The following is a 56,165-nucleotide window of genomic DNA, read 5'->3' on the forward strand; positions in this document are numbered from 1 at the left end:
GATTACCGCCCAAGGCCGGGAAGGCCAAGGACGGTGAAGATTTCTAAAACCCGGTACCCAGTGGACCGTAAGGCTGCTCCGCTTAAGTGAACAGCATTACGTCGCAAGGACGGGCTTTTTCGCGGCGTTCGATCGATCAGTGCGTGCGGGCTACCGCAAACTCGCTCAGTTCAACCAGTGCGTCGCGGTATTCGCTTGGCGGCAAAGCGTCCAGGCAGGCAATGGCACGTGCCACATAATCGCGTGCCAATTGAGCGGTGTACTCAAGGGCTCCAGCGTCTTCTACGGCAGTACGAATGCTTTCCAGATCTTCCAGGCCGCCTTTCTGAATAGCTTGACGCACAAGCGCGGCCTGTTCAGGGCTGCCTTCGCGCATGGTGTAGATCAACGGCAACGTTGGCTTGCCTTCGGCGAGGTCATCGCCGACGTTCTTGCCCAAGGTTTCTGCATCGCCACGATAGTCCAGCAGGTCATCCACCAACTGAAAGGCGACGCCCAGGTGGTCACCGAAGGTGCGCAGTGCTTCGCTCTGTTCTTCTGAGGCTTCACACAGGGCTGCGGCACTGTGAGTCGAGGCTTCGAACAGCATGGCTGTCTTGCCGCGAATCACTTCCATGTAGGTTTCTTCAGTGGTGCTGGCGTCGCGGATCTTGGAAAGCTGCAGCACTTCACCTTCAGCGATGACGCGGGTCGCCTTGGCCAGGATCTTCATCACCGGCATCGAGCCCAGCTCAACCATCATTTCGAACGAGCGCGAATAAAGGAAGTCACCGACCAGCACGCTTGGTGCGTTACCCCAGAGGGCATTGGCAGTCGAACGTCCACGCCGCATGCCGGACATGTCGACAACGTCGTCATGCAGCAGGGTGGCGGTGTGCAGGAACTCGATCGTGGCCGCCAGCAGGCGCAGGTCTTCCCCTTCACGGCCAAGCGCCTTGCCGCACAGCAACACTAGCAGCGGGCGCAGACGTTTGCCGCCGGCAGAGGTGATGTAGTCGCCGATTTTCGAAACCAGCGGTACACGCGACGTCAGCTGCTTTTTGATGATAAGGTCAACGGCACTAAAGTCGTCCGCCACCGTGCGGTAGAAGGCTTGGGGTTGCATCAGCGACACGTGCTCCGGATAGGTTGCGCCGCATGCTAGGTCGCGGGGTAGAGCGTGTCAAGGTATGACGAGCAGCCACTTGCAAGGCATCGTCGGCTTGCGTACAATCGCGCACCCTAACTTTCCTGGGCAGCACCTGCCTTACGCAATTGCAAACGGGCCGTTCCAGCCCTATGCAGCCATGCCAGCCGATACTCTTCTTATAAAGAGCTGGGTGAGCAGGATTTTCGGAGAAATACCATGTACGCAGTAATTGTTACCGGTGGCAAGCAGTACAAAGTCGCCCCAGGTGAATACCTGAAAATTGAAAAGCTGGAAATCGCTACTGGCGAATCCGTCACGTTTGACCGCGTTCTGCTGGTTGGCAATGGCGACGACGTCAATATCGGTGCTCCAGTTGTTGCTGGCGCTACTGTCGTCGCAGAAGTGGTTTCGCAAGGTCGTCACGATAAGGTTCGCATCATCAAGTTCCGTCGTCGTAAGCACCACATGAAGCGTATGGGCCACCGCCAGTGGTACACCGAGATCAAAATCACAGGTATTCAGGCTTAATTCAGCCTAATCCTCATTTGGAGAATTGACTCATGGCACACAAAAAAGCTGGTGGTAGTACCCGTAACGGGCGCGACTCAGAAGCCAAACGCCTTGGCGTGAAGATGTATGGCGGCCAGGCTATCATCCCTGGCAACATCATCGTGCGTCAGCGCGGTACCCAATTCCACGCTGGCTACGGCGTTGGCATGGGTAAAGATCACACCCTGTTCGCGAAAGTGGAAGGCGTGATCAAGTTTCAAGTCAAGGGCGCCTTCGGTCGCCGCTACGTGAGCATCGTTCCGAAGACTGAAGTCTCCGCAGCGTAATCACGCAGTTGCTTAAAAGCCCTGTCTTGCGACGGGGCTTTTTTGTTTGTAGAGGTAGAGAGGCAGGTGAGTCTCTTGCAAAACTGTTTGTGCGGGCTGTTGTGATGTTGACCCTTGGGGTCGCTGGTTTCTGATCGGTATCGCAACGCTCATTTTTGCAAGAGTCTTATGTAATTTATGTGGTTCTGCTCGTCCCTGTGGCGGGAGGCGTGCGTTATGAAATTTGTAGATGAAGTATCCATTCGAGTAAAGGCCGGTGACGGCGGCAACGGTTGCATGAGCTTCCGTCGCGAAAAGTTTATTGAAAACGGCGGCCCTAACGGCGGTGATGGTGGTGATGGCGGTTCTGTCTACATGATGGCCGACGTCAACCTGAACACTCTGGTCGACTATCGCTATACCCGTCATTTTGACGCCGAGCGCGGTTCCAATGGTGGCAGCACCGACTGTACCGGTCGCAAGGGTGAAGAGCTGGTACTGCGTGTTCCGGTCGGCACCACTATCATCGACGCCACTACTCAGGAAATCATCGGTGACCTGACCAAAGACGGTCAGCGCATCATGGTTGCCCAGGGCGGCTGGCACGGTCTGGGTAACACCCGTTTCAAGTCCAGTACCAACCGTGCTCCGCGCCAGACCACACCAGGCAAGCCAGGTGATCAGCGTGATCTCAAGCTGGAATTGAAAGTGCTGGCCGATGTAGGTCTGCTGGGCTTGCCGAACGCGGGTAAAAGTACCTTCATTCGTTCGGTGTCCGCTGCCAAGCCGAAAGTGGCTGACTATCCGTTTACCACGCTGGTGCCTAACCTGGGCGTGGTCAGTGTTGATCGCTGGAAGAGCTTCGTTGTAGCCGATATTCCTGGCTTGATCGAAGGTGCTTCCGACGGCGCTGGCCTGGGTATTCGCTTCCTCAAGCACTTGGCGCGTACGCGTCTGCTGCTGCACCTCGTCGACATGGCGCCGCTGGATGAAACCAGCGCTCCGGATTCGGCCGAGATCATCGTCAATGAGCTGGTCAAGTTCAGCCCGTCGCTGGCTGATCGTGATCGCTGGCTGGTGCTGAACAAGTGCGACCAGTTGCTGGAAGAGGAGCACGAGGCCCGCAAGCAGGAGATCGTTGATCGCCTGGAGTGGACAGGTCCTGTCTACGTGATCTCTGCCATTGCCAAAGAAGGCACCGAGCAGCTCACGCGCGACATCATGCGTTATCTCGAAGAGCGTAGCCTGCGCATCGCCGAAGAGCCTGGTTATGCTGAAGAGCTGGCCGAGCTGGATCAGCGCATCGAAGACGAAGCGCGTGCGCAGTTGCAGGCACTGGACGATCAGCGTGCTCTGCGTCGCAGCGGCGTGAAGAGCGTGCATGACATCGGTGAAGATGACTGGGATGAAGAAGATGTGGACGACGAAGACGGTCCGGAAATCATTTACGTCCGTGACTGATCGCTTGAAGTAAACTTGAACGCCGCTACGATTGATAGCGGCGTTTTTGTATCCCGAATTTGAAAACTCTCTGGCTAAGGTTGGAAGATGATGCGCAGCAAAGTGACGGGTGCCCAGCGCTGGGTCGTGAAGATCGGCAGTGCCTTGCTGACGGCAGATGGCAAAGGGCTGGATCGCGGTGCCATGGGTGTGTGGGTCGAGCAGATGGTGGCGCTGCATGAGGCGGGCGTCGAGCTGGTGCTGGTTTCGTCCGGGGCGGTGGCTGCCGGTATGAGTCGCCTCGGCTGGACCTCTCGACCCAGTGCCATGCACGAGCTCCAGGCGGCCGCTGCTATTGGTCAGATGGGGTTGGTGCAGGCATGGGAGTCGAGTTTTGCCGAGCACGGCCGCCACACGGCCCAGATCCTGCTGACCCATGACGACCTGTCCGATCGCAAGCGTTACCTGAATGCCCGCAGCACTCTTCGGACATTGGTCGAGCTGGGTGTGGTCCCGGTCATCAATGAAAACGACACGGTGGTTACCGACGAGATCCGTTTTGGTGACAACGACACGCTCGCGGCGCTGGTGGCCAACCTGGTCGAAGCGGACCTGCTGGTTATCCTGACGGATCGCGACGGTATGTTTGACGCGGATCCGCGCAACAACCCGGATGCGCAGCTTATTTATGAGGCGCGCGCGGACGATCCAGCCCTTGATGCGGTCGCGGGCGGCACCGGTGGTGCGCTGGGGCGTGGTGGCATGCAGACCAAGTTGCGCGCGGCGCGCCTGGCGGCGCGTTCTGGTGCGCATACTGTGATTGTCGGTGGGCGCATCGAGCGTGTGCTGGCCAGGCTCAAGGGTGGCGAGCGTCTGGGTACGCTGTTGTCACCTGAGCGCGGCATGCTTGCAGCTCGCAAGCAGTGGCTTGCAGGGCATCTGCAGACCCGTGGCACGCTGGTGCTGGACGACGGTGCGGTGGCGGCGCTCGCCAATGATCAGAAAAGCCTGCTGCCGGTCGGCGTAAAGCGCGTGCAGGGCAGTTTTCGGCGCGGCGAGATGGTTGTGTGTGTGGCGCAGGATGGTCGTGAGATTGCGCGCGGCTTGAGCAATTACAGTGCTGTCGAGGCGCAGAAGATCATCGGCCAGTCCTCCGAGGCAATCGTGCGAGAGCTGGGCTACATGGCCGAGCCTGAGCTTATTCATCGGGATAATTTGATTCTTGTCTGATTCAGCTCACCAAAAGGAACACCGAATGCGCGTCATGAAGGGTTTTCTGGCTGCTCTGTTGTTTGTGCCTGTGCTGGTGTCGGCAGAAGAGATCGGTCAGGTGTCGACGGTCTTCAAGATCGTCGGTCCCAATGATCGAATTGTGGTCGAGGCTTTTGATGATCCCAAGGTGGAGGGTGTGACGTGCTACCTGTCGCGCGCCAAGACGGGTGGGGTCAAGGGTGGTCTGGGGCTGGCTGAGGATCGTGCAGAGGCTTCTATCGCCTGTCGTCAGGTGGGGCCGATCCGCTTCAAGGAGAACCTCAAGGACGGTGATGAGGTTTTCAAAGAGCGCACTTCGCTGGTGTTCAAGACCATGCAGGTGGTGCGTTTCTTCGACAAGAAGCGCAATTCGCTGGTGTACCTGGTCTACAGTGACCGCATCATCGAGGGTAGTCCTCAGAATGCCGTGACGGCGATTCCGATACTGCCGTGGGCGACTGCGCCGGCACCGTGATCATGTCGGGTGTGCGCATTTGCAGGGAGTGCGCATGCCTGGCTGTTGAATCCGGGCTTGTCTGTTGCAGGCAATAAACTGCAGACAATAAAAAACCGACCCTGAGGTCGGTTTTTTAACAAGCGGATCGCTTAGGCTGCAGCAGCAAGGCTCAGAGCCTTGATGTGACCATTCAGACGACCTTTATGGCGAGCAGCCTTGTTCTTGTGGATGATGCCTTTATCGGCCATACGGTCGATAACAGGCACTGCCAGAACATAAGCAGCTTGCGCTTTTTCAGCGTCTTTTGCGTCGATGGCTTTAACTACATTCTTGATGTAGGTACGAACCATGGAACGCAGGCTGGCGTTGTGGCTGCGACGCTTCTCAGCCTGTTTTGCACGTTTTTTGGCGGAAGGTGTGTTGGCCACCGTCGAGCTCCTCGAAAGACTTTGTGAAATAGCAAACAAAATAGGCCGCGAATCATGCCGATGAGTTGAAGTCTTGTCAAGGGCAGTAAAGGTGTTCCGCTGAGTGGTCGCTACATTTTTCCGGATGATTTATTTCCGGCGCGTGACCTGTAAACTCGCGGCCTTTGGCTTCGGGCTTTTTAGCGGCGCGAAGTATCGCATAAATGGAAGGGTTAATCGCCCCATCCTTTGACAAGGCACACATTCTTTCAATGAACTTACTCAAGTCACTTGCCGCCGTCAGCTCTATTACAATGGTTTCCCGGGTTCTTGGGTTTGTGCGAGACACAATCATTGCGCGTACTTTCGGGGCCGGAATGGCAACCGATGCCTTTTTTATCGCCTTCAAGCTGCCCAATCTGCTGCGCCGGATCTTCGCCGAGGGGGCTTTTTCTCAGGCATTCGTGCCGATTCTGGCCGAATACAAGAGCCAGCAGGGCGAGGAGGCGACCCGAACATTTGTCGCCTACGTCACGGGGTTGCTGACGCTGGTACTGGCGCTGGTAACGCTGCTGGGTATTGCCTGTGCGCCCTGGGTGATCTGGGCCACGGCGCCGGGCTTTGCCGATACGCCTGAAAAGTTTGCGCTGACGTCGGATCTGCTGCGCGTGACCTTTCCTTATATATTGCTGATCTCGCTGTCTTCGTTGGCCGGGGCGATCCTCAACACCTGGAACCGCTTCTCGGTACCGGCTTTCGTCCCGACGCTGCTCAACGTCAGCATGATATTTTTTGCATTGTTTCTGACACCGTACTTCGATCCGCCGGTCATGGCGTTGGGGTGGGCGGTATTGGTGGGTGGCCTGCTGCAATTGCTCTACCAGTTGCCCCATTTGAAAAAGATCGGCATGTTGGTGCTGCCGCGGCTTAATGTGCGCGACACCGGCGTCTGGCGGGTGATGAAGCAGATGCTGCCTGCCATCCTGGGTGTGTCCGTCAGTCAGATTTCTCTGATTATCAACACGATATTCGCCTCGTTCCTGGTCGCCGGTTCCGTATCGTGGATGTACTATGCCGACCGCCTGATGGAGCTTCCATCCGGTGTTCTGGGCGTTGCGCTGGGCACCATCCTGCTGCCGATCCTGTCGAAAACCTACGCTCAGAAAGACCGGCAGGAGTATTCCCGGATTCTCGACTGGGGGCTGCGCCTGTGTTTTGTTCTGGTGCTACCGTGCACACTGGCATTGGGGCTGCTGGCCGAGCCGCTGACCGTGTCGCTGTTCCAGTACGGCAAATTCGATGCGATGGATGCGGCGATGACCCAGCGAGCGCTGGTTGCTTACTCGGTCGGGCTGCTCGGTATCATCCTGATCAAGGTGTTGGCGCCCGGGTTTTATGCGCAACAAAATATCCGCACCCCCGTGAAAATTGCGATTTTCACCCTCATTGTTACTCAACTGCTCAACCTGGCGTTCATTGTTCCATTGCAGCATGCAGGTCTGGCTTTGGCGATCAGTGTGGGGGCCTGCATCAACGCCGGGCTGTTGTTCTGGCAATTGCGCAAACAGCAGCTGTTCCAGCCGCAGCCTGGCTGGGCGAAATTTCTATTCAAACTGGTGATTGCCGTTACGGTGATGTCTGCAGTGCTGTTGGGCCTCATGCATTTCATGCCAGCCTGGCAGGAAGGACAGATGCTGGAGCGTTTCCTGCGTCTGGGCGCTCTGGTCGCCGCGGGTGTCGTGACCTATTTTGCAATGCTTTTGCTGCTGGGGTTTCGCCTCCGGGATTTTGCCCGCAAGGCCATTCTGTAGGCAGTATTTCAAAGGTGGGCTGTCGGTTTCTCGCTGTGCGGGTCGTCGGCCTTGATCAGGTCTTGGCGTGTTGCCTGTCGTCCAGGGCCGTGTGTGGTTATAATCGGCCACTTTACGAGCAAGAAGTGCGTTATGCAGCTGGTTAGAGGTCTTCACAACCTGCATCCCCAGCATCGGGGCTGCGTCGCCACGATTGGCAATTTTGACGGTGTTCACCGCGGCCACCAGGCTATTCTGGCGCGTTTGCGTGAACGGGCTGTCGAGTTGGGTGTGCCCAGCTGTGTGGTCATTTTCGAGCCGCAACCTCGCGAGTTCTTCTCGCCACAGACTGCTCCTGCACGTCTGGCGCGGTTGCGCGACAAGCTCGAGCTGCTGAGTGCCGAAGGCGTGGACCGGGTCTTGTGCCTGTCCTTCAACGAGCGCCTGAGAAAACTCAGCGCTGCCAGTTTCGTCGAGCAGGTGTTGATCGACGGGCTTGGCGTGCAGCATCTTGAAGTAGGCGATGATTTCCGTTTTGGCTGCGACCGGGTCGGTGACTTCGACTTCCTGCAACAGGCCGGAGCGACATACGGATTTACAGTCGAAGCGGCACAGACCGTTGAAATAGAGGGTATCCGGGTCAGCAGCACAAAGGTGCGTAAAGCCTTGGCTGCCGCGGATTTTACCCTTGCCGAGCGCATGCTCGGCCGCCCGTTCCAGATAACCGGACGGGTCTTGCATGGCCAGAAACTGGCGCGTCAGCTGGGTACGCCCACCGCCAACGTGCAACTCAAGCGTCGTCGTGTGCCGTTGACCGGGGTTTACCTGGTCAGCACGGACATCGACGGCACCGCCTGGCCGGGTGTCGCCAACATAGGCGTGCGTCCGACTGTGGCAGGTGATGGCAGTGCCCACCTGGAGGTGCATCTTCTGGATTTTGCCGGCGACCTTTATGGCCGGCGTTTGACGGTGGCTTTCCACCACAAGCTGCGTGATGAGCAGCGTTTTGCCTCACTGGAGGCGCTCAAGACGGCGATCAATGCGGACGTCGCCGCCGCCCGTGCCCATTGGCATGGTCAACCGCTAACCAAGAGCCTGAAATGACCGACTATAAAGCCACGCTAAACCTTCCGGACACCGCCTTCCCGATGAAGGCCGGCCTGCCCCAGCGCGAGCCGCAAACTCTGCAGCGCTGGGACAGCATTGGCCTGTACCAGAAGCTGCGCGAAATTGGCAAGGATCGTCCCAAGTTCGTCCTGCACGACGGTCCTCCGTACGCCAACGGCAATATTCACATCGGTCACGCCGTCAACAAGATCCTCAAGGACATGATTCTGCGTTCCAAGACCCTGTCGGGCTTCGACGCGCCTTATGTGCCAGGTTGGGACTGCCATGGTCTGCCGATCGAACACAAGGTCGAAGTGACCCACGGCAAGAACCTGTCCGCCGATCGCACACGGGAGCTGTGCCGTGCCTACGCGGCCGAGCAGATCGAAGGCCAGAAGGCCGAGTTCATCCGCCTGGGCGTGCTGGGTGACTGGAGCAATCCGTACCTGACCATGAACTTCTCCAACGAAGCCGGGGAAATCCGCGCGTTGGCCGAAATGGTGAAGGGTGGCTTCGTCTTCAAAGGCTTGAAACCCGTCAACTGGTGTTTCGATTGCGGCTCGGCGCTGGCCGAAGCTGAAGTCGAGTATCAGGACAAGAAGTCCTCGACCATCGACGTCGCGTTCCCGATCGCCGACGACGCAAAACTTGCAGCGGCTTTCGGCCTGTCCTCGCTGGACAAGCCTGCGTCCATTGTCATCTGGACCACCACGCCGTGGACCATTCCGGCCAACCAGGCGCTGAACGTCCACCCGGAGTTCAACTACGCGCTGGTCGATGTCGGCGACAGACTGCTGGTGCTGGCTGAAGAACTGGTCGAATCATGTCTGGCCCGCTACAAGCTGGAAGGGACGGTTATCGCGACTGCGGTGGGTCAATCGCTGGAGCTGATCAATTTCCGTCACCCGTTCTACGACCGTCTGTCGCCTGTCTATCTGGCTGACTACGTGGAGTTGGGGGCAGGCACCGGTGTCGTTCACTGCTCGCCTGCCTATGGCGTAGACGACTTCAACATCAGCAAGGCCTATGGCCTGAGCAATGACGACATCATCAGCCCGGTGCAAAGCAACGGCGTGTATGTCGAATCGCTCGAGTTCTTTGGTGGCCAGTTCATCTTCAAGGCCAACCAGAACATCATCGACAAGCTGGCCGAAGTCGGCAACCTGATGGACACCGAAACCATCAGCCACAGCTACATGCACTGCTGGCGTCACAAATCGCCGCTGATCTACCGCGCTACTGCGCAGTGGTTCGTGGGCATGGACAAGCAGCCAGACACCGGCGCCACCTTGCGTGAGCGTGCGGTCAAGGCCATCGAAGACACGCAGTTCGTTCCGGCCTGGGGCCAGGCACGCCTGCATTCGATGATCGCCAACCGTCCTGACTGGTGTATCTCGCGTCAACGTAACTGGGGCGTGCCGATTCCGTTTTTCCTGCACAAGGAAAGCGGTGATCTGCACCCGCGCACCGTCGAGCTGATGGAAGAAGTCGCTCAGCGCGTCGAAAAGGAAGGCATCGAAGCCTGGTTCAAGCTGGACGCCAGCGAGTTGCTGGGTGACGAGGCTGCCAAGTACGACAAGATCTCCGACACCCTGGACGTCTGGTTCGACTCGGGCACCACGCACTGGCATGTACTGCGCGGTTCGCACCCGATGGGTCATGACAGCGGCCCGCGTGCCGACCTGTATCTGGAAGGTTCGGACCAGCACCGTGGCTGGTTCCATTCTTCGTTGCTGACCGGCTGCGCCATCGACAATCACGCGCCTTATCGCGAACTGCTGACCCACGGGTTTGTGGTCGACGAAAATGGTCGCAAGATGTCCAAGTCGCTGAACAACGTGGTTGCGCCACAGAAGGTCAACGACTCGCTGGGCGCCGACATCATGCGTCTGTGGGTATCGGCCACCGACTATTCCGGTGAAATGGCAGTTTCTGACCAGATCCTGCAGCGCAGCGCCGATGCCTATCGTCGTATTCGCAACACCGCACGCTTCCTGCTTTCCAACCTGTCGGGCTTCAATCCGGCAACCGACATCCTGCCAGCCGATGAAATGCTCGCGCTGGACCGTTGGGCGGTTGATCGCACCTTGCTGCTGCAACGTGAGCTGCAAGAACACTACGGCGAATACCGCTTCTGGAACGTCTACTCCAAGGTTCACAACTTCTGCGTGCAGGAGTTGGGTGGTTTCTATCTGGACATCATCAAGGACCGTCAGTACACCACGGCGGCTGACAGCACGGCGCGTCGTTCCTGCCAGACCGCGCTGTTCCACATCTCCGAAGCGCTGGTGCGCTGGATCGCGCCGATCCTGGCGTTCACCGCCGACGAGTTGTGGCAGTTCCTGCCGGGCGAGCGCAACGAATCGGTGATGCTCAACACCTGGTACGAAGGCCTGACAGAAATGCCCGCCCACTTCGAAATGGACCGCGCCTACTGGGAGCGGATCATGGCGGTGAAGACGTCGGTCAACAAGGAAATGGAAAACCTGCGGGCAGCCAAGGCCATCGGCGGCAACCTGCAGGCTGAAGTGACCCTGTATGCCGAGGAGTCACTGGTGGCTGACCTGGCGAAGCTCAGCAACGAGCTGCGTTTTGTGCTGATCACCTCAACGGCCAGTGTTGCGCCGCTGGCATCGGCTCCGGCTGATGCGGTAGTGACCGAGGTTGCGGGCCTGAAGCTGAAAGTGGTCAAGTCCAGCCACGCCAAGTGCGCCCGTTGCTGGCATCACCGCGAGGATGTGGGTGTGAACCCGGAGCATCCGGAAATCTGCGGTCGTTGTGTGGACAACATCAGTGGTGCAGGCGAGGTGCGTCACTATGCCTAACCCTGGACAGAGCCGTTTCGGCCGTCTGAGCTGGTTGTGGGTGAGCGTGCTGGTCCTGATCATCGATCAGGCCAGCAAGTTCTACTTCGAGAATCGTCTGGGCCTGTATGAACAGATCGTGGTGATCCCCGATTACTTCAGTTGGATGCTGGCTTACAACACGGGCGCCGCTTTCAGCTTTCTGGCCGATGGTGCCGGCTGGCAGCGCTGGTTGTTCGCGCTGATTGCGATAGTGGTCAGCGGCGTGTTGGTGGTCTGGCTCAAGCGTCTGGGCCGCGATGACACCTGGCTGGCCATTGCGCTGGCGCTGGTGCTGGGTGGTGCGCTGGGCAATCTGTACGACCGCATCGTCCTGGGCCATGTCATCGACTTCATTCTGGTGCACTGGCAGAACCGCTGGCATTTCCCGGCCTTCAACGTGGCCGACAGCGCAATCAGCGTGGGTGCCGTGATGCTGGCGCTGGACATGTTCAAGAGCAAGAAAACCGGAGAGGCCGCACATGACTGATCAATTGTCGACGCAGGGCTCCTCAGACGAGCTGCGCATCGGTCAGAACACACAGGTCACCTTGCATTTCGCCCTGCGTCTGGAAAACGGCGACACGGTTGACAGCACCTTTGAAAAGGCCCCGGCCACGTTCAAGGTCGGTGACGGCAACCTGTTGCCCGGTTTCGAAGCCGCGATTTTCGGGTTCAAGGCAGGTGACAGAAAGACCGTGCAGATTTTGCCGGAAAACGCCTTTGGTCAGCCCAACCCACAAAACGTGCAGATCATGCCACGCTCGCAGTTCGAAGGTATGGAGCTGTCAGAAGGGTTGCTGGTGATTTTCAACGATGCGGCAAACACCGAGCTGCCTGGCGTTGTGAAAGTGTTCGATGACGAGCAGGTCACCATCGACTTCAATCACCCGCTGGCAGGCAAGACGCTGAGCTTTGAAGTGCAAATCTTTGAAGTGAAGCCGATCCTGGCGTCCTGAAGCTGATACGTCTTTATCTGATAGTGAGCCCGGCTTCGGCCGGGCTGTTTCGCACGTAACCATGAGGCACAGCATGCAAATCAAACTCGCCAACCCCCGCGGCTTCTGCGCTGGTGTGGACCGCGCGATCGAAATCGTCAATCGTGCGCTGGAAGTGTTTGGTCCGCCGATTTATGTGCGCCATGAAGTCGTTCACAACAAATTTGTCGTCGAAGACCTGCGCTCCCGTGGCGCGATCTTCGTCGAAGAGCTGGAGCAGGTGCCGGATGACGTCATCGTCATTTTCAGCGCCCATGGCGTTTCTCAGGCGGTGCGCACCGAGGCAGCCGGTCGCGGCCTGAAAGTCTTCGACGCCACCTGCCCCTTGGTCACCAAGGTACATATCGAGGTCGCCCGTTACAGTCGCGATGGTCGCGAATGCATCCTGATCGGTCACGAGGGCCATCCGGAAGTCGAAGGGACCATGGGCCAGTACGACGCGGCCAACGGCGGCGCGATTTACCTGGTCGAGGATGAAGCGGATGTTGCGAGTCTTCAGGTGCGCAACCCCGAGGCCTTGGCTTTTGTGACTCAGACCACGTTGTCGATGGACGACACCAGCAGGGTCATCGACGCACTGCGCAAGCGGTTCCCTGCGATTGGTGGGCCGCGCAAGGATGATATCTGTTACGCCACGCAAAACCGGCAGGACGCGGTCAAGCAGTTGGCCGACGAATGTGATGTGGTGCTGGTCGTGGGCAGCCCCAACAGCTCCAACTCCAACCGTCTGCGCGAGCTCGCCGAGCGCATGGCGACCCCTGCCTACCTCATTGATGGTGCTGAGGACATGCAGCAGAGCTGGTTTGACGGTGTCGAGCGCATCGGTATCACGGCGGGCGCCTCTGCGCCGGAAGTGCTGGTGCGCGGCGTGATCCAGCAATTGCATGCGTGGGGCGCGACCGGTGCCGATGAACTGGCTGGTCGTGAGGAAAACATCACGTTCTCGATGCCCAAAGAGCTGCGGGTCAAGTCACTGCTCTGAGGCTTTCAGCGACACAGTCTGGCCTCACGTATTGCGTCCTCGATTCTGACCCTGCCGGCAGGAGCCACTATCACCCGATAGCGGCTGGCCGGCTGGTCTTTCAGGCACATGTGCAACGTCCCGTTGGTTCTGTCTACCAGGCCGCCAAGCCCATTGAAGCTCAGTTGCTCAACCAGCCTGGTGTTGCCGACAATCCGCGTCTGGTTGCTTCTGGCACGCTCGACAAGGAGCGTATCGTTTTTGTCCGCGCCCTTGCTGCCGGTATCAAGTACGATGCGCCAGCCGTTACTCCAGTCTCCTTCAATTGCATGAATCGTGACCAGCGCATTGCGGGTGATGGCGGCCACGCGGGTTGCCCGTATGCCACTGGCCAGTTCCTGAGCTGCTACGAGCCCACGGTGGTGATCGATCAAACTGTTGAACGAGGGCGCCGCAACGTTGGCGAGTATTGCAACCACCGCCAGCGCGATCAGTAGCTCGATCAATGTGAAGCCTGCCTGTTTCATGTGCTTTCCCTCCCTGGAAAACGCCGTTCCAAACACGTTGTGAGCGTTCGTCGTCGCAAAACAACCGTACGTCCCGCTGTAGATTTTCCAGCGGCGTTGCTGCCTTATAGTCGTAACGTCTAGGAGACACTCAATGCGTCATATAGCCAAGGGATTCAGCCTCATCGAATTGTTAGTCACTGTGTCCGTTGTGGGCATCCTGGCTGCTATTGCCATTCCCAACTTCTCCAGTTCAATCCAGGGCAGTAAAGCCGACACTGAAGTCAATGATTTGCAGCGGGCGCTCAACTATGCGCGTCTTGAGGCGATAAACAGGGGAGTGACGGTACGTATTGCGCCCACCACCGGCACTGCGTGGAACACCGAGTTGCAGGTGTATCGGGCGTCCGACACCGCTACGCCGCCCACTGTGTTTCGCCGGGTGGCCGCCATGAGCAGTGGCGGCACACTGGTCGCAGCCAACGTCGCGGCAATCGATTTCAATAATCTGGGCGGGCTCGCCAATCCGACCGCAGCGGTGACGATGACTTACACCCGAGGCTCGATAAACAAGACCATGAATATCTGCCTGACCGGTCGAATTGTCCTCGGTGGGAGCTGCGATGTCGTCCAATAACGCCCGTTACCGCCAGACCGGCCTGACCTTGATCGAGGTGCTGGTTTCGGTGCTGATCCTTGCCATCGGCCTGTTGGGAGCGGCTGCGATTCAGCTCAACGCCCTCAAATACACCGACAGTGCGACGATGACCAGCCAGGCCAGCTTTATTGCCTACGACATGATGGATCGCATCCGGGCGAACGTGGACGGCAACTCAGCCGCCAATGGCTCGCAAAATGTGCTGGCCACTTATGCGCTGCCGAATCTGGCTGCCGCTCCTGCGGCCAATCTGAACAATGCCCGAGAACAGGACCTTGCTGATTTCTCCGCAAATATCACCAGTTTTGCAGGCGCGACCGGCACGGGCGTTATTGACGTCAGTAACGCGCCTGCGGTGACGATTACCATCACCTGGACTGACACGCGCGCCGCCGCTGCCAGTAGCGCGGCACTTGCCGGCACGTTTGCCAACCAGACGGTGCAGACCTTGACCGTCACCTCTCGAATCGGGGTCAACCCATGAAAAAGCATTCAAGAGGATTTGGCCTGATTGAGGTAATGGTGGCACTGGTGCTGGGGCTGGTAGTCAGCCTGGGTATCCTGCAGATTTTCACGGCGTCCAGAGCCACTTATCAAAGCCAGAACGCCTCGGCGCGCATGCAGGAAGACGCACGTTTCATACTGAGCAAGCTGACGCAGGAAGTCAGGATGACCGGTATGTACGGCTGCCTCAATTTCAATGGCTATACGCCCACGTCGCCCGCGATCCCTCGGCCTGTTGTGTTTGATAACCCTATCCTCTGGGACAACGCCAACAGGACGCTGACGCTGGTGACAGCCGATATTGGCACTGCCGGAAGTGCGCCAACCTGGACCATCGTCTCCGATTGTCGAACGGTCACTCAGATTTATACAGGGCAAGTGGCGCCCGGGACGGGGCAAACTGCTTTTCCGCTTCGGCAACTGGTTTACACCCTTACAGGCACAAATTTGACCATCAGGTATGGCGCCACAGGCGCGGTACAGCCGCTTCTGCAAAATGTCACGGCGTTTAACGTCGACTTCGGAGTCGTCGGTAACCCGATGACCTATACCACTGCCATTACGGCCGCCAACTCTGCCGATATACGCAGTGTCCGCATCCGCATGACATTGCAGGATGGCGAAGGCGGCAAGGTACGGAATCAGCCATACAGCGTCGTCGCCTATTTGCGTAACCGCTTTTGAACGGGCCAGGCATGATGAAAAACCCACGACTTGATTCGATGCGGGCGCCACCTGCTGGCCAGCGCGGCATGGTGCTGCTCGTCAGTCTCGTCTTTTTATTACTGCTGACGCTTCTGGGGATCTCTTCCATGCAGAACGCTACCTTGCAGGAAAAGATGGCGGGCAGCGTGACGGTTCGTAATCAATCATTTCAGCTTGCCGAGTCCGTCTTGCGTCTGGGCGAAACTTCGATCAGGACGGGCTTTGTGCTGGCTGCATGCACCACACCCGCCAGTTGCGCTCCGCCCGCTGAATCCACAACCGTGATAAATGCTGGTAATGGGGCCTCAGGTGTTGTGTGGGTGGCAGCAGGCGGAGGGCTATATGCGATTCAAAACCTGGGGACGACGGCTGCGCCTATAAAGCCGGCCGGTACCTGTAATTCCGGCATTGTCACGATGTATCGAGTGACGGCTGTAGCTAATCAGAGCGGACCATCGCGAACAGTGCTGGAGAGTATTTATGCCGGTTGCTAATGTGTTTCGCCAAGGTTTGAAGTACGTCTACGGCCTGTTGCTGGCCCTTTATCTGGCCAGTCCTGTCTACGCGTTTACTCCGGCGCAGGGGCCATTATTGAGTGCGCCGGCTGTGCCGCCCAACGTGATGTTGCTCGTGGACAATTCAGGCAGCATGTACAACATCATCTGGGCATCCGGATTTGATCCGTCGGTCAATCGTCCGGATATCAGTTACTTCTCCACTCAATGCTTCAATGGCTTTTTTACCGTTGTCTGTCCCTTCGCTAGCACCATTTCGGGCGATGACACCTTGTCGGTAGGTGATATCAATGCCTCGGGTGTCATACTCGGGCTCTCTCTGTCGTGTCTGCTGGGCGGTCGTCCGATTTTTCGCAACGGCCAGAAATATTGTGTCGTCCTGCCCGATCCTGCCGGAAACGGGCTGACACGCTATACCGCAGACTATCTCTCGTATCTGATCGATCTGGTCACCCCTGGCCTGCTTGATCTGGGGGTCCGCAACTATAATGGTGTGATCCCTAACGATTTCCGCATGAACGTAGCCAAGACAGTGGCAACCAATCTGGTCTCTAACAACCTCTCGCTCAGAATCGGGCTGGCGACGTTCAATGATCCCAACAATTCTGATCCGGGACCCGGCGGCAAGATATCCAGAGTCGTCGCAGATCTTTCTCAAGTGCCGGGGACTACATATCTGCCCGCCGGAGTCACGCAGCAGCAGGCCACTAACAATGTCACTGCCCTTAAACAGGCGATTGCTGCGCTGACGCCCTCAGCCAACACGCCGCTGGCAGAGACCTATTACGAGATCACCCGTTATTTCCGTGGTATGCCGCCTTATTATCAAGGCGGAGCTAACTACGTCAGCCCGATCCAGTACCGTTGCCAGAAAAATTACGGCGTAGTGGTCACTGACGGTCTGCCGACCTACGACCGTACGTTTCCGACCAACGACCCTGACGATGTTCTGGACACGACTCGCTCCCTGCCCAACTGGGATTTGAATGCTGCCAACGATGGCGACAATCCAACCGGTGATGGCGAGGGCGACCGACTTTATCTGGATGATCTGGCCAAGTTTGCCTACGACATTGACCTGCGCCGGGACGCAGTAGCGCCAGGCGGCGATTTGACCGGGAAAAGTTGGGACACCGCCGGCTTTCCCAAGCAGAACCTGAGTACCTACACGGTGGGTTTCACGGCCTCGAACCAGATGCTGATCGATACGGCTGACAATTCTCATGGTCGTGGAAAATATTTTCAGGCCAATGACAGTTCCGGCCTCAGCTCTGCATTAAACCTCGCATTGAGCGATATCTACGCCAAGGCAGGGTCAGGCGGTGGCGGGGCGGCGAACTCTGCAAGTCTGCAGACAGGAACCCGTTTCTTTCAGACGCTTTATGATCCATCGGATTGGCACGGCACGGTCAAGGCTTTTGAACTGGACGCAATCACCGGTGATGTCGGCGCGATTGCCTGGAACACCGATACCACGATCGCTGCCGGTTCGACCACGCCAACCTTTGAAACCTGGAATACCCTTTCGTCCGCTAAGGTTCTTCTTGATTTCACTGCTCTGTCCCCCGCTCAGCAGACTGCAGTAACCAGCACGCTTCCCTCTGGCGTAAATGGCACTCAAATGATTGCGTGGGCCAAAGGGACTGCAAATGCTGCGTTACGAACCCGCACACGACTGCTCGGGGATTTGATCAACACCAATCTGGTTGTCACTAACGCTACAGAGAAGACCTCGACCAACTTTGGTGCCAGCACGTCCTACTCGGATTATCTGGTGAACAAGGCCGCGAACCTGACCGCCAATGTCCTGGTGAACGCCAACGACGGTTTTTTCAACGTCATCAACTCTGCCAACGGTAAGCGTACCTATGCCTACATGCCTTCGACTGCCTTGACCTCGTTGGCTACCGTGTCTTCACCGACTTACGGTTCAAGCGCGCATAAATTTACGGTGGACGGGCAAATATCAGTCTTTGATACCCAGGCCAATAGCGGCGCTGCATGGCGTACTCTTGCTGTGAGCGGCCTGGGTGCAGGCGGTAAAGCGTTTTTCGCCATCCAGCTGTTTCAAGGCACCACTAACAATGTGAGTGCACTTTGGGAAGTGAAGGCTCCTGACACTGCTGATACTAATAACAAGTTCAACAATCTGGGTTACAGCTATTCGAAGCCTGAAGCTGCCCGTATGAATGACGGCACCGGGATAGTGGTGGTTGGCAATGGCTACGGGAGTTTCACTGGTCGGGCGTCTCTGTTCGTATTGGACGCCAGTACAGGTGCCGTTATCGCCGAAATACCGACGCCGGTGATTGGGAATGAAACCGACAATGGCTTGTCCTCCGTCAAACTGCGGGTCAATGCACAAAACGTGGTGCAGGCCGCTTATGCAGGCGACTTGAAAGGCCGCATGTGGAAGTTTGATTTGAGCTCTACCGCGTCAAGCGGCTGGAAGGTGGCGTTCAATGGCGCGCCATTGTTCACGGCGGCAACGGGCGCGAGCCAGCCCATCACGGCTCAGCCGTTGATTCTGGATCATCCTCAGAACGGAAAGATAATCTACTTCGGCACCGGGAAATTTCTTGAGGTCACAGATAAACAGACTACCGGCCCGCAGGGTTTTTATGCCATCTGGGATGCTGACGGTGGCGTGGGTAATATCGTCGAAGGCAACCTGCAACAACAAACGATAGGGCCTGCTGTCACGGGATCCGGGGCGACGTACTTCACGTCATCCACCAACAAGGTGGATTGGACTACGCAAAAGGGATGGTACCTGCGGCTGCCTTCGGTTACCCCGTACTCAGGGGAGCGGATAATTTATCCTGCACAAACCATAAGAGGGCGAATCGCATTTACTACCGCAGCCGTCAATTCCGCTGACCCTTGTGAAAGTCTGGGTACAGGACGGCTTTTTGAGCTGGATACGGCAACAGGCGGCATGCTGGCCTATCGCTTTTTGGACACTACGGGGGATGGGTCTATTACTGACAGCGATGCTCTCGTTTCCGGCATGAGCTTTGGCGCAGGTATTCCGAGCCTGTCGTCTGTCGTCTCTTCGAGCGGTGTACTGTCCACTTTGGTGATCGACAGCTCTGGCAATCCTCCTACTGCGCTTAAAGAGCCCAACTCGGCACCTTCTTTCAGGCGCATCATGTGGCGACAAATCCAATAGGGAGATAATCATGCGAGCAACCTCCAAAGGCTTTACGTTGATCGAACTCATGATCGTCGTTGCGATTGTCGGTATTCTGGCGGCAATTGCGTACCCCAGTTACACCGAGTACGTGAAGCGCACCCACCGTGCCGAGATCGCTAGCCTGTTGTCCGAGCAGACCCAGGCCCTTGAACGGTTTTATTCGCGTGGTGCTGCAGGGTCAACGGCGGGTACTTACGTTGGCGCTCCAGGCTTGAGTGGAGGCAATACCTATTACGTAATAACCTCCACGTTGAACGCCAACGACTTCACGTTGACGGCGGCACCCCAGGCTGGCGCGATGATGAACGGCGACAAATGCGGCAGTTTCGTCATCGACAACACGGGCCAGCGCACCAATACCGGTACATCTGCAGGGGTGACCGCCAAGGATTGCTGGGGCCGCTAAACACTTTTTCTGACGTAGAGACCGAAATGCCCAAGCAACAGGTAGTGATCGTCGGTGGTGGTGTTATCGGTTTGCTGACAGCGTTCAATCTGGCGTCTGCACAGTTAAACGTCGTACTGCTGGACCGCTCCGGCGTCGGTCTGGAATCTTCATGGGCGGGCGGCGGGATCGTTTCGCCGCTGTATCCATGGCGCTACAGCCCCGCTGTCACTGCGTTGTCGCACTGGTCGCAGAACTTCTATCCGCACCTTGCTCAACGCCTTTTCGCGCAGACCGGGCTGGACCCGGAAGTCCACACCACCGGCCTGTACTGGCTGGATCTCGACGACGAGCAGGACGCACTTGACTGGGCAGTGCGGGAAAATCGGCCGTTGAGCAGCGTCGATATCTGCGCCGTGCACGATGCAGTGCCCGTGCTGGGTGCAGGGTATTCACGCGCCATCCACATGGCTGACGTGGCCAATGTGCGTAACCCGAGGCTGGTCAAGTCACTCAAGGCGGCCTTGCTCGCGCTGCCCAATGTCGAGATTCGTGAGCAGTGCGAGGTCAGCGGCTTCGTGCGTGAAGGTGATCGCGTGCTGGGCGTCAGCACTCCATCCGGCAACGTAATAGGTGACCGTGTGATCCTGGCCGCTGGCGCCTGGAGCGGTGAACTGCTCAGAACGCTGGGGCTCGACTTGCCGGTCGAGCCGGTCAAGGGGCAGATGATTCTCTACAAGTGTGCCTCTGACTTTCTACCCTGTATGGTACTGGCGAAGGGGCGATATGCGATCCCGCGTCGCGATGGTCATATCTTGATCGGCAGTACGCTGGAGCACGAAGGCTTCGACAAGACGCCAACCGATGTCGCGCTGGCTAGCCTCAAGGCTTCAGCCATCGAACTGATTCCCGAACTGGCAAATGCCGAACCCATTGCCCAGTGGGCGGGCCTGCGTCCCGGCTCGCCTGAAGGTATTCCCTTCATCGGGCCGGTCGCTGGTTTTGAGGGGTTGTGGCTCAACTGCGGGCATTACCGCAATGGTCTGGTACTGGCACCTGCCTCGTGCCAGTTGATCACCGACTTGCTGCTGGAGTGTGCGCCGATCATTGACCCTGCGCCGTATGCGCCTGCGGGGCGTGTGGCGCCGCTGGTTCTGGTCTGATCTTGAACCATATTGCGTACATGGCTGGCAAAAACACCAGGGTCATGACGGTGCCGGCGAAGGTGCCGCCGATCAAGGTGTAAGCAAGGGTGCCCCAGAACACTGAATGGGTGAGCGGTATGAATGCCAGAATCGCCGCCATTGCGGTCAGTATCACCGGTCGAGCCCGCTGCACCGTAGCTTCGACCACCGCCTGAAACGGAGCCAGCCCTTCCTGTTCGTTATGGTGTATCTGCCCGATCAGAATCAGCGTGTTGCGCATCAGAATGCCGGACAGCGCGATAAGCCCTACCAGCGCATTGATGCCGAACGGTTGCTGAAAGAGGATCAGCGTAGGCACCACGCCGATCAGGCCCAGCGGGCTGGTCAGAAACACCATGACCATGGCGGAGATCGAGCGAACCTGCAAAATGATAATGATCAGCGTCATCGCCAGCATGATTGGAAACAGCGGCAGCATTGCCGCCATAGCCTTGCCTGACTCTTCGATCGAGCCCGCTTGTACGATACCGTAGCCGCTCGGCAGTTTTGCCATGATCGGCTCCAACTGCTGGCTGATCGCTGTGGAGACATCCGGCGGTTGCAGCCCGTCGGCGATATCACCACGCACGGTGATGGTCGGCATGCGGTCACGTCGGCGCATGATCGGCTCCTCCATGCGCACCTCGACCGTTCCGACCTGCGACAGCGGAATGCGCTGGCCGTCAGCGCCAGCCAGCGTGAAGTCCATGACTCTGGCCGGATCGAAGCGGATATCACCGGCCGAGCGCGCCACAACCTGCACCGTGCGAATGTCCTCACGCACAGCCGTCACTGGCAGGCCACTCAACAGAAACTGCAACTGCTGGGCGACGTCACTCGATGTCAGGCCCAAGGCCTGAATCCGGTCCTGTTGCAACGTGAAATGCAGTGTCGGCGTGCGCGTGCCCCAGTCGGTGTTGACCGTACGCATCATGGGGCTGGCTGTCATGACCTGCTCCACTTCCGCAGCAATGCTGCGAAGCGTGGCCGGGTCCTGCCCAGTGACGCGATAAGCAACCGGGAAGGGTGAGTAAGGGCCGAATACCAGTTGCGTAACCCTCACTCGAGCCTCGGAGGCCAGACCGTCGGCGATGGCCTGACGCAAACGATGTTTGAGTGTTTCTCGCTGTTCCTGGCTGTCAGTGCGGACGACGATTTTGGCAAATGACGGGTCGGGCAACTCCGGGCTTATCGCCATGTAAAAGCGCGGCGCACCCTGGCCAACATAAGCGGTGACGATTTTGGCTTCTTCCTGCCCCGCCAGCCATGCCTCCACTTTGGCGGCTGCAGCGCTGGTCTGAGCGATTGACGTGCCATAGGGCAGTTGTACTTCGACCAGCACTTCGGGGCGATCGGACACAGGAAAGAACTGCTTCTTCACCATGCCCATGCCGAGCACCGCCAGAACAAACAGCCCGGTGACCGACCCTGCCACCAGCCATTTGCGCTCGATGACACTGCCCAGCAACCGACGAAAGCGGTTATAGCGGGGCGTGTCGTAGAGTGCCTCGTGACCGCCTTCGACCTGTTTGACCTCAGGCAGCAGCTTGACGCCCAGATACGGAGTAAACACCACCGCGACGATCCATGAAGCGATCAGCGCGATGCCGACGATCCAGAACATGTTGCTGGTGTATTTACCCGCCGTAGAGCGTGCGAAACCGTTGGGCATGAAGCCGACCGCGGTCACCAGCGTACCCGAAAGCATGGGCGCGGCCGTGTGGCTCCAGGCATAGGCAGACGCGGCAATCCGGTCGTAGCCTTCCTCCATTTTTACCACCATCATTTCGATGGCGATGATGGCGTCATCCACCAGCAGGCCCAGTGCCAGAATCAGCGAACCCAGGGTGATGCGGTCAAAGTTCTTGCCGGTCATGGCCATGATCACGAACACCATCGCCAGCGTCAGTGGCACAGCGGCCGCAACCACCACGCCAACGCGCCAGCCCATGCTCATGAAGCACACCAGCATCACCACCAGCAGGGCGACGAAGAACTTGATCATGAACTCATCGACGGATGAGCTGATATTGACGGACTGATCGGTGACCTTGCTCAGGCTCATGCCCAGCGGTAGCTCGGCGTTTATCGCACCCACTTCACTGTCCAGCGACGCGCCCAGATCAAGACCGTTCCAGCCATCGCGCATCACAATGCCCAGCAGCAATGCGGGTTCGCCGCCGCTGCGAATCATAAAGGTCGAGGGGTCTTCGTATCCGCGCTTGACGGTGGCGATGTCGGACAGTTTCAACGTGCGACCCTGGGCAATAACGGGCGTGTCACGAATCTTCTGCAACTCGTCGAACGCGCCGTCCAGGCGCAGGAACACCTGTGGTCCGCGGGTTTCAACGGAGCCAGCTGGCGTCAGTGCGTTCTGGTTATTGAGTGCGGCGAATACGGTTTGCGGGCTGATGCCCAGTGTCGCCAGGCGCTCATGAGAAAACTCGACATAGATACGCTCGGGCTGCTCACCCACAATGTTGACCTTCTTGACGCCCTGCACGTGCAGCAGTCGCTGACGCAGCTTTTCCGCGTCGCGCACCAGTAAGCGCTGTGGTTCGCCCTTGGCCTTGAGTGCGAACAGAGCGAAGGTGACGTCAGAATACTCGTCGTTGACCATCGGTCCGATCACGCCAGACGGCAGTGTCATGGCCTCGTCACTGATCTTCTTGCGTGCCTGGTAGAACTCGTCTGGCACTTGCGACGGCGGTGTGCTGTCGAGCAGTGTCAGGGCAGTAAAGGCCAGGCCCGGCCGGGTGTAGGTTTCGGTGCGCTCATACCAGCGCAATTCCTGCATGCGCTTCTCGATTTTCTCGGCAACCTGATCCTGCATTTCCTGAGCTGTTGCCCCTGGCCAGACCGTCACTATGGTCATCACCTTGACCGTGAAGGCTGGGTCTTCCGCGCGGCCCAGTTTGAAACGCAATGAGTCCAGCCAGCGAAATCAGGCAGATGAGAAACAGGGTAACCGAGCGCTCACGTACAGCCAGAGCGGACAGATTGAAGGGTCGCTCGCTCATGGACTGACTCCCGCTGCCGCTGCAACGGCACTTTGGTCTGCGACGCGCACGGGCTGCCCCTCACGTAACAGGTGCGCGCCGAGCGAGACGATGCGGTCGCCTTGCTTGAGCTGAGCGGTGATGCGCGCATGCTCGTCATCCAGCTGCTGCACCACGACGGGTGTCCATTTGACCTGCCTGGGTTCGCCTTGAACGACCCAGACGCCAGGGCCGTTGCCCGCGTCGTACAGAGCGCCGATCGGTACCTGCAAGCCGTTTTCGGGCGCTGTGTTCGCACTTGCGATCTGCAATGTGATGGTCGTGCCCAGTGGCGCACTGGCCATTGCGCCCTCCAGGACATATCGCGCTTCAAACGTGCGTGTCTGGCGGTCGGCGACATCCGACAGCTGTCGCAGTTGGCTGGGCGCGCTGATTCCCTGCTGACCGTAAAGCGTGGCCTGGGCCAATGAGCCGATTGCCGGCCGCAGGCTTTCCGGTAACTGGATGACCGCTTCGCGTGGACCGGCATGCGCGATACGCACCACCACCTGTCCCGCGCTGACGACCTGACCGGGCTCTGCCAGGGTGTCCATGACAATACCGTCCGCGTCGGCTACCAGGGCCGCGTAGCGGGTCGCATTGACGGCGACTTCGGCTTGAGCCTCTGCCGAACTGAGCTGGGCCTTGGCAGTGTCTGCTGCAACCTTGATCTGGTCGTAGGTGGATGCCGAAATCGCGCCGCTGCCGCGCAGATTTCTGTACCGGGCTTCTTCATCGGCTGTTTGCCGTGCCTGCGCTCGCGCTGCGGAAACCATCTGGCGTTGTGCTTGCGCAGCGAGATTCAGATCGGCAGGGTCGATACGCATTAGCGGCTGGCCGCGTCTGACGGTCTGCCCGGTATCGACGAATCGCTCCAGCACTTTCCCGGAAACGCGAAAGCCGAGGTCGCTCTGCACGCGAGCCGCGACGGTGCCTGTGAAGGTTCTGGGCGCAAGCGTTGCCACTGCTACAGCAGCCGTGCGCACCAGCGGAGCTTGAGTGCGTGGATCGGTTTGAGGTTTTTCACCGCAGGCAATCAGCGCAAACGGCAGTGCGCAGAGAAGGGCGGGCAAAGCGAGGCGGCGCTGGAGCATGGGAGTCCCATAAACGCAGTGAACGAGACCCGCACTTTGATTCTAGTGACCAATTTAGTCAATAGTCACTTTCGATTGATTTACGGCGAGAGACTGCGCAGTACCAGGCTGGATAGCAGGTTTGGCCCCTTTTCGGTGTAATCGAAGCTGTGCTGCAACAGCAGTGGATTGACGAAAGGGCGGATGACCAGATAGATCGCCATCACGGCTTCGTCGAGTGGTGTCTTGCGTTCGAAGTCCCCCGCGTTACGGCCCTCCTGCAGAATGTCCTGCAGCAATGCGCGGATGCGACTGTCGTAATCAAGCGTCGCTTGCCAGCGTTCGGTCGCTGCCGACGTGGCGATCTCGTAAAGCCTGCGGTCCTGGGAAAACAGCTGGACGCTGGCCTCGACGATGCTCTGGAAGAGTCTGCGCAGCTTTTCAGGAGGGTGATCCGCTTCCAGGACCGCGGCTCTGATTTGCGCCTCCATACCGCTCAGGCAATTGGCGCAGATCATCTCGCCGATGGCCTGCTTGGACTCGAAAAACTTGTAGATGTAGGCCTTGGAGAAACCAATGGCCTTGGCCAGATCGGAGACGGTCGTTTTGCCGTAGCCGTATTGGCTGAAGTGTTCCGTGGCTGCGATCACGATCTGTTGGCGCACTTCGTGATCGACGGGGCCACGGGCCGGGGTTGAATTACTGTCTGTTTTACTCATGGTTCGCAGCTTACTGTCATTCTTGAATGTGGACAATGAGTGACTTTATGGTTATTTGGTCACGATTACGCAGGTATCTGTCGTAGTGTTTGCGCGAGGCTTACTCCAGCCCCAGCTTTTTCAAACGGTAGCGCATGGATCGGAACGACAGGCCCAGCCGATCCGCAGCCGCCGTGCGGTTCCAGCGGGTTTCTTCAAGGGCCTGCAGGATCAGCTTGCGCTCGATTTTTTCCAGGTAATCTTCGAGGTTATCGATGTTCGCCAGGTTATGGCCGTCGCTCTCCTGCGCAGCCGCAGACTCGGCCAGGCGCAGATCTCCCGCATGAATCTCGTCGTTCTCGCACAGCGTGTACGCGCGCTCCAGCATGTTTTCCAGCTCGCGCACGTTGCCGGGGAAACGATAGCTTTTAAGCGTATCCAGCGCCTGGTCATGCAGGCGGGCCAAGGGTTGCCCGCTGTTGGCCGCCAGCCGTTTGAGGACGCTGGCCGCCAACTGGTCGATGTCCTCGCGGCGCTCGCGCAGAGAGGGCACACGCAGCTCGATCACGTTCAGGCGGTAGTACAAATCCTGACGGAAGCGTCCGGCGGCGACTTCCACACTGAGGTCCTTGTGCGTCGCGCACAGGATACGTACGTCAACCACCTGTTCCTGCTGGCCTCCCACGCTGCGCACGGATTTCTCCTGAATGGCGCGCAGCAGCTTTACCTGCATGTTCAGCGGCAGGTCGGCCACTTCGTCGAGAAACAGCGTGCCGTTGTTTGCGGCATGAAAAAGACCGGGTTTGTCTTCGTGGGCGCCAGTGAAGCTGCCTTTGCGGTGGCCAAAAAATTCACTTTCCATCAGTTCAGACGGGATCGCGCCGCAGTTGACCGGAATGAAGGGTTTTTCAATGCGCGGGCCCTGTTCATGAATGAGCCTTGCCACCAGCTCCTTGCCACTGCCCGACTCGCCGCTGATGTAAATCGGCGCCTGACTGCGGGCGAGTTTGCCGATCTGGTTACGCAGCGTGCGCATCGGTGGCGAATCGCCAAGCAGGCGGCTGTCGATACTGCGCACCGGCTGAACACCGAGATTGAGTCGCAACGCGCTGTTGACCAGTTCGCGCAGCCTGCCGAGGTCCACCGGTTTGGTCAGAAAGTCGAACGCGCCTGCCTTTAAAGCGTGAATAGCCGTATCCAGGCTGCCATGCGCGGTGATCATGGCCACCGGAACATGCGGGTGACTGTGCTGGATATGCTGCACCAGCTCCAGCCCGTTGCCGTCTGGCAGGCGCATGTCGGTCAGGCACAGGTCGAAGGTTTCTCGAGCAAGCCAGTCATGGGCTTCGGTGACATTGCGGGCGCTGCGGGTGTCGAGCTTCATTCGTCCCAGAGTGATCTCCAGGAGTTCGCGAATGTCCGGCTCATCGTCGACGATCAGGATCTTTTGCCGTGAGGTCATGTTCAACTCGGTTTGAACGGGTGGGCGAAGGTAATCCGCAGACAACTGCCGCCGCCTTCCCGAAGAGTGTAATCCAGTCGCGCCTGATTGCTTTCGCACAGCTCCCGCGAGAGATAAAGCCCAAGGCCCGTACCTTTGCTTTCGGTCGTGAAAAACGGCTCGAAGAGCCGCGTCAGATGCGCCTCGCTGACGCCAGGGCCATCGTCCAGCACTTCCAGCGTCGGCAGATCGTTTTTCAAATGGTGATAGAGCTTGAGCCAGACCTGAGCCGAGGCATTCACTCTGCCGCTGTAGCGCAAGCCGTTCTGCACCAGATTGGTCATGATCTGAGTGAGTTGTTCCGGGTCCATGTGGGTGGTCAGCGTTCCCGCAACGACCTCCATGTGGACCGTCTGGCTCGGCGGCGCAGAACTGCGCCAGTCCGTTACAAAGCGCTCCAGCCATGCGTTGAGATCCAGTAATTCAGGCTCGGCTTCGCGCGTGCGCGACAGTTGCAGGACGTTTTCGATGACCAGATTGATGCGCCGCGACTGGTCCTGAATGATTTGCCCCAGACGACGATCCGGCGCGGTGAGCTCTTCGGATTCGTTGAGCAACTGCGCCGCATGGCTGACTGCACCCAGTGGGTTGCGTATTTCGTGGGCAATGCCGGCGGTCAGGCGGCCGAGGGCCGCGAGCTTCAATTGTTGAGCCTGCTGGGCAACCTGCGACAGGTCCTCCAGAAAGATCAGCGTCTGGCGCTGGTCGCCACGGTTGAGAGCGGCAAAACTCGGTTGCAGCTCGGGCCCGAGCAGGGAAGTGGTAATGCTTTGCGGCAGCCTGATCGGGTTGATCAACCAGTGGCGCAGGCGAGCCACGAGTTGGGGCGAATAGTCATCAATGACACGGCCGACGAGGTCGTCGTGCCCCAACAGGTTCAGCGCCCCCTGATTGGCCAGCAATACTTGACGCCGGGCGTCGAGCACCAGAATGCCGGTCCGCATCCGTTGCAGGATCAGCGCATTCAGCTCTTCAAGGTTATCGACATCGGCGGCGCGCTGTTCCGCGAGTACTTCGCTGACCTGCATGCGTGCGGTCAACGCTTGCACCAGCAGCGCGGCGGCAAAGCACAGGGCGCCCAATGAGCCAGCCTGCACGTAGTCATTGGAAACTGCCGGGGTACTGAAGCTGATGTAGAACGTCAGGTAAATGATGCCGATGGCTGACACGGCTGCGATCAGCAGCCCGATACGGCCGCGCAGCAGCACGTTGCTGATTGCCACCGAGGCAATCAGCAGGTTGCCGATCCCGCTCGACGGGCCGCCTGCTGCGTAAAACAGGCCCGACAGCATGAAGGCGTCGGTCATTGCGAGGGTGAACAGCTGGCCTTGGCGGCTGGGGCGTTCCAGCAGGACCACGACCAGAATGTTGAATACCAGATACAACCAGCATCCCGAGCGAAACAGGTTCGGGTTGGCCAGTTGCAGAAGTTCGGTATCCAGACTGCTGGAAATCAACAGGACCAGCACTACGCCGATGGTCAGCCGATAAAGATGGTACAGCCGCAGAATCCGTTGCGCCTGTGGGCTACCTAGAGAAAGAGTCTCAGCGGTCACGTGCCGCTGGGCCTTCTAGCCTGTGCGCCTCGCTGCAGTACCACTGAGGTTCCTGGTTGATGGCGCGATCACGCGGAAGGTGAACGCCGCAATGCGCGCAACGCACCATGGGTGCGGCGACGTTCTCGGGCGGCTGGGCACGGGACGGTTTCGGAGGGTTGAGCAGGCGCTTGACGAACCAGATCACCGCCGCGATCAACGCGGCCCACATTAATAAGCGAACCATGACTACCAGCTTAATGAGTTGAGATTGCGCAGTGTAGCCAAGCTGCAGGCGCGGTGACAGCGACAAATCTACGTCTACGGCAGGGTACGAAGGATTTTTTTGTGACGGGACTGGTGCAGGTTTGACTGAGTTTTTTCGGCACATAAAAAAAGAGGCCCGAAGGCCTCTTTTTGGTCACGCATGTATCAGTCGAACAGACCCAGTGTCATGTAGCTGAACCAGGAGCGGCTTTTGGTGCCGTTCGCTTCAGCTTCTTTCTCGGCCTGCTCATCCAGCTCTGCCTGGTTTTCTGGCAGCAACTCTTTCGGGATCGAGTCCTTGGCGTCCTGATACTGCTTCTTGATGTCCTGATCGGCACGGGTCTGGCCCGGTGGCAATGGAGCGCTGCCGCTGATCATGCCCAGTGTCGCCTTCGACAGCCACGAACGGTTGTCGGCCTCGGCCTCACGCGGAGTGAACTCGCCGTTGGCAAGCTGTGGATGGTTCGGGTAGTTGGTTTTCAGCACTTCAAGGCTGGTCGCTGCCAGATCGTCCAGGTGCAGACGCTGATAGGACTCGACCATTACCGCCAGGCCGTCACCGACCGAAGGCGTTTCCTGGAAGTTTTCCACCACATAGCGGCCGCGGTTGGCGGCGGCGACATAGGCCTGACGGGTCAGGTAGTAGTCGGCTACGTGAATTTCATACGAGGCCAGCAGGTTACGCAGGTAGATCATGCGTTGCTTGGCATCGGGTGAATAACGGCTGTTCGGGAAGCGGCTGGTCAACTGGGCGAACTCGTTGAATGAGTCGCGAGCGGCACCCGGGTCGCGCTTGGTCTGGTCCAGCGGCAGGAAGCGCGCCAGCAGGCCAACGTCCTGGTCGAAGGAGGTCAGACCCTTCATGTAATAGGCGTAATCGACGTTCGGGTGCTGCGGATGCAGGCGGATGAAACGCTCGGCAGCGGATTTTGCCGCTTCGGGTTCACCGTTCTTGTAGTTCGAGTAAATCAACTCGAGCTGGGCCTGATCGGCATAGCGACCGAACGGATAGCGGGATTCCAGCGCCTTGAGCTTCTCAGTGGCGCTGTTATAGCTGTTATTGCCCAGGTCGGCCTGCGCCTGCTGGTACAGCTCGACTTCGCTGAGGTTTTCGTCGATGACTTCCTTCGACGAACAGGCCGCAGTCAATGCGAGGATGGCGATCAGCAGCAGGTGTTTCACTTGCATGGCGGCTTGCGTCCCTATAACGGCCTGCTGTCTTGGGCGGGGCCGTCCTGTTATGATGAGCGCCCCGCGATACCAGCGGGACAAAAGACGCCGTATTTAACCACAAGCGCGCTGCCGAAACCAAAGGCTAGCCGCCACCTAGTCTGGTCATGTCCGAAAATATAGAACTCCGCGCAGAGGTGCCGTCCGAATTGGGTGGTCAACGCCTCGATCAAGTCGCCGCACAATTATTCGCTGAGCACTCGCGCTCGCGCCTTTCCGCCTGGATCAAGGACGGTCGCCTGACTGTGGACGGTGGCGTTCTGCGCCCACGTGACATCGTGCATGGCGGCGCTGTTCTCGAGCTGATTGCCGAGCAGGAGGCCCAGGGTGAATGGCTTGCTCAGGACATCGAGCTCGACATCATCTATGAAGACGATCAGATCCTCGTCATCAACAAGCCTGCCGGTCTGGTGGTGCACCCGGCTGCGGGTCACGCTGATGGCACGCTGCTCAATGCATTGCTGCACCACGTGCCGGACATCATCAATGTCCCGCGCGCTGGCATCGTGCATCGTCTCGACAAGGACACCACTGGTCTGATGGTGGTCGCCAAGACGATCCAGGCACAGACGCAACTGGTCACTCAGCTGCAAAGCCGCAGTGTCAGCCGCATCTATGAGTGCATCGTGATTGGTGTGGTAACGGCCGGTGGCAAGATTGACGCCCCGATTGGCCGTCATGGCCAGCAACGCCAGCGCATGGCGGTGATGGAAGGCGGCAAGCAGGCGGTGAGTCATTACCGCGTGCTGGAACGCTTCCGTTCGCATACCCATGTGCGGGTCAAGCTGGAAACCGGCCGCACCCACCAGATTCGCGTGCACATGGCGCACATCAACTATCCGCTGGTCGGCGATCCGGCCTACGGTGGTCGTTTCCGCATCCCGCCTGCTGCGAGTCTGACCATGGTCGACTCCCTCAAGACATTCCCGCGTCAGGCGTTGCACGCTCGCTTCCTCGAGCTGGATCACCCGATCACCGGTAAGCGCATGAGCTGGGAATCGCCACTGCCGGACGACTTCGTCTGGTTGCTGTCGCTGCTCAAGCAGGACCGCGAGGCGTTCATCGGGTGAATGACTGGCTGATTCCTGACTGGCCAGCGCCAGCGCAGATCAAGTCCTGTGTCACCACCCGCTCGGGCGGGGTCAGTCTGGCCCCGTTCGACAGCCTCAATCTGGGCGATCATGTGGGTGACAGCCCGCAGGCCGTGGCCAGCAATCGTCTGCAACTGACCTCAAGACTTCACATACAGCCTGCCTGGCTGAGTCAGGTGCACGGTGTGGCGGTTGCTCACGCCGATCCATCCCGTGTTATCGAAGCGGATGCCAGCTGGACAGACGTTGCTGGCCTGGCATGCACGATCATGACCGCCGATTGCCTGCCTGCGCTGTTTTGTCGTCGTGACGGCACGAGGGTCGCGGCCGCCCATGCGGGTTGGCGGGGTCTGGCGGCTGGCGTGCTGGAGGCGACTGCCGACAGTCTGCAGGTTGCGCCGGCCGAAGTGCTGGTCTGGCTCGGTCCGGCAATCGGCCAGCCCTCGTTCGAGGTAGGGCCGGAAGTCCGCGAAGCTTTCATGGCCAGTCATCCCGAAACAGCCGAGGCGTTTGTCGCCAGCGTGAACGCCGGGCGTTACATGGCTGACATCTATGCGCTTGCCCGTACAAGGCTGGCGGACCATGGCATCACCGCCGTTTATGGTGGCGGGCTGGATACATTCACTGACCCTCGCTTCTTTTCCTATCGCCGCAGCGCCCGCACGGGTCGCTTCGCGTCCTTGATCTGGATTGATCGCACCTGATCAAACGCTCATTTGCGCAAGCCAGCTAGTCTTGCCTGACATGAGGGTGATCTGCATCAACTGACTCAGTCTTGAAACACGCAGAATCGTCCGCATTTAACAGGCAATCCAGCAGGTTTTCTTTATAGGTGTGTTCATTGCTCCGGCCTGCTTCAAAGGAAGGTGACTCATGCGTATCGATAGATTGACCAGCAAATTACAGTTAGCGTTATCCGATTCTCAATCTCTGGCGGTGGGCCTCGATCATCCCGCCATCGAGCCTGCGCACCTGATGCAGGCATTGCTTGAGCAGCAGGGTGGTTCGATCAAGCCGCTGTTGCTGCAAGTGGGCTTTGACATCAACAGCCTGCGCAAAGAGTTGAGCAAAGAGCTCGACCAGTTGCCAAAAATCCAGAACCCGACCGGCGACGTCAACATGTCGCAGGACCTGGCGCGTCTGCTCAATCAGGCAGACCGCCTGGCGCAGCAGAAGGGCGATCAGTTCATTTCCAGCGAGCTGGTATTGCTCGCAGCAATGGACGAGAGCAGCAAGCTCGGCAAATTGCTGCTGGGGCAGGGCGTCAGCAAGAAGGCGTTGGAAAATGCCATCAATAATTTGCGTGGCGGTGGGGCAGTAAACGACCCCAACGTCGAAGAGTCGCGCCAGGCACTGGACAAGTACACGGTCGACCTGACCAAGCGTGCCGAGGAAGGCAAGCTGGACCCAGTGATCGGCCGCGATGACGAGATTCGCCGCACCATTCAGGTATTGCAACGCCGCACCAAGAACAACCCGGTTCTGATCGGTGAGCCGGGTGTGGGCAAGACCGCGATTGCTGAAGGGCTCGCGCAGCGCATCATCAATGGCGAAGTGCCGGATGGCCTGCGTGGCAAGCGTTTGCTGTCGCTGGACATGGGCGCGCTGATTGCGGGCGCCAAATACCGTGGTGAGTTCGAAGAGCGCTTGAAGTCGTTGCTCAACGAGCTGTCCAAGCAGGAAGGTCAGATCATCCTGTTTATCGATGAGCTGCACACCATGGTCGGCGCCGGCAAGGGCGAAGGCTCCATGGACGCGGGCAACATGCTCAAGCCAGCGCTGGCGCGTGGCGAGCTGCACTGTGTGGGTGCCACAACGCTCAATGAGTACCGTCAATATATAGAGAAGGACGCGGCGCTTGAGCGACGCTTCCAGAAAGTGCTGGTGGACGAGCCCAGTGAGGAAGACACCATTGCGATTCTGCGTGGCCTCAAAGAGCGCTATGAGGTTCACCACAAGGTGGCGATCACCGACGGGGCGATCATTGCCGCAGCCAAGCTGAGCCACCGCTATATCACCGATCGTCAGTTGCCGGACAAGGCCATCGATCTGATCGACGAGGCAGCCAGCCGGATCCGCATGGAAATCGATTCCAAGCCGGAAGTGCTCGACCGTCTTGAGCGACGCCTGATTCAGCTCAAGGTTGAATCCCAGGCCCTGAAGAAAGAAAAAGACGAAGCAGCGATCAAGCGTCTCGAGAAACTGCAGGATGAAATCCAGCGGCTTGAACTGGAATACGCGGACCTCGAAGAAGTCTGGACCTCCGAGAAGGCCGAGGTCACAGGTTCTGCACAAATCCAGCAGAAGATCGAGCAGTCTCGTCAAGAGCTGGAGGCCGCACGCCGTCGTGGCGATCTGAATCGCATGGCTGAGCTGCAATACGGGATCATCCCAGACCTGGAGCGCAGCCTGCAAATGGTCGACCAGCATGGCAAGCCTGAGAATCAGTTGCTGCGCAGCAAGGTCACTGAGGAAGAAATTGCCGAAGTGGTTTCCAAGTGGACCGGGATTCCTGTGTCCAAAATGCTTGAAGGTGAGCGCGAGAAGCTGCTCAAGATGGAAACCCTGCTGCACAACCGCGTGATTGGTCAGGAAGAGGCTGTGGTTGCGGTATCCAACGCAGTTCGTCGCTCGCGTGCCGGGTTGTCCGACCCAAATCGTCCGAGCGGTTCGTTCATGTTTCTCGGCCCTACCGGTGTGGGCAAGACCGAGCTGTGCAAGGCGCTGGCCGAGTTCCTGTTCGACACTGAAGAGGCAATGGTGCGGATCGACATGTCCGAGTTCATGGAGAAACATTCCGTGGCTCGCCTGATCGGTGCGCCGCCAGGTTATGTCGGCTACGAAGAAGGTGGTTACCTGACCGAGGCTGTGCGTCGCAAGCCGTATTCGGTGATCCTGTTGGATGAGGTCGAGAAAGCGCATTCGGATGTCTTTAACATCCTCCTGCAAGTGCTCGAAGACGGACGCCTGACAGACAGCCATGGCCGGACGGTGGATTTCCGCAATACCGTTATCGTAATGACCTCAAACCTGGGCTCTGCGCAGATTCAGGAGCTGGTCGGTGACCGAGAGGCGCAACGCGCTGCGGTAATGGATGCCGTCAGCTCGCACTTCCGTCCCGAGTTCATCAACCGGATCGATGAGGTGGTGATTTTCGAACCGTTGGCTCGCGATCAGATCGCCGGCATTACCGATATCCAGCTGGACCGTCTGCGCAAGCGGCTCTCCGAGCGCGATCTGAGCTTGACGCTGAGCCCGGAGGCATTGGACAAGCTGATCGCGGTGGGCTACGACCCGGTGTATGGCGCGCGGCCGTTGAAGCGTGCCATCCAGCGCTGGATCGAAAACCCGCTCGCGCAATTGATCCTGTCAGGAGGCTTCGTGCCGGGTACCGGCATCACCGGCAACGTGGTGGACGACGAGATCGTTTTCGTCTGACCGCCTCGCAGGTTGCTATATAGAGGGCTCTCAGGACGAGAGCCCCTTTGACTGTCAGCGTTTGAGTCTGCAAAATCAGGCTCAAATGACCTTCTGAAAAAAAATCGCAAATCATTGTCTTAAAAAGCAATTTAGAGGGTTGACAGGTGTTTTTAAAATTGTAGAATAGCGCGCCTCAGAGACGTGAACGCAACGATACAAACGAAGCGCAAAGGTCGATGAGATTGAAATCAACGAGTTAACAGCGAAGTGATTTCAAGGCTACAAGTGGTAACGTTGAATCTGAAATGATAGTTCCGCGATAGCTCAGTTGGTAGAGCAAGTGACTGTTAATCACTGGGTCCCTGGTTCGAGTCCAGGTCGTGGAGCCAGATTTCACAGCTTCAATGCAGTTTCAATCGGGGTATAGCGCAGTCCGGTAGCGCGCCTGCTTTGGGAGCAGGATGTCAGGAGTTCGAATCCCCTTACCCCGACCATATTTGGGTCGTTAGCTCAGTTGGTAGAGCAGTTGGCTTTTAACCAATTGGTCGTAGGTTCGAATCCCACACGACCCACCATTTTTAGCCAGTTTGTATCTGGTTGGATCTTAGGGAGTGATGCCAAAAGCATCACCCAAGTAAAAAGCGCCTCTTCGGAGGTGCTTTTTAGCATCATCGGGGTATAGCGCAGTCCGGTAGCGCGCCTGCTTTGGGAGCAGGATGTCAGGAGTTCGAATCCCCTTACCCCGACCATTTTCGCCCAGCTGTATCAGGGTAGAAAATCCAGGATTCAAAAACAGTTGTTTTGAGTCCAACAAAAAAGGCGTCCTTCGGGACGCCTTTTTTGTTGCCTGAAATTTGGGCTTTGGATCGATGGTGACAGTTGACACGGCGCCTGACCTCTCGGTCAGACGCCCCTTGCAACGAAGATCAGTGCAGTTTCATTCGCGGCTCGGTGCCTTTACCGATTCGGCTTCCCAGCATCAGCATCAAAGTGCGGAACATGCCGTACAGCGCCATCTGGTGCATGCGGTACAGCGACACGTAAAACATCCGAGCTAGCCAGCCCTCCAGCATCACGCTGCCCGTCAGGTTACCCATCAGGTTGCCGACAGCCGAGAAGCTGGACAGTGAGATCAGCGAGCCGTAGTCCTTGTAGGTGTATTCCGGCAATACCTTGCCTTCGATCTTCAGGCCCAGCGATTTGACCAGCAGCGACGCTTGCTGGTGAGCGGCCTGGGCGCGCGGTGGTACGTTGCGGTCGGTGCCTTTTTGCGGGCAGGCGGCGCAGTCGCCAAAGGCGAAGATGTTTTCATCGCGGGTGGTCTGCAGCGTAGGCAGCACCTGCAGTTGATTGATGCGGTTGGTTTCCAGCCCATCCAGCTCATGCAGGAACGCCGGGGCACGTATACCCGCCGCCCATACCTTCAGCGTGGCCGGAATCACTTCGCCGGTGGCGGTGATCAGACTGTCGGCCGTCACTTCGCTCACAGCCGCATTGGTCAACACCGTGACGCCGAGCTTTTGCAGCGTCTTGTGCACTGGGCTGCCAATGCGCTCAGGCAACGCGGGCAAGACCCGTGGGCCTGCCTCGATCACGGTGATGCGCAGGTTCTCCGGCTTGATCTGGCCGAGGCCATACGCAGCCAGTTCGTGTGCAGCGTTGTGCAGTTCGGCCGCCAGTTCCACACCGGTAGCACCCGCGCCAACAATGGCGACGGTGATTTCCTGAGCGCTGTCCGCTTGTCCGGCGTGAGCACGCAGGTAGCGGTTCAAAAGCTGCTGGTGGAAGCGCTCTGCCTGCTTGCGGGTGTCCAGAAACAGGCAGTGCTCGGCTGCGCCTTTGGTGCCGAAGTCGTTTGTGGTGCTGCCGACTGCCAGTACCAGCGAGTCGTAGCCCAGGCTGCGAGCAGGGACCAGCTCTGCGCCGTTTTCGTCCAGGGTTGCGGCCAAGTGCACCTGACGGCTCTCGCGGTCGAGCCCGGTCATGCGCCCCAACTGGAACTGGAAGTTGTTCCATTTGGCCTGTGCCACGTAGTTCAGCTCGTCCTCATAGGAGTTGAGCGAGCCTGCGGCCACTTCGTGCAGCAGCGGCTTCCAGATGTGCGTCAGGTTGGCATCCACCAGCGTGATGCTGGCTTTGCCCTTCTTGCCCAGGGTCTTACCCAGGCTTGTAGCCAGCTCCAGTCCGCCAGCGCCGCCGCCAACGATAACAATGCGATGAGTCATAGGGATTACTCGGAAGGTTAAAGGAATTCGGAAAGAGCCTGATCTTCGCGAGCGCAATGCAGCTCGTAGCGTCAGAAGGCTCGATAAACGGCTCGGCAGGCCTGGAGCGATAGCCGCTCAATAGCACCAACAGCTGCCACAGCCCGAAAGGCCAGAGTGTTGAAAGAGACTCTTCGACACGCCTTGGGCGGTGTGGGTTCAGGCCGCAGCTCATTTATGCAGGGTCTCAGGCCTGCTGTTTGCCAGCAGGCCAAGGGTCATGGGCGTCCAGCGGTTCGACCCGCAGTGTGTCGTCCAGTCGGATGATTCCGCTTTGTAACACTCGTGCCGTGATTCCGCCATGGCCACGTACAGCCTGGAACGTCCCTTGGCCGAGGCGTTGTTCAAGACGGGCGCAAGGTTGGCACCAGCCGGTGGTTTCGAAAATGGCCTGGCCGATCCTGAAACGGCGGTTCTTGAGGCTGAACAGGTTGATACCACTGATCACCAGATTGCGCCGCAGATCCTGAGGCACGATGGGGTGGTCGGCCGTACGGTTCAGTAACGAGCTGACCACTGCCAGATGTTCCCACTGGATAAGCGTCACCTGGCGCGCATTACGAGGGCCTGGGCGTGAGTGATCGCCCGTCAGGCCAGCTTCGCGACGAGCTTCAACGGCTTCCAGCTCGATCATGTCGACACGAGATTCAGGGCGCACGCCAATCCAGCGCACGCGTCCTTGCTGTGGAACATTGGCCAGCAGTTCCTGCAGCGGGCTCATGACTGTGTTCATAAACTGATTCCAACATCGAAAACGACACTGCGGCCCAGATTGGTCCGTAGAAAGTCCGGGGCATCCGGATGCGCAAACAATACCCGAGCGAAGGTCGGTCCGACCAGCGAGAGGGAGCGCCAACCTTGCCTCAGGTATTCCGTGGGCGGCGGGAAATGGCTGTTGAGGTCGAGTACTTCACGCTTGAGGCTGGCGAACGCAATGATGTCCAGCTCGCCAAGATCCAGGCCGCGTTCGCGGTAATTGTGGGCCTTCTTGCGCAGCGTGGGAGCGAGCCTTCTCAGCAGTTCCGAGGCCGGAATGCGCTTGGGCTTTGCTTCGCGACGTACCAGTTGGCTCAGGGAAAAGGCACTGCGTCGTCGCTCCAGCTCTTCGCGCCATTCGTCATTCAGGCGACGGCCTTCATCCAGTACGAAAAATACCTCGAAGCAGGCATCACGAAACAGCACGTCCGGCGGCTCCTGCCCGGCAGGCGTGAAGTCTTCGTTGCGATGCGCGATGTTCAGGCCTTGCAGCAAGCGCTGACAAACCCATCGCTCACGCTCCCACTTTCGCGCATTGGAAAGAAAGGCGTTGGCTTGTTCAGCCTGGATCGTCAACAGGCGTAAGTAGTCTGAGTCATCCATAGGCCAAGCTTAGCGTCCAAATCGCTGTCACTGGAAGAGTGCAAGGGTGCGTGTAGACTGGCCGTCCATCTTTATCGCCTGCGATGATTTTGTAAACATCGCTTTCTGGAGAGTCGACGTTTGAAATTTCTGCCTATCCTGCTGCTGGTTTTGCTGCCGTTGACGGCCAATGCCCTGGAAACCGGTGATCGTCTCGCCTCCTGGACGTTGCTCGATCAGTACGACCAGCCTTACACCCTCAACAACCAGACCCAGACCTTGCTGGTCGCCCGCAGCATGGACGCCGCCAAACTGGTAAATGCCGCTCTGGCTGACAAGCCCAAGGGGTTTCTGGAGTCACGGCACACCGTGTTTGTGGCTGACATCCAGAAGATGCCGACCATCATCGCGAAAATGTTCGCCATACCCAAAATGCGTGACTACACCTACCGCGTCATGCTCGACCGCGACGCGCGTATCGTGCCGCAATACGCTGGCGATGACGATAAGGTGCTGTGGTTACAGTTGCGCGACGGGCAGTTGGTCAGCCAGCAGCAGTTTGGCAATGCCGAGCAGCTGCGTGCAGCGCTGGAAAAGCCTTGATTGCCGCAGCCTGACAATCAACTGCCCAGTTCTGGGACGCACTTCATGGAAGTGAAGCGCGGTTTGTGGGAGTGAGCTTGCTCGCGAAGAGGGCGGCACATCCACAGGGGATGTGCCGATGAACTGAGGGGCATTTCCGGGCAGTCTTGAATATCAGTGGCCGCGGTGCGGCGCTTCGAGATCGCCCGAGAACAGATCGTCTTCAGCGTCCGGGCTGACGGGAATGGCGTGTTCTTCCGACGCCCAGGCGCCGAGGTCGATCAACTTGCAGCGATCAGAACAGAACGGGCGGTTCGGGCTGACTGCGCTCCATTCCACGGGGGCGCCACAGGTTGGGCATTGAACGGTCATTGGTTGGCTCATGAGTGGCCTCCACACAAAGTAAGGTAAAAGTGGTGCAGCCGCTCGACTTCGCTCTTGAGCCAGGCCTGATCACGGTCGTTGACCAACACATCGTCGGCATGGCTCACGCGTTCTTCGCGTGTGGCCTGAACCTTGAGAATGGCCTGCACTTGATCCTGGCTTGAGCGGTCGCGCAGCATGGTGCGCTCGATCTGCAATTGCTGCGGGGCATCGACCACCAGCACGCGCTGAACCATCCGGTATTGGCCCGACTCGATCAGCAGCGGCGACACCAGGATGGCGTAAGGTGATGTTGCGCGCGCGAGGTAGCTGACAATTTCCTGATTGATCAATGGGTGCAGCAACGCTTCCAGCCAGCGGCGTTGCTCCGGGTGTTCAAAGATCAGTGCGCGCAGCGCGGTGCGGTCCAGTTCTCCGCTGGCTTGCAGCACGCCTGCACCGAAGTGCGCCGCGATCTGCGCTAGCGCCGGTCTGCCCGGCTCTACGACCCAGCGGGCGGCGTGGTCTGCGTCCACAGTGTGAATACCCAGATCGATAAAGCACTGAGCGGCCGCGCTTTTGCCGCTGCCGATACCGCCTGTCAGGCCAAGGATCCAGGGTTTTGAGTCGGGTGGGGTCATTTGAAACCGGCAAACTGCAGATAGGAGTCGGTTATTTGACCACCCCAGAGCAAAGCGATCCACCCCGCGATCGCCAGATATGGACCAAAGGGGATCGGTGTGCCGGACTCAACCTTGCGCACGCGCATCATGATCACCCCAAGCACCGCGCCTACCAGCGACGACAGAAGTATCGTCAGGGGCAGGATCTGCCAGCCACCCCAGGCGCCCAGCATCGCCAGCAATTTGAAGTCGCCATAGCCCATGCCTTCCTTGCCGGTCACCAGCTTGAACAGCCAGAACACCGACCACAACGCCAGATAACCCGCAACGGCGCCCCACAGGGCGTCGTTCAGAGAAGTGAACAGGCCGAAAGCATTGACGATCAGGCCCAGCCACATCAGCGGCAACACCAGTGAGTCAGGCAGCAACTGGGTGTCGGCGTCGATCAAGCTCATCGCCAGCAGCCCCCAACTCAACGCCAGCATTGCAGCAGCCTGCCAGCCAAAGCCGAAATGCCAGGCGACGTAAGCGGACAGCAGCGCGCAACTCAGCTCGACCAAGGGGTAGCGTTTACTGATCGGTGCCTTGCAGTTCGAACATTTGCCGCCCAGCAACAGGTAACTGATGACCGGCAGGTTTTCCCACGGGCGAATCCGGTGTGCGCAATGAGGGCAGCGGGAGTGGGGCAGGGTGAGGTTGAACACCGGTTGATCGGGTTCAGGCGGCAGCCCCAACATTTCCCGGGACTGCGCTTTCCAGTCACGCTCCATCATTTTCGGCAGGCGATACACCACCACATTGAGGAAGCTGCCGACCAACAGGCCGAGCACGCCTGCCGACACAACGAAAGCCAGCATCGAACTGGCGAGAAAATCGAGAAGAATCATGTCAGACAACGTTCCCGAGTTTGAAGATCGGCAGGTACATGGCAATCACCAAGCCGCCGACAACGACCCCCAGCACTGCCATGATCATCGGCTCCATGAGGCTGGTCAGGCTGTCGACCATGTTATCGACTTCGTCCTCGTAATAAGTCGCAACCTTGTCGAGCATGGTGTCCAGCGCACCGGATTCTTCACCGATGGCAGTCATCTGGATTGCCAGGCTGGGGAATACGCCGGTCGCACGCATGGAAAAGTTGAGCTGCATGCCCGTCGATACGTCTTGCCTGATCTTGTTGACTGCGTTTTTGAACACCACGTTGCCGGTGGCGCCTGCAACTGAGTCGAGTGCCTCAACCAGTGGGACACCCGCTGCAAAAGTCGTGGCCAATGTGCGGGCGTAGCGGGCGACGGAAGATTTGAAAATCAACGGGCCGATAACTGGAATTTTCAGCAGGAATCGGTCGATGCCGTCGCGAAATTTTTGCGACTTCTTATAGGTTCTCTTGAACATGAAAAAGCTTCCGGCCAACAGGGCAAGCACAATGAGCCACCAGCGCTGTAGTACCTCTGAAAACCAGATCACCATCAAGGTAAATGCAGGCAGCTCTGCGCCAAAACTCGCAAAAACGGATTGAAACTGCGGTACTACCTTGATGAGCAGGATGCACGATACGATAACCGCAACTATCACTACGGCCATTGGATAAGTCATCGCCTTCTTGATCTTGGCTTTGAGCTTTTCGGTCTTTTCCTTGTACGTCGCGACCCTGTCCAGCAGGCTCTCCAGTGCACCCGCCTGTTCGCCAGCGTCCACCAGATTGCAAAACAGAGCGTCAAAGTACTCGGGCTTTTGCCGCAAAGCCGTCGCAAAGCTGTTGCCGGCAGAGACTTCCTGTTTCAAGGAATTGACCAGCGTACGCATGTTCGAGTTTTCGCTGCCCTCGCTGATGATGTCGAACGACTGCAGCAGCGGCACGCCAGCTTTCATCATCGTCGCCATTTGCCTTGAGAAAAAGGCGATGTCGAGCGGCTTTATCTTCTTGCCGTTACCAAAGATGGAGACGGATTTTTTGCGAACCTTGGTCGGGTTGATACCTTGCTTGCGCAGCTGCGCCTTGATCAGTGCCGGGTTATGCCCGCTCAACTCACCGCTGATTTTGCTGCCCTTCTTGTCGATGCCTTCCCAGGTGAAAACACTGACTTTGACTACCTTGCTGGCCATGCTCAATCCTTGGTCACGCGGTTGACTTCTTCAAGGCTGGTGATGCCCTGCATGGCCTTCAACAGGCCTGAGGTGCGCAGGTCGTTGAAGCCGTCCTTGCGCATCTGTCGGGAAATCTCCAGCGAATTGCCTTCTTCCATGATGATGCGTTCCAGCTCAGGGGTTTTCTTGACCACTTCGTAGATGCCCAAACGGCCTTTGTAGCCCCCGTTGCAATGGTTGCAGCCTACCGGGCCGTAGACCTTGAAGGTGCCGATCTTCTCTTCCGGGAAACCTTCCTGAATGAGCGTTTCCCGAGGGATATCAACCTCTTTCTTGCAATGCGGACACAACTTGCGTGCCAGACGCTGGGCGATGATCAGGTTGATCGCCGTGGCAATGTTGAACGCCGCGACGCCCATGTGATGCAAGCGGGTCAAGGTCTCTGCCGCGCTGTTGGTGTGCAGGGTGGACAACACCATGTGGCCGGTCTGCGAAGCCTTGATGGCGATTTCTGCTGTTTCCAGGTCGCGGATCTCGCCGACCATGATCACGTCCGGGTCCTGACGCAGGAACGCGCGCAGCGCCTGGGAAAAATCGAGGCCCTGGCGCGGGTTGATGTTGACTTGATTGACGCCTTCGAGGTTGATTTCGACCGGGTCCTCGGCGGTGGAAATATTGATGTCTACTGTATTGAGGATATTCAGGCCGGTGTACAACGAAACGGTTTTACCCGAGCCAGTAGGACCGGTGACCAGGATCATGCCTTGCGGCTGTTTCAAGGCTTCCAGATACAGCGCCTTCTGTTCTGGCTCGTAACCCAGCGCATCAATACCCATCTGGGCACTGGTCGGGTCGAGAATCCGCATTACGATCTTTTCGCCCCACAGTGTCGGCAGGGTGTTCATCCGAAAATCGATGGCTTTGTTCTTGGAAACCCGCAATTTGACTCGGCCGTCCTGTGGCTTGCGCCGCTCGGAAATATCAAGGCTGGCCATGACTTTCAGGCGCGCGGCAATCCGGCTCGCCAGGTGGATCGGCGGCCTGGCGGCTTCATGCAGGATGCCGTCAGTGCGCAAACGCACGCGAAAGATCTTTTCATAGGGTTCGAAGTGCAAGTCCGAGGAGCCGAGGCGGATGGCGTCCAGCAACATTTTATTGACGAAACGAACCACGGGCGCGTCGTCAGCGTCTCCCTGATCGGTCAGCGAAGTCACCTTGCCTTCGCCTTCCCCTGGGTCTATCTCCAGACCGAGGTCCACATCGGCCAATTCGCCGAGACCGCTGTTTGCGTCAAAAAACTTCTCGATGGCTTCCCGGAGTTTGTCGTCTTCCACCAGGATAGCTTCGGTCGTCAGGCCGGTGCTGAATTGGATATCAGTGACTGCCTGATGATTGGTCGGGTCCGATATACCGATGAACAGCTTGTTGCCACGTCGCCACAGCGGCAGTGCGTGGTGCTGGCGAACCAGTTTTTCGCTGACCAGGCCTTTGGGCTGGCTCTCCTTGTCCAGGCTGGACAGGTCCATGAACGGCACGCCGAACTGGTCCGAGGCCATCTCGGCCAGCGTCAGGCTTTTGACAAGACGGTGCTGCACCAGATAACTGACCAGCGAAATCTTGTCGAGCCGCGCCTGTTGATTGGCCTGCTGCGCAGCGTTTTCAGAGAGAAGCTCGGCCAACACCAATTGCTTGGCCAGGCCCGTAAGGACGACATCAGGCATAACACCACCACACACAGACAGTGCGAGGGTTATAACCCAGTCGGAGGGTACTGCCAAATGGCAACAGGTGATGTGACGAAAATTGTCAGTTTCTGCGAATTTCCGGGTGTATAACGCACCCGACTAGCTCGGTTTAAGTCAGAAACTGAGGGGTGTGTCACATTGGCATGCCATGTGCTTTGGTCAACTCAAGGCACCCAAAATTGACGCCTCGGAGAAGTAGCGATGAAAGCACAAAACGGTTTTACCTTGATCGAACTGATGATCGTGGTGGCGATTGTTGGTATTTTGGCGGCGGTTGCGATCCCCTCGTATCAGAACTACACCAAGAAAGCTGCGTACTCTGAAGTTCTGGCTGCAATGGCCTCCGTCAAGACAGCAGTCGGCCTTTGTGCCGTTCAAGCTGCGGCCCTGACCGAATGTGATACCGCTGCAAAAGTAGGTGTGACGTTGCCTGCTGCTGTGACAACCGGCGCAGTCAATACTATCGCTATCGGTACTAACGGTGCGATAACGGCTACGCCGAACGCCTATAAAGGTATTTTGGCCACAGAGACTTGCAGCTTGACACCTAATGCCGTGGGCGGTGGCGCAACCTGGACGTTCAGCGGTGTTTGCGTAACAGCTGGTTACGTAAGACCTAACTGATAGAAGTGTGTGTGATATCTTCTGCCCAGTTTGTTAGCAGCGCAATTAGATCTGTTTAATCGTCATGTATTGGTCGGTGTGATATTTTCTCCTCACCGAATAAAATTGCAAAAGCCCGATCATCACTGATCGGGCTTTTGCGTTTCCAGGCCGAAAAAGCTTGTTTCAGCCGATTTCCTACCTCACCACCTGATCCACTCGCGGCTGTTTGCGAAAGCGGCGGCGGATTACCAGTACGACCATCAGCACCAGCAGAATCAAAACCCCAAAGAAGATCGCGTTGAACACCGGGAACGGCTCGTCTCGGGTGGACACGGCTTCGATCTCGGTCACGTTGGGGAACATCGACAGGATCTGGATGCGCCAGCCGTAATAACGGATCAGCGCGAGCTGCTGTGAGTCGCGTGAATAACCCTGGGCCTTGGCCTGGATATCAGCCGAGTCGAATTTGAAATACCACGGGAAGCTCCAGCCGGTGTCTTCGTTGCGGTAGACCACGACGTGCTTGTTGTCCGGGTGTTCGGTGTTGATGAAGTACACGTCGCGGGTCGGGCCATCGGCCGGGTTTTCGGCGTTGATCACCCCGTCGGCGTCCATTCTTTTGACTTCCACACCGGTAATCATCACGACATCATGGCGCGGCAGGACGTAATAAAGGCTTAATGCGCCGATGCCGAATGCTACGAGTACCACAAGCCCAATCGACCTTTTAAGCCACTTCATACCAGCGTCCTCTGTTTAAAATTGCGTGACTTTGCCCTAATCCGAACATTTCGAAGCAAAACAGTTATTACAAAATTCGACAAGGCCGTTCGAGGCGCAGTCGTCTTCCGGAGATTCACATGATTTGGTTCCTTGAAGGGCAGTCCAGCCAGCGTGAAGTGATCATGGGCGCGCGCGATGCCTTGCCCGCCTCGGTGCAGATTATCGCGTCCCACCGTCAGTTGCGGTCGGAGATTACCGGCCAGGCCGATGTGGCGTTACAGGAACCGACTGATAACGAAGAACGCATCGACTGGGTCATCGAAAACGCGCGCTCGCTGGGCGCCAAAGTGATTGTGGCCGGACGCATCGGCAGCTTTTATGAAGCCCAGCGAGAGCGCTTCATTGCTGAAGGCTTCGACCTCGTGACGGGCGGAACGTCGCAGCAGACGTTTATCGATGTCGATGACAAGAGCCGCTTCACTGCCGCTGCCGAGTCAGCGGGTCTTGCATGCATCCCCGGTATCACGGCGCACAATGCCGAAGAGTTGCAAGCGGCCTATGACACGCTTTCTGCGTCCGGTGAGGTGTGTATCAAACCCACGGTCGGGATTTACGGCCACGGCTTCTGGCGCTTCAAAACGGACATTGATGATTTTCGCTGTTTCGCCAATCCCGACGCCCGCGAAGCGACATTCCAGGCTTATCTGAATGCCTATCGCCAGTCCGATGAACGTCCGCCAATGTTGCTGATGCCTTATATGCCCGGCAGCGAGTGTTCGGTGGACATGATGTGCGAGCACGGCAAGGCTGTCGCCTTTGTCGGACGGCGCAAGCTTGGCCTCAATCAGACCTTCGAGCGCGACAGCGAAGCGGTTCACCTGGCGGTGCGCGCAGCGGAGCATTTTGCCTGTGACGGGCTGATCAATGTGCAGACCCGCGATGACGCCGATGGCAAACCGCGCCTGCTGGAAATCAACCCGCGCTACTCGGGCGGCATAGGTTACACGCGAGAAACAGGCATGAATCTGCCCGGTATTTTTGCCGCACGGCGGTTGGGCTTGAAAGAACCGGAAACACATTGGCTCGACGATATTCGAGTCAAGGCAATCACCGTGGCTGTACGGGCCACGGTTTGATCAGGATAATAGTTTTTTGCTATTACTAATCGCTCTAATCACGGAGGATCGGGCATGAAAGTCTTGGCGCCAGGTGCAAACACCGCTTTAGCGAACGCTCGCTGCACCTGGAACCTGGAGAGTGGCAGATCCTCGGTTTTTGGTGAGTACGCTGCGGTTGCGTTGCTTGCGGTCAATGAAAAGCGCCAGCCCATGGGCGAGCCGGCGCTTCTTCATCAGGAACAGAACTGGATGGAGTGGAGCGGCGGCCCGCAGAACGTGGGCTGTACGCTGAAGCTGGACCAGCTCCCGGCAGGCAGTGATCGTGTGCTGTTGATGGTCTACGTGTTTGCCGCCACCGGGCCGGTCCGGGAGATTGGCAGCCTGCACCTGCAGGTGGATGCCGAGATCGAACACCGCGTCGACCTGAGTGAAAACGGCGAAGCCGCGATCATCATCGGCGAGTTTTACAAGCGTAACGATCAATGGAAGTTTCGCGCGCTGAGTGAAGGCTCTGCGTACGGTTTGTCTGCTTTTGGACGCAAGATCGGTCTGGAAGTCGACGACCGTCACCCGCGCAAGCCAGCGGGTAGCCCTGGCGGCGGTGCTGGTCATCAGTCGGCCACCGGCACGGCCTTCGTGGTAGGGCCTGCCCATGTGATCACGTGCGCGCACGTCATCGAAGACATGAGCGTGTTCCACATTCATTCGCTGGAAGGCCGTTACAAGGTCGAACCGGTGGTGGTTGATCGCCGTAACGACATTGCGTTGCTGCGCGTGCAGGGGGCTTCGCCGTTGCCTGCGGTTACATTCCGCGAAGGGCAGGGCTGTGAACCGGGTGATAACGTGGTCGTGCTGGGTTATCCGCTGGCCTCGATTTCCGGCGGCGGGCTGCAGGTGACGCAGGGCGGTATATCCGGACTGTTCGGCTTGCACAGCGATGCCAGCCTGTTCCAGTTCACGGCACCCATTCAGCCAGGCTCCAGCGGTAGCCCGTTGTTTGACAGTGGTGGAGCTGTCATCGGGATGGTGACGTCTACCGTGCCGGACGGGCAAAACATGAATTTTGCGGTGAAGTCCGCATTACTGATTTCTTTTCTGCAGGCATGCCGCATTGATGCGTCGCATGCGCGGTCAGAAAGGACGTACACCACGACAGAAATTACACGTGCTGCCCAGTCATCGCTCTGGCTTGTCGAAGCCTCCCGAAGTTAGCGCTGACATTTTCACCCGAAAGGGCAGGCGCTTGGGGTCAAGACCCCGCTAATCAGGAATTTATCGATGGACAGCAGCGCAGCTTTTTCCAACCCTACCAGGCTTCGTGCTGATCTGCTTCGTGGTCGCCTCGACGTAAGCGTCGACTCATCAACCATTGCTCCCGACTCGTTGTTCGGCTTCGCGGAACGGCGCAACCCCAAGCGTGCCTTTCTGTTCGTATCCCGTGTGTTGGGCCGCCACATCCCGGCCCAGCCGAGCGTCATGCTCAAGAGCTTTCAAGACCTAGCAAACAAGATCCCGGCGGATCTGCCAGGCCCGGTGTTGATCATCGGCATGGCCGAGACGGCAGTAGGGCTCGGTGCAGGCGTGCACCGCGCCTACCGTGAGCGTCGCCCGGATGCGCTATACATGGTCAGCACCCGACACCCGACAGGCACCGAAGTATTCGCGCGTTTCGAAGAAGAACACAGCCACGCCAGTGCGCATCTGTTTCACCTGCCGACCGATCCGGCGCTGCGTGAGATGATGCTTGGCGCTCGTTCGCTGGTGCTGGTCGATGACGAAGCCTCGACCGGCAAGACTTTCATCAATCTCCATGAGGCGTTGGTCGGCGCCGGATTGAACAAGCTCGAGCGCGTGGTGACGTGTGTCCTGACAGACTGGTCGGCAGGCGCTGTCAGCATTTCAATGGGTGCGCTGGCCGAACAGGTTTCGCTGCTGCAGGGCTCTTACTCGTTTGACGAAGACATCAGCGCGCCGCTGCCCGACATGCCGCAAGTCGGCACCGTGGCGATGGGCGACTGGCCGCTGGTTACGGCAAATGACTGGGGGCGGCTGGGCGTGTTGTCAGTTGCTGACACACTCGCGCCAGGCATTCAGGTCAGCAAGGGCGAGCGGATTCTGGTGGTGGGCACCAGCGAGTTCGTCTGGCGTCCTTTTCTGCTGGCCGAGCGGCTGGAGAAAGCCGGTGCCGATGTGCACTTCAGCTCCACGAGTCGTTCACCGATTGCCCTGGGGCATGCCATTGATCACGCCTTGTCGTTCTCTGACAATTACGGGCTGGGCATTCCCAACTTCCTGTACAACGTCAAGCCCGGCCAGTTCGACCGGGTCCTGATCTGTACCGAAACACCGAGGGAGGCCGTGCCTGCCGAGTTGATTAACGCACTGAACGCCGAGGTCATCTGCGATGAGTAACGACCGTCCGCTGATCTTCGTCGATCTCGATGACACGCTGTTTCAGACCGCGCGCAAAACCCCTGCCGACATTGAAAAACACGTCGCCACCCTCGACATCAGCGGTAACGCCAATGGCTACATGACCAACGTGCAGAAGTCTTTTGCACACTGGTTGCTGGCGCATTCCGACGTGGTCCCGGTGACAGCGCGTAGCGTCGAGGCTTACAGCCGCGTCAAACTGCCGTTCACCGCAGGCGCCATCTGTTCGCATGGTGGCGTCATGCTTGATGTCATGGGACGTCTGGACAAGGACTGGAACGAGCAAATGAAGCAGACGCTCGCCGATTACCAGACGCGCCTCCACGAGCTGTGCGCCACCACCCAGGCCATTGGTCAGGAACAGGGCGTTTCGCTGCGTGGCTGGGTCGTTGAAGAAGCCCGGCTGTTCCATTATGTCGTGACCAAACACAACGAAAGCGACGACACGATCCTCACTCGCGTGCTGGAGGAAGTTCAGGCACGTGGCTTGCTCGATGGCATGCATGTGCACGGTAACGGCAACAACCTGGCGTTTCTGCCCGATGGCCTGGCCAAGCGTTATGCGGTTCAGGAGTGGTTGCGACGCGACAGGGCGGTCAATGGTGAACGGCCGGTTCTGGGTTTTGGTGACAGCATCACCGACCTGGGTTTCATGGATGAATGCGACTGGTGGGCCACGCCGGCCCGCAGCCAGTTGGCAAAAATGTTTGTAGGCACCGCGCATGAGTAATCCCGTTAACGGGCTCGATACAGTCGGTAGCGGCAGCTACCTCAAGGACGACGTTCACTTCCTGCTGCGTCGCGTGGAAATACAAACCACGGACGTCGAGGAAAAGGAGCGTCTGATCCAGACGCGTCAAAAGCATTATTCGGAAATGATCAGTGAAGAGGCGGCGCCCAGCGCGGCGCATCAGAACCTGTTCGAACGCGCACTCGACCAGAACTGTGCCCGCATGGCGGCTGATGTGCAGGCCCTGGCCCACGCGCTTGACCAGGAATGCACAGGTTCTGAAATTGCATTGGTATCGTTCGTGCGCGCGGGGCTTCCGCTTGGCGTGCTGCTGCGCAGGGCGTTGATCGAGCTGGGCCGCGAAACGCATCACTACGGCATCAGCATCATTCGTGACCGGGGCATTGATGCGGTGGCGCTTGAGGCCATTATCAAGGCCCACGGCGCGCAGAACATCGTATTTGTCGATGGCTGGACCGGAAAGGGCGCGATCTCGGGCGAGATCAAGCGCAGTCTGGCGGGCGATACGCGCTTCCCTGAAGAGCCGCGTCTGGTGGTGCTGGCTGATCCGTGCGGCAGCGCATGGTTGGCCGCATCCTGCGAAGACTGGGTGATTCCGTCCGGTATCCTGGGGGCCACGGTCTCGGGGCTGGTGTCGCGCTCGATCTGGCCTGTCGAAGGTGGCTTGCACGGTTGCGTGGTCTACGATCATCTTCGGCAGCACGACGTCACCCGGGCTTTCATCGAGCAGGTCGAGAACCAACGCCAGCGTCAGGGTTCTACAGTCCCGGTGACACCCTGGACGCCGCAGCAAAAGCTTGAACTCAAAGCGCAGGCGTCCCAGGTCGTCAACAGCCTGGCCGAGCGCTTCGGGATTACCAACCTCAATCGCGTCAAACCGGGCATAGCCGAAGCAACTCGCGCTGTCATGCGTCGCGTCCCGGACCATGTGCTGGTGCGCGACACCACTGACCGTGATGTGCAATTGCTCCTGCATCTGACCGAAAAAGCGGGCATCCCTGTCGAAGAAGTCGGCAGCGCCCTGGGGCCCTACAGGGCGGTGACCATCATCAGGAGTCTCAGCTAATGGCCATACTCTCGCCTTATGCGCTGGGGGCGACGTTGTACATGCCCGCGACCCGTGACGACATTCTGGATGTGGTTTTCGGCGAAAAACTGCCAGAGCTCCGTTCGTTGGTGGTGTGCCTGGAAGACGCGGTTGCGCTGATCGACGTCGATACTGCGCTGCTCAACCTTCGTCAGGTGCTGACCCGTATTCAGGATCGCGGCGGCCGTCCGGCCAATGGCCCTTTGTTGTTCGTACGTCCTCGTGACGCGGCAATGGCCCGCATCCTCAATGACTGGCCGCTGATGGCGCATGTCGACGGCTTCGTGGTGCCCAAGCTCTCACTCAGCAGTCTGACGAGCTGGGAACAGGCGGTCACCAACCCGGCGCTGGCCCTGATGCCCACGCTGGAAACCCCTGACGTGTTCAATCCGACAGCGATGGTCGAATTTGGGCAGGCACTGAAAGCCAATCTCAACGACCGGATCATTGCCCTGCGCATCGGTGGCAATGACCTGATGGGCTGTCTGGGTCTGCGCCGCAACCCAGCTATGACCTTGTACGGCACGCCCATGGGCTACGTCATCCCGATGTTGGCCGGCGTGATGGGGTCGCAGGGGTTTGCCTTGACCGCCCCGGTGTTCGAGCAATTGGCTACCCCGGATATTCTCGAGCAGGAACTGGCGCTCGATATTGCCAATGGTCTGGTCGGCAAGACGGCAATTCACCCATCGCAGGTCAATATCATTCAGAATGCGTTCCGCGTCAGTCTTGAAGACATGAATTCCGCCCGCATGATTTTGAACTCTGTTGCACCCGCCGTGTTCAAGTACAACGATGCGATGTGTGAACCGGCCACCCATTACAAATGGGCAACCCACATCATGGAGCGCGCCAAATGGCACGGAGTGTTATCCGCACCCGCTTCAATCATGGATGCCAGCATTCGACTCGCTGAGGCAGTTAGCTAGATGATAGAACCTGACCTTGAAATCGAAGTGGAGCAACGCCTGCTGGCGGTGTTCGATTTCGACGGAACCATCACCCGGCACGACAGTTTCGTGCCCTTCCTCAAATTTGCCTTTGGGCAGCGTGCCTTCTCGGTTCGCATGGCAAGGCTTGTTTTGCCCAGCCTTGGTTACTTGGCCAAGCGCGTGACTCGCGACGAGCTTAAAGGCCGCCTGATCAAGGCGTTCCTGAGCGGTGTCGAGGCGCAATGGCTGCAGCAGAAGGCCGAGGCTTTTTGCCAGTCGCACTGGGAGCGCCTGATGCGTCCAGCGGCGCTGGAGTCCATCGCGGCTGAAATCGAGAAGGGTGCCATTGTCACGCTATGTTCAGCATCGCCTGCTATGGTTTTGAAACCGTTCGCTGACCGCCTCAAAGTTGAGCTGATCGGTACCAATCTGGAAGTGATCGACGGCAAACTTACCGGTTTGATCGAGGGCAGCAATTGTCGCTGCGACTCCAAGGTATCGCGTCTGGAAAGTGTGTATGGGCCGCTTACGCAGTTCCGGGTACGCGCCTGGGGCGACACGCGGGGCGATCACGAGTTGCTCGCTGCTGCCCAGGATGCGCACTGGCGTCTGTTCCATCCGACATGGCGCCGAGGCCGTTACAAAGGCCCCGTTAACGCCAAGTTACACAATCCTGATGGCAAAGATGGCTCAACACGGTAAGGCTGTAACACTTTTTTCCGAATTCCGTAGTCCACATGGAGCTAAAAATGGCACTCACTTTGGCAAAAAACCAGACGATCTCGCTTGAGAAAACCGCTGGTACCGGCCTTAAGAAAGTCAGCATGGGCCTGGGATGGGACCCCGAGAAAGCGAGCGGTTTCTTCGGAAAACTGCTCGGTGGCGGTGGCGGTGATATCGACCTGGATGCCTCGTGCATCATGCTCGACGCTGACAAGAAGCCGCTTGATCTGGTGTGGTTCCGTCAATTGCAGTCCCGTGATGGTGCCATTCAGCACTCCGGCGACAACCGTACGGGTGAAGGTGCAGGCGACGACGAAACCATCAGCGTCGACCTGGAAAAGCTCCCGGCAGCCGTCAAGTACCTGGTGTTCACGGTCAACTCGTTCACCGGCCAGAACTTCGAAAAAGTTGCCAATGCCTATTGCCGTATTGTCGATCTCAGCACCCGTAACGAGCTGGGTCGCTTTGATCTGTCGGAAAAAGGCGGGCATACCGGCGTTGTGATGTCTTACCTGTCACGCACTGCAAGCGGTTGGGACTTCACTGCTGTGGGTCAGGCCACCAATGGCCGTACCGCAGATGACCTGGTCAACCTGGCCATTGGAGCCGTACGCGCATGACTCAACTTGTCCCAGGCGCAAATGCGCCGGTAGCTGCCGGCCCGTTGACGGTCGAGGTGAACTACTCCCCGCTGGCGGGCGCGGACATTGATGTCTCAGCGTTTCTGCTGACAAGCTCAGGCAAGGTCCGTGGCGACCATGACATGTGCTTTTACGGTCAGAAAAGCGTGAACAACGGTGCGGTCCAGTTGACGGAAACGTCGTCTGGCCGCGCGGTGTTCAGCCTTGATCCGAGTCGTCTGGACGCCGTCATCGAGAAAGTCGCGTTGACCGCGACCATCTACGAGAACAAGGCCAGCTTCGACAGCGTGTCGCGACTTGCACTGACCATCACGGGCGACATCCAGGCCGAGCTGCCAACCAGCGGCATGAAAGAAACAGCGCTGATTCTGGGCGAGTTCTATCTGCGTCAAGGCGCCTGGAAGTTCCGGTGTGTGGCTCAGGGTTTCGCGGGCGGGCTTGAGCCGTTGGCGAAGAATTTTGGTGTTGAGGTCGCAGCGCCTCAGGATCAGCCTGCACCTGCACCTGCACCTGCACCTGCACCTGCAGCTCCGGCGCCAGCGCCAGCACCTGCGGTCAAGTCGACCGTGAGCCTGAGCAAGATTACGCTCGACAAGACCCGTGCCTCGGTCAGTCTGGAAAAAACCAGTGCCGGTTTTGGCGAAATCAGGGTCAACCTGAACTGGAACCGTCGTAGCGATAACAAGGGCGGCGGTTTCTTCTCGATGAAGAAGAGCAATGCAATCGACCTTGATGTAGGCTGCCTGTTCGAATTGCAGGATGGCCACAAAGGGGCCGTTCAAGCACTGGGCAATTCGTTTGGCTCGCTCAACACCGAGCCGTTCATCAAGTTGATGGGCGATGACCGTACCGGCTCTGTAAGTGATGGTGAGTGGCTGCACATCAACGGCTCTCACTGGAGCAAGATTCGCCGCATTCTGGTTTACGCGTTCATCTACGAAGGCGCGCCAAACTGGAAAGAGACCGACGGCGTGGTCACGATTCATGCGCCGGGTCAGCCGCCTATCGAGGTTCGCCTCAATGAAGAGGGTGGCCGTCAGGGCATGTGTGCAATCGCTTTGCTGGAAAACGACAACGGCGCGGTCAAAGTGACCCGTTGCGTGGACTTCCATAACGGTCACAGCAATATGGACAAGGCCTACGGCTGGGGTATGCGCTGGGCTGCCGGTTCCAAGTAAACAACTCACTGAAGTCTTGAGGCCGCAGTGCCGCCTCACAGGAGATAGACATGCTGGACTGGTTGAAAACAAACGCCACCGCGGCGCGTGACAAACTGGCTTCTGAAGTCTCGAAGTTCAAGAATCGTGAATTCATGGACGCTGTAGTGTCGGGTTGTGCGCTGGTATCGGCCGCCGACGGTGATATCAGCTCCAGTGAAAAACAGAAGATGGCCGGCTTCATTCAAAACTCTCAAGAATTGAAAGTCTTTGACATGAAAGAGGTCATCCAGGGTTTTCAGGAAGCGTGCTCGAAGTTCGAGTTCGATTTTGAAATTGGTCGTGCCGAAGCGTTGAAAACCATTGGCAAGATCAAGAAAAAAGAAGATGCCTCCCGTTTGCTGGTGCGTGTCTGCTGTGCAATTGGCGGTGCCGATGGCAGCTTTGACGAGAAAGAGCGCGAAGTCTGCCGCACGATCTGTCGAGAGCTTGGCCTGAACCCGTCCGATTTCGACCTGTAAATTTTACCCCTAAGGAACGCAGTTAAATGGAAAGCACCTCTCTAGGCTTCCCTCCACTTACGATGGCCGTGTTTATCGGCCTGGCCATTACGGCCATGGCCATCGATATGTTTTCTCACCGTGGAAACAAGCCGATCACTCTCGCTCAGGCGTCCGCCTGGTCGATTTTCTGGGTCGCCATTTCGCTGGCTTTCGCCGGTTTTCTGTACGTTCAGCACGGCTCTGAAGTGGCCACCCTGTTCGTTACCGGTTATGCACTTGAAAAAGTTCTGAGCGTCGACAACCTGTTCGTATTCATGGCGTTGTTCACCTGGTTCAAGATCCCTGACGGCCTGCGTCACCGCGTTCTGTACTGGGGCATCATCGGTGCCATCGTTTTCCGCGGTATTTTCGTGGCCATCGGTACCGGCCTTCTGGCTCTGGGCCCGTGGGTCGAAGTGGTGTTTGCGATCATTGTTGCCTGGACAGCGATCATGATGTTGCGCGCCGGTGACAACGACGACGAAGAGATCGACTACTCCCAGCACATGGCTTATCGCTTTGCCAAGAAGCTGTTCCCGGTGTGGCCAAAACTGCACGGCAGCAATTTCTTCGTTCGCCGCTCGGTACTGGAAGAAGAAATCAAGAAGCCTGAAAACGCCGGTATTGCTCTGGCTGCCAAAGGCGCTCTGTTCGCGACCCCACTGTTCCTGTGTCTGGTTGTGGCTGAAATCTCCGACGTACTGTTCGCGTTCGACTCCGTGCCAGCGATCATCGCTGTCAGCCGTGAGCCGCTGATCGTGTTCTCGGCCATGCTGTTCGCGATTCTGGGTCTGCGTACTCTGTACTTCGTACTGGAAGCCCTCAAACGCTACCTGGTGCACCTGGAAAAAGCAGTTATTGCTCTGCTGTTCTTCATCGCACTCAAGCTGGGCTTGAACGCAACTGACCACCTGTTCCATCACGGTTACAGCATCAGCGCCAACACCAGTCTGCTGGTCGTGGTCGTAGTGCTTGTGATCGGTATCGTTGCCAGCCTGCTCTTCCCGGGTAAAGAAGAGTCGGCTGAAGAAAAAGCGTAAACACTGGATAAAGGAGATAAACGAATCATGGCTTTGACTCTGCAAAAAGGTGGCAACCTTTCGCTGTCGAAAACCGACCCTACCTTGACCAATGTACTGATTGGCCTTGGCTGGGACCCGCGTGCCACTGACGGCCAGGACTTTGACCTGGACGCCAGCGCATTCCTGTTGGGCGCCAATGGCAAAGTCCGCAGCGAAGCTGACTTCATTTTCTACAACCAGCTGAAAAGCGCCGATGGCTCTGTCGAGCATACCGGTGACAACCGTACCGGTGCCGGCGACGGCGACGATGAAGTGCTGAAGGTCGATCTGACCCGTGTACCGGCTGACGTCGACAAGGTTGTGTTTGTCGTGACCATCCACGAAGCCGATGCCCGCAAGCAGAACTTCGGACAGGTAGGCGGTTCATTCATCCGCGTGCTGAATGAAAAGTCGGGTTCGGAAGTTGTTCGCTACGACCTGGCAGAAGACGCATCGACGGAAACTGCGATGGTCTTCGCTGAGCTTTACCGCAACGGCGCTGAATGGAAGTTCCGCGCAGTCGGTCAGGGTTATGCCGGTGGCCTCAAGGCCGTCGCCAACTCTTACGGCATGAACTTCTGATTTTCGCCCAATCATTTTTCCAGAAAGGATTACGAACATGGCTGTAAGTCTGAGTAAAGGCGGTAACGTTTCGCTGTCCAAAGAGGCCCCTGGCCTGACAGA

At 58.1% G+C, this 56,165-nt stretch carries 54 protein-coding genes, 4 tRNA genes and 1 pseudogene (1 of these 59 running past the window's edge); 40 read left to right on the plus strand and 19 right to left on the minus strand.

Annotated elements, in window-relative coordinates:
• Positions 1-136: 136 nt before the first annotated feature.
• Positions 137-1,105, minus strand: a complete 969-nt coding sequence (locus KDX37_RS06255; protein WP_231651818.1) for a polyprenyl synthetase family protein — start codon at positions 1,103-1,105, stop codon at positions 137-139.
• A gap of 240 nt (positions 1,106-1,345) precedes the next feature.
• On the opposite strand from KDX37_RS06255, the gene rplU reads away from it, so the two are divergent.
• The 5 genes from rplU (at position 1,346) to KDX37_RS06280 (ending at position 5,110) form a co-directional block, all read left to right on the plus strand.
• Positions 1,346-1,657: a 50S ribosomal protein L21 gene (gene rplU, locus KDX37_RS06260; protein WP_002551971.1), complete on the plus strand. Its 312-nt coding sequence runs from the start codon at positions 1,346-1,348 to the stop codon at positions 1,655-1,657.
• Between the two features lie 32 nt (positions 1,658-1,689).
• Entirely contained in the window at positions 1,690-1,965 is a 276-nt protein-coding gene (gene rpmA / locus KDX37_RS06265; RefSeq protein ID WP_002551972.1) for a 50S ribosomal protein L27, read from the plus strand.
• Positions 1,966-2,181: 216 nt separating this feature from the next.
• The gene (cgtA, locus tag KDX37_RS06270; RefSeq protein WP_231651819.1) at positions 2,182-3,405 is read left to right on the plus strand and encodes an Obg family GTPase CgtA; all 1,224 of its coding nucleotides are present in this window, start codon (positions 2,182-2,184) and stop codon (positions 3,403-3,405) included.
• Positions 3,406-3,495: 90 nt separating this feature from the next.
• A complete protein-coding gene (proB, locus tag KDX37_RS06275; RefSeq protein ID WP_231651998.1) occupies positions 3,496-4,614 on the plus strand; it encodes a glutamate 5-kinase in 1,119 nt (372 codons plus the stop codon).
• Between the two features lie 25 nt (positions 4,615-4,639).
• Complete coding sequence (locus tag KDX37_RS06280; RefSeq protein ID WP_231651820.1) at positions 4,640-5,110, plus strand: CreA family protein; 471 nt, start codon at positions 4,640-4,642, stop codon at positions 5,108-5,110.
• 131 nt (positions 5,111-5,241) lie between these two features.
• Here the strand turns inward: KDX37_RS06280 and rpsT are convergent, their stop codons facing one another.
• A complete protein-coding gene (gene rpsT, locus KDX37_RS06285) occupies positions 5,242-5,520 on the minus strand; it encodes a 30S ribosomal protein S20 (RefSeq protein ID WP_003344603.1) in 279 nt (92 codons plus the stop codon).
• Positions 5,521-5,771: 251 nt separating this feature from the next.
• Here rpsT and murJ point away from each other — a divergent pair, with 251 nt between their 5' ends.
• From murJ to ispH, 6 genes are all read left to right on the plus strand, one after another.
• Positions 5,772-7,310, plus strand: coding sequence for a murein biosynthesis integral membrane protein MurJ (gene murJ / locus KDX37_RS06290; protein ID WP_231651821.1), 1,539 nt, complete (start codon positions 5,772-5,774; stop codon positions 7,308-7,310).
• A gap of 132 nt (positions 7,311-7,442) precedes the next feature.
• Complete coding sequence (gene ribF / locus KDX37_RS06295; protein WP_231651822.1) at positions 7,443-8,393, plus strand: bifunctional riboflavin kinase/FAD synthetase; 951 nt, start codon at positions 7,443-7,445, stop codon at positions 8,391-8,393.
• The gene (gene ileS, locus KDX37_RS06300) at positions 8,390-11,221 is read left to right on the plus strand and encodes an isoleucine--tRNA ligase (RefSeq protein WP_231651823.1); all 2,832 of its coding nucleotides are present in this window, start codon (positions 8,390-8,392) and stop codon (positions 11,219-11,221) included. The genes ribF and ileS overlap by 4 nt, the downstream gene beginning before the upstream one ends.
• Positions 11,214-11,729, plus strand: a complete 516-nt coding sequence (lspA, locus tag KDX37_RS06305; protein ID WP_231651824.1) for a signal peptidase II — start codon at positions 11,214-11,216, stop codon at positions 11,727-11,729. The genes ileS and lspA overlap by 8 nt, the downstream gene beginning before the upstream one ends.
• Entirely contained in the window at positions 11,722-12,198 is a 477-nt protein-coding gene (locus KDX37_RS06310) for an FKBP-type peptidyl-prolyl cis-trans isomerase (protein WP_231651825.1), read from the plus strand. Before lspA ends, KDX37_RS06310 begins: the two co-directional genes overlap by 8 nt.
• A gap of 73 nt (positions 12,199-12,271) precedes the next feature.
• On the plus strand, positions 12,272-13,219 hold the full coding sequence (gene ispH / locus KDX37_RS06315; protein ID WP_231651826.1) for a 4-hydroxy-3-methylbut-2-enyl diphosphate reductase: 948 nt from the start codon (positions 12,272-12,274) through the stop codon (positions 13,217-13,219).
• Between the two features lie 5 nt (positions 13,220-13,224).
• Here the strand turns inward: ispH and KDX37_RS06320 are convergent, their stop codons facing one another.
• Positions 13,225-13,725, minus strand: a complete 501-nt coding sequence (locus KDX37_RS06320) for a GspH/FimT family pseudopilin (protein WP_231651827.1) — start codon at positions 13,723-13,725, stop codon at positions 13,225-13,227.
• Positions 13,726-13,858: 133 nt separating this feature from the next.
• Between KDX37_RS06320 and KDX37_RS06325 the strand changes: the two genes are divergently transcribed.
• Genes KDX37_RS06325 through thiO form a run of 7 tightly spaced genes read left to right on the plus strand, consistent with a single transcriptional unit; the run spans position 13,859 to position 20,830 of the window.
• Complete coding sequence (locus KDX37_RS06325) at positions 13,859-14,341, plus strand: GspH/FimT family pseudopilin (RefSeq protein ID WP_231651828.1); 483 nt, start codon at positions 13,859-13,861, stop codon at positions 14,339-14,341.
• Complete coding sequence (pilV, locus tag KDX37_RS06330) at positions 14,328-14,846, plus strand: type IV pilus modification protein PilV (protein ID WP_231651829.1); 519 nt, start codon at positions 14,328-14,330, stop codon at positions 14,844-14,846. Before KDX37_RS06325 ends, pilV begins: the two co-directional genes overlap by 14 nt.
• Positions 14,843-15,550 (plus strand): PilW family protein, encoded by a 708-nt coding sequence (locus tag KDX37_RS06335; protein ID WP_231651830.1) that lies wholly within the window; start codon positions 14,843-14,845, stop codon positions 15,548-15,550. Before pilV ends, KDX37_RS06335 begins: the two co-directional genes overlap by 4 nt.
• A gap of 11 nt (positions 15,551-15,561) precedes the next feature.
• Complete coding sequence (locus tag KDX37_RS06340; RefSeq protein WP_231651831.1) at positions 15,562-16,065, plus strand: pilus assembly PilX family protein; 504 nt, start codon at positions 15,562-15,564, stop codon at positions 16,063-16,065.
• On the plus strand, positions 16,052-19,258 hold the full coding sequence (locus tag KDX37_RS06345) for a pilus assembly protein (protein WP_231651832.1): 3,207 nt from the start codon (positions 16,052-16,054) through the stop codon (positions 19,256-19,258). The genes KDX37_RS06340 and KDX37_RS06345 overlap by 14 nt, the downstream gene beginning before the upstream one ends.
• Positions 19,259-19,268: 10 nt before the next feature.
• Entirely contained in the window at positions 19,269-19,688 is a 420-nt protein-coding gene (locus KDX37_RS06350; RefSeq protein WP_231651833.1) for a type IV pilin protein, read from the plus strand.
• A gap of 26 nt (positions 19,689-19,714) precedes the next feature.
• Entirely contained in the window at positions 19,715-20,830 is a 1,116-nt protein-coding gene (gene thiO, locus KDX37_RS06355; protein WP_231651834.1) for a glycine oxidase ThiO, read from the plus strand.
• Here thiO and KDX37_RS06360 read toward each other — a convergent pair.
• From KDX37_RS06360 to KDX37_RS06390, 7 genes and pseudogenes are all read right to left on the minus strand, one after another.
• Positions 20,772-23,871: pseudogene (locus KDX37_RS06360) on the minus strand (efflux RND transporter permease subunit). The gene thiO and the pseudogene KDX37_RS06360 sit on opposite strands and share 59 nt — an antisense overlap.
• The gene (locus KDX37_RS06365; protein WP_231651835.1) at positions 23,868-24,983 is read right to left on the minus strand and encodes an efflux RND transporter periplasmic adaptor subunit; all 1,116 of its coding nucleotides are present in this window, start codon (positions 24,981-24,983) and stop codon (positions 23,868-23,870) included. Before KDX37_RS06365 ends, KDX37_RS06360 begins: the two are co-directional and overlap by 4 nt.
• Before the next feature lie 80 nt (positions 24,984-25,063).
• Positions 25,064-25,681 (minus strand): TetR/AcrR family transcriptional regulator, encoded by a 618-nt coding sequence (locus tag KDX37_RS06370; protein ID WP_231651836.1) that lies wholly within the window; start codon positions 25,679-25,681, stop codon positions 25,064-25,066.
• A gap of 100 nt (positions 25,682-25,781) precedes the next feature.
• Positions 25,782-27,122, minus strand: coding sequence for a sigma-54-dependent transcriptional regulator (locus tag KDX37_RS06375; RefSeq protein WP_231651837.1), 1,341 nt, complete (start codon positions 27,120-27,122; stop codon positions 25,782-25,784).
• Between the two features lie 2 nt (positions 27,123-27,124).
• On the minus strand, positions 27,125-28,717 hold the full coding sequence (locus KDX37_RS06380) for a sensor histidine kinase (protein WP_231651838.1): 1,593 nt from the start codon (positions 28,715-28,717) through the stop codon (positions 27,125-27,127).
• Positions 28,707-28,943 (minus strand): PP0621 family protein, encoded by a 237-nt coding sequence (locus KDX37_RS06385; protein WP_264759168.1) that lies wholly within the window; start codon positions 28,941-28,943, stop codon positions 28,707-28,709. Before KDX37_RS06385 ends, KDX37_RS06380 begins: the two co-directional genes overlap by 11 nt.
• A gap of 185 nt (positions 28,944-29,128) precedes the next feature.
• The gene (locus tag KDX37_RS06390; protein ID WP_231651840.1) at positions 29,129-30,151 is read right to left on the minus strand and encodes an outer membrane protein assembly factor BamD; all 1,023 of its coding nucleotides are present in this window, start codon (positions 30,149-30,151) and stop codon (positions 29,129-29,131) included.
• 149 nt (positions 30,152-30,300) lie between these two features.
• Here KDX37_RS06390 and rluD point away from each other — a divergent pair, with 149 nt between their 5' ends.
• The 7 genes from rluD to KDX37_RS06425 all read left to right on the plus strand — a co-directional run bounded on the left by rluD (position 30,301) and on the right by KDX37_RS06425 (position 35,453).
• The gene (gene rluD / locus KDX37_RS06395) at positions 30,301-31,263 is read left to right on the plus strand and encodes a 23S rRNA pseudouridine(1911/1915/1917) synthase RluD (RefSeq protein ID WP_231651841.1); all 963 of its coding nucleotides are present in this window, start codon (positions 30,301-30,303) and stop codon (positions 31,261-31,263) included.
• A complete protein-coding gene (gene pgeF, locus KDX37_RS06400) occupies positions 31,260-31,988 on the plus strand; it encodes a peptidoglycan editing factor PgeF (RefSeq protein WP_231651842.1) in 729 nt (242 codons plus the stop codon). Before rluD ends, pgeF begins: the two co-directional genes overlap by 4 nt.
• A 169-nt stretch (positions 31,989-32,157) precedes the next feature.
• A complete protein-coding gene (gene clpB / locus KDX37_RS06405; protein ID WP_231651843.1) occupies positions 32,158-34,722 on the plus strand; it encodes an ATP-dependent chaperone ClpB in 2,565 nt (854 codons plus the stop codon).
• A 295-nt stretch (positions 34,723-35,017) separates the two neighbouring features.
• Positions 35,018-35,093, plus strand: a tRNA-Asn gene (locus KDX37_RS06410).
• A 28-nt stretch (positions 35,094-35,121) separates the two neighbouring features.
• A tRNA-Pro gene (locus tag KDX37_RS06415) sits at positions 35,122-35,198 on the plus strand.
• 5 nt (positions 35,199-35,203) lie between these two features.
• Positions 35,204-35,279: transfer RNA gene (locus KDX37_RS06420), tRNA-Lys, on the plus strand.
• A gap of 97 nt (positions 35,280-35,376) precedes the next feature.
• Positions 35,377-35,453 (plus strand) — tRNA-Pro (locus KDX37_RS06425).
• Positions 35,454-35,630: 177 nt separating this feature from the next.
• Here the strand turns inward: KDX37_RS06425 and KDX37_RS06430 are convergent.
• The 3 genes from KDX37_RS06430 to KDX37_RS06440 all read right to left on the minus strand — a co-directional run bounded on the left by KDX37_RS06430 (position 35,631) and on the right by KDX37_RS06440 (position 38,327).
• Entirely contained in the window at positions 35,631-36,929 is a 1,299-nt protein-coding gene (locus KDX37_RS06430; protein WP_231651844.1) for an NAD(P)/FAD-dependent oxidoreductase, read from the minus strand.
• Positions 36,930-37,155: 226 nt separating this feature from the next.
• Positions 37,156-37,689 carry an MOSC domain-containing protein gene (locus tag KDX37_RS06435; RefSeq protein ID WP_231651999.1) on the minus strand — a complete coding sequence of 178 codons (534 nt, stop codon included), beginning with the start codon at positions 37,687-37,689 and terminating at the stop codon, positions 37,156-37,158.
• Positions 37,690-37,697: 8 nt separating this feature from the next.
• On the minus strand, positions 37,698-38,327 hold the full coding sequence (locus KDX37_RS06440) for a DUF1780 domain-containing protein (protein ID WP_231651845.1): 630 nt from the start codon (positions 38,325-38,327) through the stop codon (positions 37,698-37,700).
• Positions 38,328-38,447: 120 nt separating this feature from the next.
• On the opposite strand from KDX37_RS06440, the gene KDX37_RS06445 reads away from it, so the two are divergent.
• Complete coding sequence (locus KDX37_RS06445; RefSeq protein ID WP_231651846.1) at positions 38,448-38,909, plus strand: hypothetical protein; 462 nt, start codon at positions 38,448-38,450, stop codon at positions 38,907-38,909.
• Between the two features lie 153 nt (positions 38,910-39,062).
• Here KDX37_RS06445 and yacG read toward each other — a convergent pair whose 3' ends face one another.
• Genes yacG through pilB form a run of 5 tightly spaced genes read right to left on the minus strand, consistent with a single transcriptional unit; the run spans position 39,063 to position 43,683 of the window.
• Positions 39,063-39,272, minus strand: a complete 210-nt coding sequence (gene yacG, locus KDX37_RS06450) for a DNA gyrase inhibitor YacG (RefSeq protein WP_231651847.1) — start codon at positions 39,270-39,272, stop codon at positions 39,063-39,065.
• Positions 39,269-39,892: a dephospho-CoA kinase gene (gene coaE / locus KDX37_RS06455; RefSeq protein WP_231651848.1), complete on the minus strand. Its 624-nt coding sequence runs from the start codon at positions 39,890-39,892 to the stop codon at positions 39,269-39,271. The genes yacG and coaE overlap by 4 nt, the downstream gene beginning before the upstream one ends.
• On the minus strand, positions 39,889-40,761 hold the full coding sequence (locus KDX37_RS06460; RefSeq protein ID WP_231651849.1) for a prepilin peptidase: 873 nt from the start codon (positions 40,759-40,761) through the stop codon (positions 39,889-39,891). The genes coaE and KDX37_RS06460 overlap by 4 nt, the downstream gene beginning before the upstream one ends.
• Position 40,762: 1 nt before the next feature.
• The gene (locus tag KDX37_RS06465) at positions 40,763-41,980 is read right to left on the minus strand and encodes a type II secretion system F family protein (protein WP_231651850.1); all 1,218 of its coding nucleotides are present in this window, start codon (positions 41,978-41,980) and stop codon (positions 40,763-40,765) included.
• A gap of 2 nt (positions 41,981-41,982) precedes the next feature.
• On the minus strand, positions 41,983-43,683 hold the full coding sequence (gene pilB / locus KDX37_RS06470; protein ID WP_231651851.1) for a type IV-A pilus assembly ATPase PilB: 1,701 nt from the start codon (positions 43,681-43,683) through the stop codon (positions 41,983-41,985).
• Between the two features lie 225 nt (positions 43,684-43,908).
• Here pilB and KDX37_RS06475 point away from each other — a divergent pair, with 225 nt between their 5' ends.
• Positions 43,909-44,331 (plus strand): pilin, encoded by a 423-nt coding sequence (locus KDX37_RS06475; RefSeq protein ID WP_231651852.1) that lies wholly within the window; start codon positions 43,909-43,911, stop codon positions 44,329-44,331.
• Positions 44,332-44,508: 177 nt separating this feature from the next.
• Here the strand turns inward: KDX37_RS06475 and KDX37_RS06480 are convergent, their stop codons facing one another.
• Positions 44,509-45,054, minus strand: a complete 546-nt coding sequence (locus KDX37_RS06480; RefSeq protein WP_231651853.1) for a DUF1523 family protein — start codon at positions 45,052-45,054, stop codon at positions 44,509-44,511.
• 119 nt (positions 45,055-45,173) lie between these two features.
• Here KDX37_RS06480 and KDX37_RS06485 point away from each other — a divergent pair, with 119 nt between their 5' ends.
• The 13 genes from KDX37_RS06485 to KDX37_RS06545 form a co-directional block, all read left to right on the plus strand.
• Complete coding sequence (locus KDX37_RS06485) at positions 45,174-46,172, plus strand: ATP-grasp domain-containing protein (RefSeq protein ID WP_231651854.1); 999 nt, start codon at positions 45,174-45,176, stop codon at positions 46,170-46,172.
• A gap of 54 nt (positions 46,173-46,226) precedes the next feature.
• A complete protein-coding gene (locus KDX37_RS06490) occupies positions 46,227-47,366 on the plus strand; it encodes a trypsin-like peptidase domain-containing protein (RefSeq protein WP_231651855.1) in 1,140 nt (379 codons plus the stop codon).
• Positions 47,367-47,432: 66 nt separating this feature from the next.
• The gene (locus tag KDX37_RS06495; protein WP_231651856.1) at positions 47,433-48,566 is read left to right on the plus strand and encodes a phosphoribosyltransferase domain-containing protein; all 1,134 of its coding nucleotides are present in this window, start codon (positions 47,433-47,435) and stop codon (positions 48,564-48,566) included.
• Complete coding sequence (locus KDX37_RS06500; protein WP_231651857.1) at positions 48,559-49,317, plus strand: HAD family hydrolase; 759 nt, start codon at positions 48,559-48,561, stop codon at positions 49,315-49,317. The genes KDX37_RS06495 and KDX37_RS06500 overlap by 8 nt, the downstream gene beginning before the upstream one ends.
• Complete coding sequence (locus KDX37_RS06505; protein ID WP_231651858.1) at positions 49,310-50,404, plus strand: cysteine protease StiP family protein; 1,095 nt, start codon at positions 49,310-49,312, stop codon at positions 50,402-50,404. Before KDX37_RS06500 ends, KDX37_RS06505 begins: the two co-directional genes overlap by 8 nt.
• Positions 50,404-51,354: an HpcH/HpaI aldolase/citrate lyase family protein gene (locus tag KDX37_RS06510; protein ID WP_231651859.1), complete on the plus strand. Its 951-nt coding sequence runs from the start codon at positions 50,404-50,406 to the stop codon at positions 51,352-51,354. The genes KDX37_RS06505 and KDX37_RS06510 overlap by 1 nt, the downstream gene beginning before the upstream one ends.
• Entirely contained in the window at positions 51,355-52,059 is a 705-nt protein-coding gene (locus KDX37_RS06515; RefSeq protein WP_231651860.1) for an HAD-IB family hydrolase, read from the plus strand.
• Between the two features lie 47 nt (positions 52,060-52,106).
• Positions 52,107-52,700: a TerD family protein gene (locus KDX37_RS06520; protein WP_231651861.1), complete on the plus strand. Its 594-nt coding sequence runs from the start codon at positions 52,107-52,109 to the stop codon at positions 52,698-52,700.
• Complete coding sequence (locus KDX37_RS06525; RefSeq protein ID WP_231651862.1) at positions 52,697-53,899, plus strand: TerD family protein; 1,203 nt, start codon at positions 52,697-52,699, stop codon at positions 53,897-53,899. The genes KDX37_RS06520 and KDX37_RS06525 overlap by 4 nt, the downstream gene beginning before the upstream one ends.
• A 50-nt stretch (positions 53,900-53,949) precedes the next feature.
• The gene (locus KDX37_RS06530; RefSeq protein WP_005614818.1) at positions 53,950-54,399 is read left to right on the plus strand and encodes a tellurite resistance TerB family protein; all 450 of its coding nucleotides are present in this window, start codon (positions 53,950-53,952) and stop codon (positions 54,397-54,399) included.
• A gap of 26 nt (positions 54,400-54,425) precedes the next feature.
• Positions 54,426-55,460 carry a TerC/Alx family metal homeostasis membrane protein gene (locus tag KDX37_RS06535; RefSeq protein ID WP_231651863.1) on the plus strand — a complete coding sequence of 345 codons (1,035 nt, stop codon included), beginning with the start codon at positions 54,426-54,428 and terminating at the stop codon, positions 55,458-55,460.
• A gap of 27 nt (positions 55,461-55,487) precedes the next feature.
• The gene (locus tag KDX37_RS06540; RefSeq protein WP_231651864.1) at positions 55,488-56,063 is read left to right on the plus strand and encodes a TerD family protein; all 576 of its coding nucleotides are present in this window, start codon (positions 55,488-55,490) and stop codon (positions 56,061-56,063) included.
• Positions 56,064-56,100: 37 nt separating this feature from the next.
• Positions 56,101-56,165 carry the beginning of a TerD family protein gene (locus KDX37_RS06545; protein WP_231651865.1) on the plus strand. The gene runs 514 nt beyond the window's last position, so the window shows 65 of its 579 coding nt (coding positions 1-65); the start codon lies at positions 56,101-56,103; its stop codon lies beyond the right edge, outside the window.

It is taken from the genome of Pseudomonas californiensis (assembly GCF_021147775.1).
Lineage (GTDB): Bacteria > Pseudomonadota > Gammaproteobacteria > Pseudomonadales > Pseudomonadaceae > Aquipseudomonas > Aquipseudomonas californiensis.

What these genes read in the sequence shown, in the direction of transcription:
- KDX37_RS06365 (WP_231651835.1), bottom strand. Translation starts at nt 24,983, where the DNA reads ATGCTCCAGCGCCGCCTCGCTTTGCCCGCCCTTCTCTGCGCACTGCCG.
- clpB (WP_231651843.1), top strand. Translation starts at nt 32,158, where the DNA reads ATGCGTATCGATAGATTGACCAGCAAATTACAGTTAGCGTTATCCGAT.
- KDX37_RS06530 (WP_005614818.1), top strand. Translation starts at nt 53,950, where the DNA reads ATGCTGGACTGGTTGAAAACAAACGCCACCGCGGCGCGTGACAAACTG.
- thiO (WP_231651834.1), top strand. Translation starts at nt 19,715, where the DNA reads ATGCCCAAGCAACAGGTAGTGATCGTCGGTGGTGGTGTTATCGGTTTG.
- KDX37_RS06475 (WP_231651852.1), top strand. Translation starts at nt 43,909, where the DNA reads ATGAAAGCACAAAACGGTTTTACCTTGATCGAACTGATGATCGTGGTG.
- pilV (WP_231651829.1), top strand. Translation starts at nt 14,328, where the DNA reads ATGTCGTCCAATAACGCCCGTTACCGCCAGACCGGCCTGACCTTGATC.
- KDX37_RS06340 (WP_231651831.1), top strand. Translation starts at nt 15,562, where the DNA reads ATGATGAAAAACCCACGACTTGATTCGATGCGGGCGCCACCTGCTGGC.
- murJ (WP_231651821.1), top strand. Translation starts at nt 5,772, where the DNA reads ATGAACTTACTCAAGTCACTTGCCGCCGTCAGCTCTATTACAATGGTT.
- ileS (WP_231651823.1), top strand. Translation starts at nt 8,390, where the DNA reads ATGACCGACTATAAAGCCACGCTAAACCTTCCGGACACCGCCTTCCCG.
- lspA (WP_231651824.1), top strand. Translation starts at nt 11,214, where the DNA reads ATGCCTAACCCTGGACAGAGCCGTTTCGGCCGTCTGAGCTGGTTGTGG.
- rplU (WP_002551971.1), top strand. Translation starts at nt 1,346, where the DNA reads ATGTACGCAGTAATTGTTACCGGTGGCAAGCAGTACAAAGTCGCCCCA.
- KDX37_RS06335 (WP_231651830.1), top strand. Translation starts at nt 14,843, where the DNA reads ATGAAAAAGCATTCAAGAGGATTTGGCCTGATTGAGGTAATGGTGGCA.
- KDX37_RS06465 (WP_231651850.1), bottom strand. Translation starts at nt 41,980, where the DNA reads ATGGCCAGCAAGGTAGTCAAAGTCAGTGTTTTCACCTGGGAAGGCATC.
- KDX37_RS06375 (WP_231651837.1), bottom strand. Translation starts at nt 27,122, where the DNA reads ATGACCTCACGGCAAAAGATCCTGATCGTCGACGATGAGCCGGACATT.
- rluD (WP_231651841.1), top strand. Translation starts at nt 30,301, where the DNA reads ATGTCCGAAAATATAGAACTCCGCGCAGAGGTGCCGTCCGAATTGGGT.
- KDX37_RS06460 (WP_231651849.1), bottom strand. Translation starts at nt 40,761, where the DNA reads ATGATTCTTCTCGATTTTCTCGCCAGTTCGATGCTGGCTTTCGTTGTG.
- KDX37_RS06500 (WP_231651857.1), top strand. Translation starts at nt 48,559, where the DNA reads ATGAGTAACGACCGTCCGCTGATCTTCGTCGATCTCGATGACACGCTG.
- KDX37_RS06540 (WP_231651864.1), top strand. Translation starts at nt 55,488, where the DNA reads ATGGCTTTGACTCTGCAAAAAGGTGGCAACCTTTCGCTGTCGAAAACC.
- KDX37_RS06390 (WP_231651840.1), bottom strand. Translation starts at nt 30,151, where the DNA reads ATGCAAGTGAAACACCTGCTGCTGATCGCCATCCTCGCATTGACTGCG.
- KDX37_RS06495 (WP_231651856.1), top strand. Translation starts at nt 47,433, where the DNA reads ATGGACAGCAGCGCAGCTTTTTCCAACCCTACCAGGCTTCGTGCTGAT.
- ispH (WP_231651826.1), top strand. Translation starts at nt 12,272, where the DNA reads ATGCAAATCAAACTCGCCAACCCCCGCGGCTTCTGCGCTGGTGTGGAC.
- proB (WP_231651998.1), top strand. Translation starts at nt 3,496, where the DNA reads ATGCGCAGCAAAGTGACGGGTGCCCAGCGCTGGGTCGTGAAGATCGGC.
- KDX37_RS06525 (WP_231651862.1), top strand. Translation starts at nt 52,697, where the DNA reads ATGACTCAACTTGTCCCAGGCGCAAATGCGCCGGTAGCTGCCGGCCCG.
- KDX37_RS06480 (WP_231651853.1), bottom strand. Translation starts at nt 45,054, where the DNA reads ATGAAGTGGCTTAAAAGGTCGATTGGGCTTGTGGTACTCGTAGCATTC.
- KDX37_RS06280 (WP_231651820.1), top strand. Translation starts at nt 4,640, where the DNA reads ATGCGCGTCATGAAGGGTTTTCTGGCTGCTCTGTTGTTTGTGCCTGTG.
- pilB (WP_231651851.1), bottom strand. Translation starts at nt 43,683, where the DNA reads ATGCCTGATGTCGTCCTTACGGGCCTGGCCAAGCAATTGGTGTTGGCC.
- KDX37_RS06325 (WP_231651828.1), top strand. Translation starts at nt 13,859, where the DNA reads ATGCGTCATATAGCCAAGGGATTCAGCCTCATCGAATTGTTAGTCACT.
- KDX37_RS06370 (WP_231651836.1), bottom strand. Translation starts at nt 25,681, where the DNA reads ATGAGTAAAACAGACAGTAATTCAACCCCGGCCCGTGGCCCCGTCGAT.
- KDX37_RS06435 (WP_231651999.1), bottom strand. Translation starts at nt 37,689, where the DNA reads ATGAGCCCGCTGCAGGAACTGCTGGCCAATGTTCCACAGCAAGGACGC.
- cgtA (WP_231651819.1), top strand. Translation starts at nt 2,182, where the DNA reads ATGAAATTTGTAGATGAAGTATCCATTCGAGTAAAGGCCGGTGACGGC.
- KDX37_RS06515 (WP_231651860.1), top strand. Translation starts at nt 51,355, where the DNA reads ATGATAGAACCTGACCTTGAAATCGAAGTGGAGCAACGCCTGCTGGCG.
- ribF (WP_231651822.1), top strand. Translation starts at nt 7,443, where the DNA reads ATGCAGCTGGTTAGAGGTCTTCACAACCTGCATCCCCAGCATCGGGGC.
- KDX37_RS06505 (WP_231651858.1), top strand. Translation starts at nt 49,310, where the DNA reads ATGAGTAATCCCGTTAACGGGCTCGATACAGTCGGTAGCGGCAGCTAC.
- coaE (WP_231651848.1), bottom strand. Translation starts at nt 39,892, where the DNA reads ATGACCCCACCCGACTCAAAACCCTGGATCCTTGGCCTGACAGGCGGT.
- KDX37_RS06255 (WP_231651818.1), bottom strand. Translation starts at nt 1,105, where the DNA reads ATGCAACCCCAAGCCTTCTACCGCACGGTGGCGGACGACTTTAGTGCC.
- KDX37_RS06350 (WP_231651833.1), top strand. Translation starts at nt 19,269, where the DNA reads ATGCGAGCAACCTCCAAAGGCTTTACGTTGATCGAACTCATGATCGTC.
- rpmA (WP_002551972.1), top strand. Translation starts at nt 1,690, where the DNA reads ATGGCACACAAAAAAGCTGGTGGTAGTACCCGTAACGGGCGCGACTCA.
- KDX37_RS06490 (WP_231651855.1), top strand. Translation starts at nt 46,227, where the DNA reads ATGAAAGTCTTGGCGCCAGGTGCAAACACCGCTTTAGCGAACGCTCGC.
- KDX37_RS06485 (WP_231651854.1), top strand. Translation starts at nt 45,174, where the DNA reads ATGATTTGGTTCCTTGAAGGGCAGTCCAGCCAGCGTGAAGTGATCATG.
- KDX37_RS06535 (WP_231651863.1), top strand. Translation starts at nt 54,426, where the DNA reads ATGGAAAGCACCTCTCTAGGCTTCCCTCCACTTACGATGGCCGTGTTT.
- KDX37_RS06430 (WP_231651844.1), bottom strand. Translation starts at nt 36,929, where the DNA reads ATGACTCATCGCATTGTTATCGTTGGCGGCGGCGCTGGCGGACTGGAG.
- KDX37_RS06520 (WP_231651861.1), top strand. Translation starts at nt 52,107, where the DNA reads ATGGCACTCACTTTGGCAAAAAACCAGACGATCTCGCTTGAGAAAACC.
- KDX37_RS06510 (WP_231651859.1), top strand. Translation starts at nt 50,404, where the DNA reads ATGGCCATACTCTCGCCTTATGCGCTGGGGGCGACGTTGTACATGCCC.
- KDX37_RS06320 (WP_231651827.1), bottom strand. Translation starts at nt 13,725, where the DNA reads ATGAAACAGGCAGGCTTCACATTGATCGAGCTACTGATCGCGCTGGCG.
- KDX37_RS06385 (WP_264759168.1), bottom strand. Translation starts at nt 28,943, where the DNA reads ATGGTTCGCTTATTAATGTGGGCCGCGTTGATCGCGGCGGTGATCTGG.
- KDX37_RS06345 (WP_231651832.1), top strand. Translation starts at nt 16,052, where the DNA reads ATGCCGGTTGCTAATGTGTTTCGCCAAGGTTTGAAGTACGTCTACGGC.
- KDX37_RS06440 (WP_231651845.1), bottom strand. Translation starts at nt 38,327, where the DNA reads ATGGATGACTCAGACTACTTACGCCTGTTGACGATCCAGGCTGAACAA.
- KDX37_RS06310 (WP_231651825.1), top strand. Translation starts at nt 11,722, where the DNA reads ATGACTGATCAATTGTCGACGCAGGGCTCCTCAGACGAGCTGCGCATC.
- yacG (WP_231651847.1), bottom strand. Translation starts at nt 39,272, where the DNA reads ATGAGCCAACCAATGACCGTTCAATGCCCAACCTGTGGCGCCCCCGTG.